Annotated in this window: 55 protein-coding genes and 1 tRNA gene (2 of these 56 cut by a window edge); 26 read left to right on the top strand and 30 right to left on the bottom strand. The window is 64.1% G+C overall.

From position 1 onward, the window contains the following. Positions 1–3, bottom strand: partial view of a glutamine--fructose-6-phosphate transaminase (isomerizing) gene (gene glmS, locus ACNJX9_RS21170; RefSeq protein ID WP_439404037.1) — the beginning only. The gene continues 1,824 nt to the left of window position 1, outside the view; the window shows 3 of its 1,827 coding nt (coding positions 1–3); the start codon lies at positions 1–3; its stop codon lies beyond the left edge, outside the window. 222 nt (positions 4–225) lie between these two features. Between glmS and ACNJX9_RS21165 the strand changes: the two genes are divergently transcribed. After that, positions 226–447, top strand: coding sequence for a hypothetical protein (locus ACNJX9_RS21165; protein WP_057755420.1), 222 nt, complete (start codon positions 226–228; stop codon positions 445–447). 6 nt (positions 448–453) lie between these two features. On the opposite strand, the gene glmU is transcribed toward ACNJX9_RS21165, so the two are convergent. Next, complete coding sequence (gene glmU, locus ACNJX9_RS21160; RefSeq protein WP_057756700.1) at positions 454–1,809, bottom strand: bifunctional UDP-N-acetylglucosamine diphosphorylase/glucosamine-1-phosphate N-acetyltransferase GlmU; 1,356 nt, start codon at positions 1,807–1,809, stop codon at positions 454–456. 180 nt (positions 1,810–1,989) lie between these two features. On the opposite strand from glmU, the gene ACNJX9_RS21155 reads away from it, so the two are divergent. Further along, on the top strand, positions 1,990–3,441 hold the full coding sequence (locus ACNJX9_RS21155) for a hypothetical protein (RefSeq protein WP_439404036.1): 1,452 nt from the start codon (positions 1,990–1,992) through the stop codon (positions 3,439–3,441). Positions 3,442–3,834: 393 nt separating this feature from the next. Then, a complete protein-coding gene (locus ACNJX9_RS21150) occupies positions 3,835–4,215 on the top strand; it encodes a hypothetical protein (RefSeq protein WP_027534560.1) in 381 nt (126 codons plus the stop codon). On the opposite strand, the gene ACNJX9_RS21145 is transcribed toward ACNJX9_RS21150, so the two are convergent. Next, complete coding sequence (locus ACNJX9_RS21145; protein ID WP_057755425.1) at positions 4,175–5,734, bottom strand: glycoside hydrolase family 17 protein; 1,560 nt, start codon at positions 5,732–5,734, stop codon at positions 4,175–4,177. The two genes, ACNJX9_RS21150 and ACNJX9_RS21145, sit on opposite strands and share 41 nt — an antisense overlap. Positions 5,735–6,063: 329 nt before the next feature. On the opposite strand from ACNJX9_RS21145, the gene ACNJX9_RS21140 reads away from it, so the two are divergent. Together ACNJX9_RS21140 and ACNJX9_RS21135 are read left to right on the top strand one after the other, a co-directional pair. After that, positions 6,064–6,660, top strand: a complete 597-nt coding sequence (locus tag ACNJX9_RS21140; RefSeq protein ID WP_057755430.1) for a hypothetical protein — start codon at positions 6,064–6,066, stop codon at positions 6,658–6,660. 210 nt (positions 6,661–6,870) lie between these two features. Then, on the top strand, positions 6,871–9,537 hold the full coding sequence (locus tag ACNJX9_RS21135; RefSeq protein ID WP_439404035.1) for a glycosyltransferase: 2,667 nt from the start codon (positions 6,871–6,873) through the stop codon (positions 9,535–9,537). A 126-nt stretch (positions 9,538–9,663) separates the two neighbouring features. Here the strand turns inward: ACNJX9_RS21135 and ACNJX9_RS21130 are convergent, their stop codons facing one another. From ACNJX9_RS21130 to ACNJX9_RS21115, 4 genes are read right to left on the bottom strand one after another with little or no spacing between them, the layout of a single operon-like run. Then, positions 9,664–10,662, bottom strand: coding sequence for an alcohol dehydrogenase catalytic domain-containing protein (locus ACNJX9_RS21130; RefSeq protein ID WP_439404034.1), 999 nt, complete (start codon positions 10,660–10,662; stop codon positions 9,664–9,666). Next, on the bottom strand, positions 10,663–12,561 hold the full coding sequence (locus ACNJX9_RS21125; RefSeq protein ID WP_439404033.1) for an acyl-CoA synthetase: 1,899 nt from the start codon (positions 12,559–12,561) through the stop codon (positions 10,663–10,665). A gap of 43 nt (positions 12,562–12,604) precedes the next feature. Continuing rightward, positions 12,605–13,714 carry a VOC family protein gene (locus ACNJX9_RS21120; protein WP_439404032.1) on the bottom strand — a complete coding sequence of 370 codons (1,110 nt, stop codon included), beginning with the start codon at positions 13,712–13,714 and terminating at the stop codon, positions 12,605–12,607. A 15-nt stretch (positions 13,715–13,729) separates the two neighbouring features. Further along, entirely contained in the window at positions 13,730–15,343 is a 1,614-nt protein-coding gene (locus ACNJX9_RS21115) for a bifunctional 3-(3-hydroxy-phenyl)propionate/3-hydroxycinnamic acid hydroxylase (protein WP_439404031.1), read from the bottom strand. A gap of 169 nt (positions 15,344–15,512) precedes the next feature. On the opposite strand from ACNJX9_RS21115, the gene ACNJX9_RS21110 reads away from it, so the two are divergent. Further along, the gene (locus ACNJX9_RS21110; RefSeq protein WP_439404030.1) at positions 15,513–16,466 is read left to right on the top strand and encodes a fumarylacetoacetate hydrolase family protein; all 954 of its coding nucleotides are present in this window, start codon (positions 15,513–15,515) and stop codon (positions 16,464–16,466) included. A 13-nt stretch (positions 16,467–16,479) separates the two neighbouring features. On the opposite strand, the gene ACNJX9_RS21105 is transcribed toward ACNJX9_RS21110, so the two are convergent. Both ACNJX9_RS21105 and ACNJX9_RS21100 read right to left on the bottom strand, forming a co-directional pair. Further along, a complete protein-coding gene (locus tag ACNJX9_RS21105; protein WP_439404029.1) occupies positions 16,480–17,175 on the bottom strand; it encodes a TetR/AcrR family transcriptional regulator in 696 nt (231 codons plus the stop codon). Positions 17,176–17,230: 55 nt separating this feature from the next. Then, the gene (locus tag ACNJX9_RS21100) at positions 17,231–17,440 is read right to left on the bottom strand and encodes a hypothetical protein (RefSeq protein ID WP_439404028.1); all 210 of its coding nucleotides are present in this window, start codon (positions 17,438–17,440) and stop codon (positions 17,231–17,233) included. Positions 17,441–17,734: 294 nt separating this feature from the next. On the opposite strand from ACNJX9_RS21100, the gene ACNJX9_RS21095 reads away from it, so the two are divergent. Continuing rightward, positions 17,735–17,810: transfer RNA gene (locus tag ACNJX9_RS21095), tRNA-Lys, on the top strand. Between the two features lie 71 nt (positions 17,811–17,881). Here the strand turns inward: ACNJX9_RS21095 and ACNJX9_RS21090 are convergent. The 5 genes from ACNJX9_RS21090 to ACNJX9_RS21070 form a co-directional block, all read right to left on the bottom strand. Further along, on the bottom strand, positions 17,882–19,522 hold the full coding sequence (locus ACNJX9_RS21090) for a hypothetical protein (RefSeq protein WP_439404027.1): 1,641 nt from the start codon (positions 19,520–19,522) through the stop codon (positions 17,882–17,884). A 12-nt stretch (positions 19,523–19,534) separates the two neighbouring features. Then, a complete protein-coding gene (locus ACNJX9_RS21085) occupies positions 19,535–21,289 on the bottom strand; it encodes a hypothetical protein (RefSeq protein ID WP_439404026.1) in 1,755 nt (584 codons plus the stop codon). A gap of 282 nt (positions 21,290–21,571) precedes the next feature. Further along, positions 21,572–21,796 (bottom strand): hypothetical protein, encoded by a 225-nt coding sequence (locus tag ACNJX9_RS21080; RefSeq protein WP_439404025.1) that lies wholly within the window; start codon positions 21,794–21,796, stop codon positions 21,572–21,574. 79 nt (positions 21,797–21,875) lie between these two features. After that, on the bottom strand, positions 21,876–22,019 hold the full coding sequence (locus ACNJX9_RS21075; RefSeq protein WP_439404024.1) for a hypothetical protein: 144 nt from the start codon (positions 22,017–22,019) through the stop codon (positions 21,876–21,878). A 204-nt stretch (positions 22,020–22,223) separates the two neighbouring features. Then, positions 22,224–22,901, bottom strand: a complete 678-nt coding sequence (locus tag ACNJX9_RS21070; RefSeq protein ID WP_439404023.1) for a hypothetical protein — start codon at positions 22,899–22,901, stop codon at positions 22,224–22,226. Between the two features lie 294 nt (positions 22,902–23,195). Between ACNJX9_RS21070 and ACNJX9_RS21065 the strand changes: the two genes are divergently transcribed. Further along, positions 23,196–23,366, top strand: coding sequence for a hypothetical protein (locus tag ACNJX9_RS21065; protein WP_167354010.1), 171 nt, complete (start codon positions 23,196–23,198; stop codon positions 23,364–23,366). 82 nt (positions 23,367–23,448) lie between these two features. Beyond that, entirely contained in the window at positions 23,449–23,691 is a 243-nt protein-coding gene (locus ACNJX9_RS21060; protein ID WP_057755607.1) for a hypothetical protein, read from the top strand. 679 nt (positions 23,692–24,370) lie between these two features. Here ACNJX9_RS21060 and ACNJX9_RS21055 read toward each other — a convergent pair. Then, the gene (locus ACNJX9_RS21055; RefSeq protein WP_057755621.1) at positions 24,371–24,763 is read right to left on the bottom strand and encodes an NUDIX hydrolase; all 393 of its coding nucleotides are present in this window, start codon (positions 24,761–24,763) and stop codon (positions 24,371–24,373) included. 139 nt (positions 24,764–24,902) lie between these two features. After that, positions 24,903–26,009, bottom strand: a complete 1,107-nt coding sequence (locus ACNJX9_RS21050; RefSeq protein WP_439404022.1) for an AI-2E family transporter — start codon at positions 26,007–26,009, stop codon at positions 24,903–24,905. A 256-nt stretch (positions 26,010–26,265) separates the two neighbouring features. Between ACNJX9_RS21050 and ACNJX9_RS21045 the strand changes: the two genes are divergently transcribed. Further along, positions 26,266–26,493 carry a hypothetical protein gene (locus ACNJX9_RS21045; protein WP_057755627.1) on the top strand — a complete coding sequence of 76 codons (228 nt, stop codon included), beginning with the start codon at positions 26,266–26,268 and terminating at the stop codon, positions 26,491–26,493. Positions 26,494–26,507: 14 nt separating this feature from the next. Here ACNJX9_RS21045 and ACNJX9_RS21040 read toward each other — a convergent pair whose 3' ends face one another. Continuing rightward, positions 26,508–26,777 carry a hypothetical protein gene (locus ACNJX9_RS21040; RefSeq protein WP_439404021.1) on the bottom strand — a complete coding sequence of 90 codons (270 nt, stop codon included), beginning with the start codon at positions 26,775–26,777 and terminating at the stop codon, positions 26,508–26,510. Between the two features lie 237 nt (positions 26,778–27,014). On the opposite strand from ACNJX9_RS21040, the gene ACNJX9_RS21035 reads away from it, so the two are divergent. Then, positions 27,015–29,057, top strand: a complete 2,043-nt coding sequence (locus ACNJX9_RS21035; RefSeq protein WP_439404020.1) for an acetoacetate--CoA ligase — start codon at positions 27,015–27,017, stop codon at positions 29,055–29,057. A 109-nt stretch (positions 29,058–29,166) separates the two neighbouring features. Next, positions 29,167–29,469, top strand: a complete 303-nt coding sequence (locus tag ACNJX9_RS21030; protein ID WP_011087444.1) for a hypothetical protein — start codon at positions 29,167–29,169, stop codon at positions 29,467–29,469. Between the two features lie 4 nt (positions 29,470–29,473). On the opposite strand, the gene ACNJX9_RS21025 is transcribed toward ACNJX9_RS21030, so the two are convergent. Continuing rightward, entirely contained in the window at positions 29,474–29,692 is a 219-nt protein-coding gene (locus ACNJX9_RS21025; protein ID WP_057756704.1) for a hypothetical protein, read from the bottom strand. Between the two features lie 346 nt (positions 29,693–30,038). Between ACNJX9_RS21025 and ACNJX9_RS21020 the strand changes: the two genes are divergently transcribed. The 4 genes from ACNJX9_RS21020 (at position 30,039) to ACNJX9_RS21005 (ending at position 33,393) form a co-directional block, all read left to right on the top strand. After that, positions 30,039–30,626 carry a formyltransferase family protein gene (locus tag ACNJX9_RS21020; RefSeq protein WP_057755630.1) on the top strand — a complete coding sequence of 196 codons (588 nt, stop codon included), beginning with the start codon at positions 30,039–30,041 and terminating at the stop codon, positions 30,624–30,626. Between the two features lie 197 nt (positions 30,627–30,823). Continuing rightward, positions 30,824–31,174: a hypothetical protein gene (locus tag ACNJX9_RS21015; RefSeq protein WP_083514634.1), complete on the top strand. Its 351-nt coding sequence runs from the start codon at positions 30,824–30,826 to the stop codon at positions 31,172–31,174. Beyond that, entirely contained in the window at positions 31,119–31,667 is a 549-nt protein-coding gene (locus ACNJX9_RS21010; protein ID WP_220004318.1) for a hypothetical protein, read from the top strand. Before ACNJX9_RS21015 ends, ACNJX9_RS21010 begins: the two co-directional genes overlap by 56 nt. Before the next feature lie 304 nt (positions 31,668–31,971). Then, the gene (locus tag ACNJX9_RS21005) at positions 31,972–33,393 is read left to right on the top strand and encodes a caspase family protein (RefSeq protein ID WP_439404019.1); all 1,422 of its coding nucleotides are present in this window, start codon (positions 31,972–31,974) and stop codon (positions 33,391–33,393) included. A 224-nt stretch (positions 33,394–33,617) separates the two neighbouring features. On the opposite strand, the gene ACNJX9_RS21000 is transcribed toward ACNJX9_RS21005, so the two are convergent. Together ACNJX9_RS21000 and cysK are read right to left on the bottom strand one after the other, a co-directional pair. Continuing rightward, positions 33,618–33,857, bottom strand: a complete 240-nt coding sequence (locus ACNJX9_RS21000; protein ID WP_057755646.1) for a BrnA antitoxin family protein — start codon at positions 33,855–33,857, stop codon at positions 33,618–33,620. A 3-nt stretch (positions 33,858–33,860) separates the two neighbouring features. Beyond that, the gene (gene cysK, locus ACNJX9_RS20995) at positions 33,861–34,850 is read right to left on the bottom strand and encodes a cysteine synthase A (protein ID WP_057755647.1); all 990 of its coding nucleotides are present in this window, start codon (positions 34,848–34,850) and stop codon (positions 33,861–33,863) included. Between the two features lie 222 nt (positions 34,851–35,072). On the opposite strand from cysK, the gene ACNJX9_RS20990 reads away from it, so the two are divergent. After that, on the top strand, positions 35,073–35,291 hold the full coding sequence (locus ACNJX9_RS20990; RefSeq protein WP_057755648.1) for a hypothetical protein: 219 nt from the start codon (positions 35,073–35,075) through the stop codon (positions 35,289–35,291). Here ACNJX9_RS20990 and tgt read toward each other — a convergent pair. After that, the gene (tgt, locus tag ACNJX9_RS20985) at positions 35,288–36,436 is read right to left on the bottom strand and encodes a tRNA guanosine(34) transglycosylase Tgt (RefSeq protein WP_439404018.1); all 1,149 of its coding nucleotides are present in this window, start codon (positions 36,434–36,436) and stop codon (positions 35,288–35,290) included. The two genes, ACNJX9_RS20990 and tgt, sit on opposite strands and share 4 nt — an antisense overlap. 223 nt (positions 36,437–36,659) lie before the next feature. Here tgt and ACNJX9_RS20980 point away from each other — a divergent pair, with 223 nt between their 5' ends. The 4 genes from ACNJX9_RS20980 (at position 36,660) to ACNJX9_RS20965 (ending at position 40,826) form a co-directional block, all read left to right on the top strand. Next, on the top strand, positions 36,660–37,802 hold the full coding sequence (locus ACNJX9_RS20980) for a patatin-like phospholipase family protein (protein ID WP_439404017.1): 1,143 nt from the start codon (positions 36,660–36,662) through the stop codon (positions 37,800–37,802). Positions 37,803–37,937: 135 nt separating this feature from the next. Beyond that, positions 37,938–38,684, top strand: a complete 747-nt coding sequence (locus ACNJX9_RS20975; protein WP_439404016.1) for a TetR/AcrR family transcriptional regulator — start codon at positions 37,938–37,940, stop codon at positions 38,682–38,684. A 270-nt stretch (positions 38,685–38,954) separates the two neighbouring features. Continuing rightward, entirely contained in the window at positions 38,955–39,560 is a 606-nt protein-coding gene (locus ACNJX9_RS20970) for a PepSY domain-containing protein (protein ID WP_439404015.1), read from the top strand. Positions 39,561–39,788: 228 nt separating this feature from the next. Then, on the top strand, positions 39,789–40,826 hold the full coding sequence (locus tag ACNJX9_RS20965; RefSeq protein WP_439404014.1) for an aspartate-semialdehyde dehydrogenase: 1,038 nt from the start codon (positions 39,789–39,791) through the stop codon (positions 40,824–40,826). A 118-nt stretch (positions 40,827–40,944) separates the two neighbouring features. On the opposite strand, the gene queA is transcribed toward ACNJX9_RS20965, so the two are convergent. From queA to coaD, 5 genes are all read right to left on the bottom strand, one after another. Next, a complete protein-coding gene (gene queA, locus ACNJX9_RS20960; protein WP_057755657.1) occupies positions 40,945–42,018 on the bottom strand; it encodes a tRNA preQ1(34) S-adenosylmethionine ribosyltransferase-isomerase QueA in 1,074 nt (357 codons plus the stop codon). A 100-nt stretch (positions 42,019–42,118) separates the two neighbouring features. Then, complete coding sequence (locus ACNJX9_RS20955) at positions 42,119–42,583, bottom strand: peptidylprolyl isomerase (protein WP_057755660.1); 465 nt, start codon at positions 42,581–42,583, stop codon at positions 42,119–42,121. Further along, positions 42,580–42,990, bottom strand: coding sequence for a hypothetical protein (locus ACNJX9_RS20950; RefSeq protein WP_057755662.1), 411 nt, complete (start codon positions 42,988–42,990; stop codon positions 42,580–42,582). The genes ACNJX9_RS20955 and ACNJX9_RS20950 overlap by 4 nt, the downstream gene beginning before the upstream one ends. Before the next feature lie 8 nt (positions 42,991–42,998). Further along, positions 42,999–43,574 carry a peptidylprolyl isomerase gene (locus ACNJX9_RS20945; protein ID WP_057755664.1) on the bottom strand — a complete coding sequence of 192 codons (576 nt, stop codon included), beginning with the start codon at positions 43,572–43,574 and terminating at the stop codon, positions 42,999–43,001. 40 nt (positions 43,575–43,614) lie between these two features. Continuing rightward, on the bottom strand, positions 43,615–44,109 hold the full coding sequence (coaD, locus tag ACNJX9_RS20940) for a pantetheine-phosphate adenylyltransferase (protein ID WP_057755666.1): 495 nt from the start codon (positions 44,107–44,109) through the stop codon (positions 43,615–43,617). Between the two features lie 259 nt (positions 44,110–44,368). Here coaD and ACNJX9_RS20935 point away from each other — a divergent pair, with 259 nt between their 5' ends. Next, positions 44,369–44,626, top strand: coding sequence for a hypothetical protein (locus ACNJX9_RS20935; protein ID WP_057755668.1), 258 nt, complete (start codon positions 44,369–44,371; stop codon positions 44,624–44,626). Between the two features lie 215 nt (positions 44,627–44,841). Next, positions 44,842–46,695, top strand: a complete 1,854-nt coding sequence (locus ACNJX9_RS20930; RefSeq protein WP_439410094.1) for a potassium transporter Kup — start codon at positions 44,842–44,844, stop codon at positions 46,693–46,695. Positions 46,696–46,930: 235 nt separating this feature from the next. On the opposite strand, the gene ACNJX9_RS20925 is transcribed toward ACNJX9_RS20930, so the two are convergent. The 4 genes from ACNJX9_RS20925 to ACNJX9_RS20910 form a co-directional block, all read right to left on the bottom strand. Further along, positions 46,931–47,716: a substrate-binding domain-containing protein gene (locus tag ACNJX9_RS20925; protein ID WP_271601213.1), complete on the bottom strand. Its 786-nt coding sequence runs from the start codon at positions 47,714–47,716 to the stop codon at positions 46,931–46,933. 3 nt (positions 47,717–47,719) lie between these two features. Further along, positions 47,720–50,458: a DNA gyrase subunit A gene (gene gyrA, locus ACNJX9_RS20920; protein WP_439404013.1), complete on the bottom strand. Its 2,739-nt coding sequence runs from the start codon at positions 50,456–50,458 to the stop codon at positions 47,720–47,722. Positions 50,459–50,586: 128 nt separating this feature from the next. Next, on the bottom strand, positions 50,587–50,805 hold the full coding sequence (locus ACNJX9_RS20915; RefSeq protein WP_439404012.1) for a hypothetical protein: 219 nt from the start codon (positions 50,803–50,805) through the stop codon (positions 50,587–50,589). A 101-nt stretch (positions 50,806–50,906) separates the two neighbouring features. Continuing rightward, the gene (locus ACNJX9_RS20910) at positions 50,907–51,404 is read right to left on the bottom strand and encodes a single-stranded DNA-binding protein (RefSeq protein WP_057755676.1); all 498 of its coding nucleotides are present in this window, start codon (positions 51,402–51,404) and stop codon (positions 50,907–50,909) included. A 423-nt stretch (positions 51,405–51,827) separates the two neighbouring features. Here ACNJX9_RS20910 and ACNJX9_RS20905 point away from each other — a divergent pair, with 423 nt between their 5' ends. The 3 genes from ACNJX9_RS20905 to uvrA form a co-directional block, all read left to right on the top strand. Then, positions 51,828–52,589, top strand: coding sequence for an outer membrane protein (locus tag ACNJX9_RS20905; RefSeq protein ID WP_439404011.1), 762 nt, complete (start codon positions 51,828–51,830; stop codon positions 52,587–52,589). Between the two features lie 235 nt (positions 52,590–52,824). Then, the gene (locus tag ACNJX9_RS20900; RefSeq protein ID WP_057755681.1) at positions 52,825–53,514 is read left to right on the top strand and encodes an outer membrane protein; all 690 of its coding nucleotides are present in this window, start codon (positions 52,825–52,827) and stop codon (positions 53,512–53,514) included. Positions 53,515–53,791: 277 nt separating this feature from the next. Then, positions 53,792–55,455: the 5' portion of an excinuclease ABC subunit UvrA gene (gene uvrA, locus ACNJX9_RS20895; protein WP_057755683.1), read on the top strand. Its footprint extends 1,312 nt past the window's final position; 1,664 of the gene's 2,976 nt are visible here — the first part of the coding sequence; its start codon is at positions 53,792–53,794; the stop codon falls past the right edge of the window.

Below are 55,455 nucleotides of genomic sequence, written 5' to 3'. Positions count from 1 at the left end.
CATGCGGATCAATATCCCCCAAATCGTCGAAAAATCGCCTAAACGACGCGTCCGATTTTTAGCCAAGTTCCTAAGGAACCAGATACTCAATAATTATGACCGATTGCGACAAGCGTCCGCTGACGGCAATCCCGGGTCCCGTATCGATGTGACCAGCTTTTAACCTCGCGCATTAACCCGACGTCAACAAGTTTGGCCAACGATTCCCGCCCAGGAGATCAGGCCATGAAAGCCACCACGTCCGACCGCAAAGGTCGGTCATCGCTGTATATTCGTGCCAGTGAGACCTCCGGCACGCACCTAGCGCATTGGCCGCCGCCCCAGCGCGGCAAGGAAAGCAAGCCTGTCTTCATCAAGCATCCTGAAGGCGAGCCGATCAAGCGCGCCAAGCCGCGCGGCTGGCGCCTGACGCGCGCGATCTTCTCCGAATTCGCAGACGACGAATAACGCATCTTATTTTTCAGCCTTCTTCCCGCCGCTCTTCATCTCGCGATAGCGCGCCGCGCCGCCTTCCCTGATGGTCTGCTGGCTGCGCTCGAGCGCCATCGCATCGTCAGGCACATCTTTGGTGATCACAGAACCCGAGCCGATATAGGCGCCGTTGCCGATCTTGACCGGGGCGACCAGCGAGGAATTGGTGCCGACGAAGGCGCCCTGTCCGATCACCGTCTTGTGCTTCTTGAAGCCATCATAGTTGCAGGTGATGGTGCCGGCGCCGATGTTGGAATTCGCGCCGACGGTGGCATCGCCAATGTAGGAGAGATGGTTGACCTTGACGCCGGCCTCGAGCGTCGCCGCCTTGGTCTCCACGAAATTGCCGATCCGCGCGCCGTCGCCGAGCGACGTGCCGGGCCTGAGCCGCGCATAGGGCCCGACCGAAACCTTCTTGCCGAGCGTGGTCTCGACGATATGCGAGAAGGAATGGATCACGGTGCCGTCGGCGATCGAGACGCCGGGGCCGATCACCACGAACGGCTCGATGGTGACGTCCTTGCCGAACACGGTGTCGGCGGCGAGAAAGACAGTTTCGGGGGCGATCAGGGTCACGCCCGCATCCATCGCTGCCTTGCGCAGCCGCGTCTGCATCACGCCCTCCGCTTCCGCAAGCTGGGCCTTGGTGTTGATGCCGCGCACTTCGTCCTCGCTGGTTTCGATCACGACGGACTCCCATCCATTGTCGTTGGCCACGCCGACCGCATCGGGTAGATAATACTCGCCCTTGGAATTCGCATTGCCTATTCTGTCGAGGATCGCGAGCGCGCGGCGGCCGTCGATCGCCATCACCCCGGCATTGCACAGATCGATCTTGCGCTCATCATTGCTGGCATCGGCATGCTCGCGGATCGCCACCAGGCGATTGCCCTCGACGATGAAGCGTCCGTAGCCTGTTGGATCCTTGGCGCGGAAGCCGAGCGCGGCGATCGCGGCCCCGCCGGCAAGCGGCGCGCGCAGCCGCGCAAAGGTCTCGGCCGAGATCAGTGGCGTATCACCGAAGGCGATCAGGACGTCATCCACGCCGCGCGCAATCGCCTTTCGCGCCGCCAGCACCGCATGCGCCGTGCCGAGCCGCTCGGCCTGCACGAAGATGAGCGCATCGGGGCGGATACGCTTGGCCTCGTCCGCGACCGCCTGATGATCGGGGCCGATCACGACCGCAAGCGCTGTGCCGGTTCCCTGCGGAGCGGCGCCAAGCACATGGGCGAGTAACGACTGGTGAGCGACGGAATGCAGCACTTTCGGCAGGTTCGATCGCATGCGCGTGCCCTCGCCGGCGGCGAGCACGATCGTGAGGCTTGAGCGGATGGTCATCGCAATCCTGTCAAATACGGCCGAATCGATCATCACATCGGCGGGCGGCACGCCGAAGCCGCCTGGGCTTTCAGCCTTGCTACCCCCGCAAACGCCCGGAATTCAAGTGCGCGTGGGTTTTCCTGTTAATGTTCCTTGATTGATTCGGGGAAGCCAGACAGGGCTGGGCACTTAACGTTCATGGCAAGGGATTCCGACCCACTGGCGGATGCCTTCGGCGACAAGGAGACCGGCGGGCTGTTCTCCGGACTTTTGGCCGAGGAAGGCGCGTTCGATCGTCGTTTGCTGTGGCGGCTGGGCTCGTGGGGCGTCGCCGCGGTCGGCGCCGTCGTGGTCGCCGTGATGGCCAACCAGGCCCAGCTCGGCTGGCGGCGCGACCAGGTCGCCTCCGCCGACCTCGCCCGCCAGTCCGACCAGATTCAGGTGCTGACCAAGCAAATCCAGCTCGAAGCCCGCCGCTTCGCCTCCGCGATCGAGACGCTGAACACCGATCGCGACCGGCTCTATTCGCGCGTCACGGTGCTCGAGCAGGGGCTCGATTCCGTCACAGGCGCCATCGCCAAGCAGAACGCGACATCGCAGCCAGCGCCAGCCTCGAAGCCGCAGGACGTTCCCGTCGCCCCTGCACAGCCCCCGGCCCCGGCGCCGGAGGTCGCACCGGTTGCCTCGACGGCCGCCTCGCTGGTCGACAGGCCGCGCGTCACGTCCGCCAAGGAGCCCAAGGACGTCGCGAGCAAGGACAGTTCGAGCAAGGACAGCTCGAAAGAGGCTGCGAAGGATCAGCCGAGCCCGTCGCCGCAGACAGCGGTTGCCGCCTCGCTGGTTCAGCAGGCGCCGGTAACGCCATCGGCAGCGCCGATGCTTCCGCTGCTGCCATCGAAGTCGATCATGGCACCGCCCGATCCTGCCGCGTCGAAACTGATCCAGCCGGAGCCAACCGAGAAGGCCGCCGACAAGAAGCCCGAGCCGGCGCCAGCTCCGACCGAAGTCGCAGCAGCCAAGCCAGCTGAAGCGACAGAAGTCGAGGTCCCCGCCATCGCAGTTCAGCAGACGCGCTTTGCCATCGAGCTCGGCGGTGCGAATTCGGTCGACGGCTTGCGCAGGCTCTGGCGCGGGCTGAGCAAGTCCAACCCCGAGCTCGCCGCACTCCGGCCCATCATCATGATCAAGGAAGGCACGAACGGCCTCGGCATGCAGCTCCGCCTCGGTGCAGGTCCCCTGATCAACGCCGCCGCCGCGGCAAAGCTCTGTGCGGGCCTTGCCGAAAGCGACCGCCATTGCGAGACCACGGTGTTCGACGGCCAGCGCCTGTCGATGCGCGGAGGCTCGGACAAATCCCAAGAAAAGTCCCAAGAGAAATCCCAAGACAAATCCCAAGAGAAATCCCAAGAGAAATCCCAGGACAAGGGATCGGAGAAGAACTCCGAGAAGGCGCAAGACTCCGTGCCGCAAGCCGAGACGGCCCCCGCGGCCGCGCCGACCGCCAAGCCCGACAAGCATCGCCGCAGCTACTCCTCCAAACGCTCAAAGCGCGAGGAGCCGGCGCCCGCGCCGCAACCAGCGCCGGCCGCAGCCAAGCCACCGGAGACGGCGTCGGCGGGATCGACGATATCATCCTTCTTCAGGCGATAGGGCTATCAGGACGCTTGATTGATGAGCCGGAGCTCAGCGTCGCGTGAGCGACGCGTTCGGCTAAAAGGCCGTCAGCTGGCTGATCTTGATCACCGCACAGATGATCATGCCCCACAGCGCAAAATTGATCTGCAACGCTTCAGTCATCGCCAATCCTCTCGCGTCCTCCTCAGCGCGCTCTGAAACGAGGTGATCCGCTCCTGATCGAATCAGCAGTCACGCTCGGCGCGTTCACGTCGAACGTTAGGCCGGGTCGAAACTTTCGCAAATCCGTATCGCTACGGTTCCGAGGCGCGGAGTGCAGCAAAAAGCCAGCGACCCGAGGGATGCCCCCGGTGTAAAAATCGCCCGCCCCCTGTTGCTCCCTCCCGCCATCCCGACCATATTGCCGGCATGACAAAGAAGCCGTTTCGCCTCACGCCCTATCAGGTCCAGTTTCTCATCGTCGTCGGGTTCGTCACCGTCGGCTGGGCGCTCTATGTGCGCTATCTCGCGATCGAGTTCTCGCAAGTCGCGCTCGCATGCGACGCCGGCCTGCAGACCATGATCTGCAAGGCGCGCTCGGTGTCGACGTCGCTGTTCAAGAACTCGGTGTTCGGCATCGTCGCGCTTGTGATCGCCACGCTGAACCTGATGCGGCCTTCGATCGTGCTGCTCACGCTCGGCGTCGTCGCAGCCGGCCTCGGCATCGTGCTCTACAACATCGTGCTGTCGGGCCTTGCAATCGGCCTGCTCATCCTTGGCTTTGCTCGGCCCGCGCCCGCCACAGCGTGAGCGCGAACAAGAGATAGATCGCGCAGGTCCACATCGCCTGCCAATTGTCGCGACCTTCGTTCAGAAGCACGTAGACCGCCGACACCGCCAATAGCCCCGCGAACACCGCTTCCGCGATCGGCCGCGCGCCGATCTGCGGCCGGTTCAACATCAAGAGCGCGAACGGCACCACCGCCATCGTCAGCGAGGCATAGGGGAAGTCGCGGTAGCGCGGATCGAACACGAAGCCGAGCGCGGTCTCGGCCGCGATTACCGCCGTCACCGCCAGGGTCAGGCCGAGCACGGCCGAAAGCTTCGACCATTTGCGTCCCTCGCGCGGCCCGAGCAGGTCGAGGAAGCTCGGCAGATTGCGACCGATCACAAGCGCTTGCGCGCAGAAGATCGGCGAGAGGATGCCGGCGAGCAGCAGCGCGCCCCATTGCAGCCAGCCACCCCAGCCATAGCTCTCGTAATACATCTTGTCAGCGGCGATCCCGAGCAGGATGCCCGCCGATGTCGCCGAGATGCCGACGGCGAGCCAGGCCGAGAAGCGCGGCGTCCAGGGCCGGCGCCGCAGCGTGATGAGGGCGACCGCGAACACCAGCACGCTGAGGCCCATGCCTGACCCCATGTACCATTTCCAGAGGGGGAAATTGCTGATCGGCTCGCCCGGCGGATATTTCAGCTGGCGCCGCACGGAATCGAGCAGACCCCAATAGCCGCCGACGGTGCCTTCCAGCCGCCGCTTCCATGGCTGGTCATAAGCCTCGATGAGATTGACGCGAAACTTCAGCGTCTTCGCAAGCGCCAGAATCTCCGAGACGACGCGCGCCTGGTTGGTGCGCGACGGCAGCGCGCCTTCGCGCATGCGGCCCTCGCTCGGCCAGCCGGTTTCACCGATCAGGATTTCCTTGTCAGGGAACGCCACCGCCATCCGCTCGCGGATCGCCTCGACATGAGACGAGGCGAATTTCGCCTTCACCGGCATGTCCTCCCAGTAAGGCAGGATGTGAATGGTGACGAAGTCGACGGCGTCATAGACCTCGCGGTTCTTCAGCCAGTATTCCCAGACGTCGGCATAGGTCACGGGCACGGTGACCTGGGCCTTCACCGAGCGGATGATCGCGATGAGATCCTGCGTCGTCATCTCGCCGCGCAGCAACACCTCGTTGCCGACGACGAGCGCGGAGATGGTGTCGGGGAATTCCTTGGTGAGGCGGACCGCGGTCGCCACCTGCGCAAAGTTCTTGGCACGGTTGCTGCCGAGCCAGATGCCCTGGATCACCTTCAGCCCGCCGACCTTGGTCGCAACCGCCGGCACCTGGTCGAGCCCGTTTTCAATGGAGTAGGTGCGGACGCAGTCGGTGATCTCCTTGAGCTGGCGCAGATCCTGCTCGATCTGGTCGGCCTCGATCTGAGTCCACGCGTTCAACGGCGTCTGCTCGCCGCGGAACGGCGCATAGGAGACGCATTGGACCTTGTCATTGGGATCGATGGGGGCGCGCGCGAGCGTGATCGGCGTGGCAAGCCACCACCACACGGCAGCAATCGCACCCAGTGAGACGAGCAGGAGCGCCAGTGGCGTACGAAGTGAAATTTGTTCCGTCCTCCGCGAAGGGCCCGTCGATTACCCGCTCGCACGCCGTCTGCCAAGGGGGGACCGGGGCCGCACGCGCCCTCTCCCCGACGAATTAGGCTGCGGCGGTTCGACCATTCCCTAGGATCGTGACTTTGCTGGACAAAAATCCAAATACAGGCCAATGGATTTCGCGGGACTTTTCCGCCGCATTGGAGACCCATTTGGACGCCATCACGACCGGCGTCCGCGAGGTCCTCCCGCGGGCGGACGGCTGAGACATTGGGGAATTCATGCGGCGACGGGTGTTCGAGTTACGAAATGCGGTCCTGCGGCAGTTCGCCGCCTCGTTGGCCGTTTCCTCCCTTGTCCTTCTGGCCGGCCTCGACGGTGCCTCCGCCCAGAGCGGGACGCCCGCCCCCGACCAGGGCAAGGCCGCTGCCCAGCCTGCCGACGCCGCCAAGGACGCCACCGCCCAGAACCAGCGCCGCACCGACGAATTCGCCGAGGCCGCCCAGGCCATCAACGGGCCGGCCGGCAATCCCGAATGCGTCTGGCTCGGCCGGCGTGTGGTGCGGCTGATGTGGCGGGATGACCTCGATACCGCGTTCCGCCATCTCGACCTTTACGATCGCTTCGGCTGCCCCGGCGGCCACATCCAGGCTGCGTTCCGCTGCCTGACCCGCTTCGGCGCCCAGATCGATCCCAAGGTCGCCGAGACCCTGGACAGCCGCGTCCATGCCTGCTGGATCAATCCAGCCGCCCAGCCGCAGCAGGCGGCGGCTGCAGCCTCCCAGCCTCCGGTGCCCACGACCGGCAATTCGCAGCCACCCCAGCCGCCCGCCAGCCCGGCACCTGCGGCAAGCCCCTCGCCCGCGCCCCAGAAATAGCCGCGATCGTTTCACCTGTCGTTCAGGAACGATCGGCGATAGCTGGGGTTGGCACTGCCGCTCCCAAAAGGCCATGCCCTCATAAGGACATGAGGCCATGACAGTTGAGAAACCGCGCGGCAGAGGTATGCTCCCTTTGCCGCGGACTCGGTCGGATCTCGGGGTCGGATCCGCAGCCCTGCCATTTCAGCCCCTATTGGTTTAGCCGCGATGCGCGTTGTCGCCGCCGTTCTGTTGCTCGTGTCCGTCCTTCACGCCGGCATCTGGGGAGTCCTGCGCGACCGGGAACCCGCGCCTGATTTCAAGGGCCTGTTGCCGAGCGTCTCCTACGCGCCGTTCGAGGGCTCGGCCCATCCTGATATCGACAACATTCCGACCATCGAGAAAATCCGCTCAGACCTGAAGACGCTGTCGACGATGACGCGCGCAATCCGCCTCTATTCGTCGACGGGCGGTGTGGAGCTGGTGCCGCCGATCGCCGCCGAGTTCGGCCTCAAGGTCACGGTCGGCGCGTGGATCGACAAGGACCCTGACCGTAACGAGCGCGAGATCAAGGCCGCGATCGAGCTCGCGCGCAAGAACAGCAACGTCAACGGCGTCGTCGTCGGCAACGAGGTGATCTACCGCGGTGAGCAGAAGGTCGAAGACCTCATCGAGATGATCAAGAAGGTGAAGAGCGCGGTTCGCGTGCCCGTCACCACCGGCGAGATCTGGAACATCTGGCGCGACAATCCCGACCTTGCCTCCAACGTCGATTTCATCGCCGCGCACGTGCTGCCCTATTGGGAGAACTTCCGTTCGGACCAGGCGGTCGATCAGGCCGTCGACCGCTACAACCTTTTACGCAATTTGTTCCCGGGCAAACGCATCGTGATCGCCGAGTTCGGCTGGCCGAGCGCGGGCTACAATTTGCGCAACGCCGACCCGGGTCCGTTCCAGCAGGCGCTGACGCTGCGCAACTTCGTCAGCCGTGCCGAAGCCATGGGCATGGAATACAACATCGTCGAAGCGATCGATCAGCCCTGGAAATATTTTGAAGGCGGCGTCGGTCCGTACTGGGGCATCCTCAACGCCAGCCGCGAGCCGAAATTCGCCTGGACCGGCCCGGTCGAAAACCCTGATTATTGGAAGCTGATGACGATCGCGCTGCTGGTCGGCATCCTGATGTCGTTGCCGATCCTGCGGCTGGAGCAGCCGACCGCAAAACAGGCTTTCCTGCTGTCGGCCACGGCCAACGGCGTCGGCGCCTGGGCGGCGACCGTGTTCGCATTCTGGAACGGCCATTATTTCATCTTCGGCTCGGCCTTCGCGCTGACGCTCGGCATGATTCTCCTCGTTCCTCTCGTCCTCATCGCGATGGCCCGCATCGACGAGATCGCGGCCGTCGCCTTCGGACGGCCGCCGCAGCGGCTGCTCACCAAGGGCAAGGCGATCGAGAACGTGCCGGAGAATTACTATCCGAAGGTCTCGATCCATATCCCTGCGTATTACGAGCCGGTCGAGATGCTCAAGCAGACGCTAGATGCGCTGTCGCGGCTCGACTATCCGAACTACGAATGCGTCGTGATCATCAACAACACGCCGGACCCGGCGTTCTGGCAGCCGATCCAGGATCATTGCCGCGCGCTCGGTGAGCGCTTCAAGTTCATCAACGCCGAGAAGGTGCAGGGCTTCAAGGCCGGCGCGCTGCGCATCGCCATGGACCGCACCGCCGTTGACGCCGAGATCATCGGCATCCTCGATGCCGACTATGTCGTCGAGCCCGACTGGCTCAAGGACCTCGTGCCCGCCTTCGCCGATCCGCGCGTGGGCCTGGTGCAGGCGCCGCAGGAGCATCGCGACGGCGACCTCTCGATCATGCACTACATCATGAACGGCGAATATGCCGGCTTCTTCGACATCGGCATGGTCCAGCGCAACGAGCTCAACGCCGTCATCGTGCACGGCACGATGTGCCTGATTCGCCGCGCCGCGATGGACATGGCCGGCGGCTGGTCATCCGACACGATCTGCGAGGACTCCGATCTCGGCTTGGCGATCCAGGAGCTCGGCTGGACCACCCACTACACCAATTATCGCTACGGCAAGGGGCTGCTGCCCGACACCTACGAGGCCTTCAAGAAGCAGCGTCACCGCTGGGCCTATGGCGGCCTGCAGATCGTGAAGAAGCACTGGCGGCAGTTCCTGCCCGGACGGAGCCGGCTGACGCCCGACCAGAAGCGCGAATACGGCCTTGGCTGGCTCAACTGGCTGGGAGCCGAAAGCCTCGGCGTGGTCGTGGCGCTGCTCAACCTCGTCTGGGTGCCGATCGTCGCCTTCGCCGACATCGCCATTCCCGACAAGATCCTGACGCTGCCGATCATCGGCGCCTTCATCGTCTCGCTCGCGCACTTCCTGTCGATGTATCGCGCCCGCGTCGCGATCAAGCCCGGCCAGATGCTGGGCGCCATGATCGCCGCGATGAGCGTGCAATGGACGGTGTCGCGCGCAGTCGCGCAGGGCCTGATCACCGAACACATTGCGTTCGCGCGCACCTCCAAGGGTGGCCTCTCCAGGATGTCGATCGAGTTCCAGGCGTTCTGGGAGGCCGTGATCGGCGTCCTGCTTCTGGTCGGCGCCGGCGTGCTGATCGCCTCCAATTCTTTCCGGCAGATCACCGAGATCTATATCTTCGCCGGAGTCCTGGTGCTGCAGAGCCTGCCGTTCCTGGCCGCGGTTGCCATCGCGATCCTCGAGCTCAGCCGCATCAACTCGTTCCAGTTCTGGCGCGACAGCGCGATCCGCACCGCCGAGCTGATCGGCCTCCGCCCCGTCGCCCTGCCGGGGCCCGGCAACGCGCAGGCCGTGCCGAGCGAGGTACGGCGAGAGGCGAACTGACGGGGTGGATCGGCGCCCGTGGCCCGACGCTTAAGAGACATGCCAGGGGGCGTCACGAGTCCGACAGGATCAGCACCCGTCCTCGCCTGCCGGCCTTAACGTGATCGAACCCTTGTGCAGCGTCCGTCAGGGGCACTCGCGGGCCAATCGGGAGAAAGATGCGCCGCTGCTCGACCAGTTTTCCCAGCTCGGCCAACGCAGCCGCTTCGGGCTTGAAGATTGTCCAGTGGTAGTTTTGCACGCGCTTCGGCAAGGCGCGCGGTGGCTCCGCTTGTCGGACATCGTCTTGAGCGCGCCGCGTACCCAGCCGAGTTCATCGAAATTGCCGAGGAGCGGATGCACCGTTGTGGCATGGCCGAACGCACCGTCGTGAAGGCAGCCGAGCAGCAGCCGATCGAGTTCCCAAGACGCGAAATTAAGCGTCGCATCGAAAGTTCGCGGTAGTGATGCGAACGGCTTGCCCGTGCTGTCGATCACGACACGGGCGCCCGCTTCCCGGCAGGCCGGGAAATCCTGCGGCCGTGCGATGGCCGCAACCGTGGCTCCCCAGGTGGACAACATCTGCAGCGCCAGCGTCCCAAGGCCGCCGGCGGCCCCGAGGACGAGCACGCTTTTTCCGCGAGCGTTCTGCGGCGTCAGTCCGGAACCACGGACGGCAAGCCACATGGTGACGAAGCTGTAGGGAAGCGCTGCGAGCGCCTGAAGGTCACCCTCCGGCGGAGCCGGCAGGAGATGCGCAGCCTTGACCAGCACATGGCTCGCATGGGTGCCATCAGTCGACGGTGGCTTCGTGCCGTACACGCGATCGCCAAGCCTGAAGGCGCTGACCCCGCTCCCAACGGCCGTGACGACGCCCGCTAAATCGTTACCGAGCACCATGGGAAACTTGCCGGCACCGAGCAGCGATAGCAGCCGCCGGCCGTATCCCTGCGCGCGTCGCACGTCGATGGGATTGACCGACGCAGCCGTCACCGCGACCTCGACCTCATCAGATCTCGGCTTTCGGCGGAGAACTCGCTGGATTTGCAGGCGGCCCTGCGCCGATGGCCCCAGACACAGCAAGACTGCGCGGGAACTCGCTGGCGCCGGCTCGCAGCTTGGGATGATTTGAGTTGTTGCGACCATTTACCAATCGACCACTTCGAACTTGAAGGCATAAAGCTCCAGCCTTGCACGAAGGGCCGCGGCCCCCACACCGGCGCGGACGCGCATCACCCTTCCCACTCGGGGGCTACTTTCAAGAGCCATCCCGATGATGGTTGACCCGACGTTCTGTGCCTCGCCGCGAACAGCAGCCTCGATCTCACGTTGCTGAAGGGCCGGCTTGAAGACCTTGCCGATCCCGGTCACCGGCAGCGACGGCACGATCTTCACGTGCTTGGGGATCGCCGCCCGCTCGGGAACGTGAGCCGCCGCAAAATCCATCAGTTCGTTGTCCTCGACGACAACGCCCGGCTTGAGCTGTACATAGGCGACTGGGACCTCGCCCGCATACGGGTCGGGGCTGCCGACAGCGGCAGCCATCGCGACCGCGGGGTGTTTGGACAGCGCATCCTCGATCAGCTTCGGATCGATGTTGTGCCCTCCTCGGATGATCAGCTCCTTGCGCCGGCCAGCAAGCCAGAAATATCCCCGGTCATCCTGACGTCCGAGGTCGCCGGTGTTGAGCCAGCGCCTTCCCTCGATATCGATCCAAAGGTCCTTGTTCTGCTGCGGATCGAGATAGCCCACAAACACGTTGGGACCGCTGATGGCGATCGTTCCGATCTCGTCGACGTCCGCCATTCGGACAAAGCTTCCGACATCGTCGAGGATGACGACGCGCATCTGCTGGTATGGCAGGCGAAGGCCTATCGATCCGGCGAGGCGCTTGCCCTCGGGTGGGTTGAGGCAGGAGATGCAAGTCCCCTCTGTCAGCCCATAGCCCTCAACGATCTTGAGACCGGTCTTGGCCTCGAACGACTCGATCAGCTTGGCCGGCATCGGCGCGGCGCCGCAGATCGCATATTCGAGGCTGGACACGTCGTTGTCGCCGACCGGCACCTCGAGCAGGGCGGCGTAGACGGTCGGCACGCCGGAAAACGTCGCGATACGGTGATGGGCGGCAATCTCCCAGAAGCGCGCGATCAGGTTCTTGCTGCGGTAGCCCTCGGGCGTTGCAAGGAGCACATGCTGACCCTGCATCCATGGCAACAGACCGGTCACGAGCTGGGCGTTGACGTGAAACAGCGGCAGGCCGCAAAAATATGTCCGCGGCTCTTCGAACGCGCCGAACACTTGCGCCGCGGCCCAGGCATCGAAGACTTCATTGCCGTGCGTGCGCACCGCAATCTTCGGCGCGCCCGTCGTGCCACCGGTGCAGAAATAGGACGAGACCGAATGGTCCGTGATCGTCCGCGGCACGACCAGGTGATCGGCAGGTTGCGCCAGCATCGCCGCGCGGAAATCCACGACCTTGAAGTCGGCATTCGGCAAGACCGGGGCGGCGGCGGCCGTCGACGCACCGACGCCTCCTTCGCGATAGGTCATCGCGTCGACCAGCGCGACCACTCGCAGCTCGGACAGCGTCGAAAGACGAGGCGAAAGCTTGCTCCATAGCTCGGCGCCCGCCGCCGGCGCGAGTGTCACCAGCACCCGCACCTTGGCGGCGCGAAGGATCTCGACGACCAGGTCCGGCGCAAGCAGAGGATTGACCGCAAGCACCACGCCCGCGGCCTCGCCGCCCCAGATCGTGAAGTGCGTTTCCGGCAGGTTCGGCAGCACATACGCGACCGGGTGGTCAGCGTCGACGCCAAAAGCCTGAAACGCGTTCGCGGCCCGGGTGATTTCCGCCAGCAGCTCTGCATAGCTCCATGTCGAGGCGCGCTGATAGTCGTCTGCGGACAGAAAGAAGGTCAGCGCCTTGCGGTCGGGCCACCGCTGAGCGCCGGCCCTGAAGACCTCATAGGTCGTCTGTGGCAAGCGCCGCGTCGCGAGGTGCTCGACCTCTATTCTCTGAATGTCAGCAAGATCTCGCACCGGCATGGGACACCTTCGTTGCAGTCGTGAGGAGGGAGCCGATGGCGGCTCAGCGTTGCCACTGACGGCCCGGGCGCGCCATGCTGTTCTTCAGTGCCAACAGCAGCTTCACCCGCGCCTTGTCCTTGATGGACAACTTCAGGACCCGCCAGAGCCGCGCCGGCGTCATGCGGGCATCGATGAAGTCATCGGGCAGATCCGGTCCCCATTGATAGAGACCGCCGCGGTCCATCAGGTGGTATCCCGGCGGCTGCGCGGCGTCGAACAGATCCCCGTCGGCATAATGCTCGTGCTTCTGCCCCCAGGGATCGCGCCAATAGTCGAAAATCTGGCTCCCCAACAGGTGGCGGCCCACGCCCCAGGCGTGCCGGTAGGGCTTTGCCATCAGCACTTGCTGGCCCATTTCTACGGCGTCCAGATCGACGACCTCAAATGCGACGTGATCGACCTTGGATTCCATTCCCATGGCAATGAAGACCGTATGATGGTCGGTCGGCTCGCTTCCTCGGTCGAGGCGGGTGAACGATCCCACCGGCGTGCCGTCGGCAAGGCACATCACATCCGACGGAATGAAACCGAATGTGTCCATGTACCAACGTACGCTGCGGTTGAAATCCGGGGTCTCCAGGACGAGGTGCCCGAGCTTGGTCACCTGTGGCGGCTCCAACTTCGGTCGCTGCGTGTCATTGACGCGAACGGTCAGGCTCGGCGCGTTGTGCAGGATCTGGGCACGGACCACCAGCGGCTCGCTCTCCACAAAGCCGTGGTGAACGTGGACCGCGACGCCGTCGGGATCGCGCAGGTGGACGACCGCGCCGCTGCCCGGCCCTGGCGCCCGTTCGACGCGGCTGCCGAATCTGCGGGCCAACAGCTCGAGGTCCTCGGCGTTCGGCACCGACAGGCCCATGCCAAGGAAGCGCGCATTGCGTCCGCGCGTGACGCGGTAGATGTAGGGCGCCGTCCCCGTTCCCCGCATGAACAGCTCGTTCTCGCTCCTCATCGCTTGAACCAGGCCGAAGTCGACGAGGTATCGCTCGGTCATATCGAGATCGGGGCGCTCGAAATGTGCGTAGAGAAGCTGCTTGGCCTTGACGAGAGGCGACGCACTGCGTGGCAACGCGATGGCGCCGGGACCGCTCTTGAGCACACCGTTAGACATATTTGCCTCCTTGGCTCAGGCCGCGATTGGCGCGGCGACATCGAGCGACTGCTCGAACGCGGTGAGAACCTGCAGATCGCTTGCCCTCATATTGAGCCGGCTCGCGATGAAGCGATCAGGCCGAACGAGAACAGCGCGCACTGCATGGCGCTTGAGCCACGTGTCGAACGCGGCGTCATTGCATTGCAATTCGAGCGTCTGCGGCCACTCTCTGCGACCATTGATGCAGACTGAGCGGACGCCCAGCACACGAAGAATGCTACGATCCCGCGCCGAGAGCATCGTGATCGGGTCAACGCCGACGCCGAGCACCATCCATTGATGACAAGCCTGGAAGGTATCGAGCGGGAACGAGCCTTCCAGCGTCGCGACGGTGGGTTGCAGCATCATCTGCCCGACCAAGCCATCGCTCCCGGTTGCGGTCAGCAGGCTGCGGCCGATCGCCGGCGGCGGCACTACGCCACCGCGGCCGATGAAGGCGCGGAACGCACGCGACATATTCAGGCAGGCCAATACTGCGTCGCGGAAGGCGGCTGCTACACGGTTGGTCGGCATGATGATGGCGCCGAGCCTGCGCGACACCTCCACCATCTTGCGCACAACTGGCGCGCGTTCCAGCTGATAGCTGTCGAGGATCGCCTCCTTTGCGAATCCCTTGAGAACGGAAGAGAGCTTCCACGCGAGATTGACGGCATCTTTCATGCCCCCGTTCATGCCTTGTCCGGCGAAGGGCGGCATCAGATGGGCTGCGTCACCGGCGAGAAAACCGCGGCCGTTGCGCCAACGGTCGGCAACGCGCGCGTGAAAGGTATACACGGCCTTGCGCTCGATCTCGACCTCGCGATATCGCGTGCTCTCCACGATCAGCTTGGTGATCAGGTCATCGTTCTTCAGCTCTTCCTCGGTCTCGCCCGGTAGCTGCATGAATTCCCACCGGACACGCTCGCCAACGGCCGGCAGTTCGACGCGCGGGCGGCTTGGATCGCAGTAGAAGCTGATCTGGTTGACCTGATGTCCCCTGACGACGGCATCAACGACCAACCACCGCTGCGCGTAGGTCGAGCCGACCAGCTTGGCCCCGAGCAGATCGCGCATCCGGCTCGTCCCGCCATCGCAGCCGACCACGAACTTCGCGCGCAAGCTGGCCGGTCCACTGCGTGTCGTGATCGACAGCACGGCTTCCTCATCCCCCTGCAACAGGCTGGTGACTTGATGGCCGAACAGCACCCTCACCGTCTCGAACCGTTCCAGCCCCCTGAGCAGGACCCGCTCGAAATCTGGCTGGTAGAACGTGCCGAGCGACGACTGGCCGTAAGGTCCTTGGGCCGGCATGTCCGCCTGCAGCAAGATGCGACCTCGGGAATTGAGATGGCGGACATGAGGGTTCTTGATAAGCCCCGGCTCAATGTCTCCGAGCAGCCCGATCAGCGCGAACAGCCGAAGCGTCTCCGCGTCATAGGCGATGGCTCGCGGCAATCCGAGCAGGCCTCGATTGGCCTCGAGGACAGCAACCTGTATCCCGGCAGCCCCGAGCAGATTGGCGACCATCAGCCCGACCGGCCCTGCGCCGACGATCGCAACTTCGACATCCCGCAGCGGCACCCGCGCCGCCATGCTTTCCACAACCATGAGCTCCCTCGCCACCGCGTCGACAGGATCGACAATTATTTTTAGACATGATAGTCAAAACGACTAAATCGTCAATATGAGACTGTCGTCACCGGACGAGGTCCGACAACCGTCTGTACCCACACCGGAATTCGGAAGCTCTGCGACAGCCCGTGAGACGGAGGAAGCCATGGCAACCAATCTGGTACGTTTCGAAACAGGTGCTGGTCCCCGCTGGGGCGTGGTGACGGGGACGCAGATCGCGCCACTGTCGGGCGACTATCCGAACACTGCCGCTCTGATCGAGCGAGGCGAAGCGGACTGGCGCGAAGCCTCTGGCCGGACCACGCGGATCGCCCTTGCGTCGGTTGAGATTCTGTCGCCGGTGACCACACCGGCCCGGCTCTATTGCCAGGGTGCGAACTACCGTCAGCACATGATCGAGTCCGGCATGGATCCCGATTCCAAACCGTTCAACATGTTCTTCACCAAGGCCGACTCCTCGGTTTGCTCCGCCGGCGATGCGGTGCTCCGGCCGGCGCACGTCAAGCTCTTGGACTACGAGATCGAGCTCGCGCTGGTCTTCCGCCGCCCGATCACGTCTGCCATCACGGTCACGCGCGAGACGCTTGCCGACTATGTGTTCGCGATCACCATCGCCAACGACCTCAGCGCACGTGACGTGCAGTTGCCGCAAACGCAATTTTTCAAAGGCAAGAGCTACCGTGGGTTCTGCCCGATCGGACCGTGGTTGACCGTTCTGGAAAGAGAGGAGTTTCCCGTGATCGACCAGCTCGCCCTCGAGCTGGACGTCAATGGGGCTCCACGGCAGCGCGACACCACCGCCAACCTGGTGTTCAAACCGGCCGAGACCATTTCCGAGCTCTCCACCTTCGCCAATATCGCTCCCGGCGATGTGTTGTTGACCGGCACACCGAGCGGCTGCGCGCTTCGTATCCCGCCTCCGCCGATTCGCAAGCTGGTTCAGTTGCTGCCCGACCGGAAGTTCTGGAAGCTATTTCTCGCCGCCCAGGCGCGAAGGCCGCAGTACCTCAAGCCGGGGGATCGGATCAGCGCACGCATTCTCAGCCGCGACGGCAGGATCAATCTCGGAGAGCAGCTCACCGAAATCGTCGGGCCTTGAGCATCCCGCAATTCTAGGCCGTTGACGCACGGCTAACCCGGCCCTTCGCCCTCCCCTTGAGCTTCTCCGTGCCTTGCGACAGCTTCGGCAGGTGCGCCAGCGCGAATTCGATCTGACGTGCGTCGGCATCGATCGCACGCAGAATTGCCGCAATCGCGCCTTCGCGGTGACGCGAAGTCAAGCGGCCTTCGGCGATTGCACCGAGCACCTGGAGCAGGATGCCGACCACGACTTCCAGACCGAGTTCGGAGCTGATGGAGCTGGTCCCAGGCAGGCGTTTCACATGCTGCTTGATGTCTTCGAGCAGGCGCCGACGGGCGACCTCGCCGACATTCGTCGCGGCTATGGCCATTCGAGCCGTCACGGCAGCCCAGCGGGCATCGGCAAGTGCCCGATCGAGGAAGCAGCTACAGCCGTAGGCGATGCGCAGCGTCGGCTCGTCGATGGAAAGCCGGACTGGCTGCAGCAGGTCGTCTATGGCGGAGACCAACTCGTCGGCGACCGCTGCGGTCAACTCGCTCAGGTCCTTGAAGTGAACGTAGAACGTTCCCTTTGCAACGTCCGCTTCCCGCACGACATCGTCAACCGTGATCGACTCCACAGCCTGCCGGGCGAAGAGCGCGTTCGCGGCAGCAATGAGCTGCGCCCGAGTTCTTGCTCGTTTCTCGCGGCCGATTTCGGCACGACGGATTGGGTCAATATTGGCCATCTGGCAGCAGCTTTCCGACTTTGATTTGTTCAATAAGTCAAAATGACCAAACCGTCTAGGTATGCCATTTTCCCGGTCCTGCCGCGCCGCGCGGGACGAGGTGATCCGGTAAGCGCGCCAGCAACGTCGCCAAGCCGGGGCCAAGCATCGAGAAGATGGAATGCCGCAACTGATCGTTCGAGATCAAGGCTGGTGAAGGCAGGGCCGCGTCCAGGGTCAACGCCGGCGGACAGTTCGAGCAGCAGCAGGCCATGTTCAATGACATTGCCGCTCCACCGGAGCAGGCCTGGTGCGACGCAGCGGAAATGACACCCGCCAAACAGGTTCAAAACCCCGGCCTAAGCGCTGGAAGCGGCAACAAAAACCCCGCTTCTGCCGCGAGTTTCGGCAGCCACTCCCGCTATTGACCTCAGCGCCTCATCCCCCTACACAGCGCGGGCCGAAGGCATGATCCGGAAACAGCCGGTTTTCCCCGCGACGCAAACTGAAGCGCAGCGGCAAGACATGCTTCTCGAATGTCCGAAGAGGATGGCGATCTCGCAGCCATCAGCGGCCATGGGAGCGCGTAGCTCAGCCGGTAGAGCACGTGACTTTTAATCACGGGGTCCTGGGTTCGAGCCCCAGCGCGCTCACCAAGCTGAAATCGCTATTGATAATTTGACTCCGAGCGTCACAGCGGGGCTCGATTGTGGCAGGCCTCGCCCCCTCACCGCTGCGCTTCAAAGCTGCCGCGCACCTTCGCGCAGGCGAGCCCGACCGTGTAGATGTGGATCCCCTCGATCACGCAATGGTCGGGATGGAGCGACAGGAGCCCGATCGCATTCTCGTCGTCGAGTGCCGTGGCCGAGCGGACGACGATACAGGGATAGTCCGCCGCGAGCTTCGCGTAGCTCTCGGGACGGAAGTTGTTCTTGAGGACGTGCGTATAGGTGTTGTGGTCCAGCAGCGGCACTGTGAAGGCGCTGGCGTAGGCCGCCGAAAACCTCTCTCGCATCGCCTGGTCGCCCCAGAGCTGCAAGGTCATGTCCCAGCCGTGGTTCATGTCGTTCTCCGGCGCGCGCACGAACATGCCGGAAACATTGGCGCAGGCGGGTCCGGCCGCGAGGACGGCCTTCGAGAGCCTCGCCCCGACCGCGTTCAGGGCCGACCATTGCCGCGCAAGAGAGCTGACCTCGATCAGCGTCATCACGATTGTGACGGCGCACAGGCAGCCCGCCAGCAGGCTCGGCACGATCGACCGCAGCGTCGGCACCAGCCGCCTGAGTTGCACCAGGATCAGCACCAGCACACCCCCGGCCTGGACCCACGGGACCAGCATGTAGTGAAGCGCAAAATGCTTCGACGTCGCCACAAGGTGCGCAGCATAGATCAATGCGGCGGCGCCGAGCGTCAGGCTGAGCGGATCGCGCCAGCTCCGGGTCCTGACGCACCAGGCCAGCGCCGTGCCCGCGGCCGCCATGTAGACCCCGAACACAAACGGCGCGGCTTTGATGATCTCGGCCATGTTCGACCAGAACGATGCGAAGTCGATGAACCCGCGCTCGCCCTCGCCATACTGTCCCTTATGCGTGGCGATCTGCGCCAGCCATCCGAAGCCGCGCGTGATCGTTCCCGGATTGAAGATCAGATTGAAGCCGATAAAGCCGACGGCACCGGAAATGGCGGCGGCAACGAACGCGCGCCGGTTTCCGAGCAGGCACACGGCGAAAAGGGCCTGCGGGAGATAAAGATATTTGGTCGAGAATCCCAACGCGAAGATCACCCCCGCGACGACACCGAGGCCGGTTGCCGGCGGCTTCTCGTTGAGCGCAGTCTTGATCACGATCGCGATCCCGAACAGCGCGATCGCCGCCAACAGGCTTTCCGGAGCGAGCATCGTCTGGAGGTGAAACGCTTCGGGATGCACGAACGCGCCGGCCTGAAACAGCATCGCAGCGATCGCGCTCTGCGTCGTCCGTCCGACAATGAGCCCGCCTGCGAGCAGCGCGCCGGCAAGCACCAGCGCCTCGCTGGTTCGCGCTGCCCATGTGATCGCATCGTAATGCTTGAGCCCGAACGCGACGATGTCCCCGGCCCGCGACATCAGGCCCCACACCCTGATGATCATCTCGACCAGCAGGGTCGTCGTCGTTCCCGGATGGTCGAACTTCATCGAGCCGTATCCGGCGGCCGCCACGAGGCCGTTCATCGTGTAGGCCGATTCCGGATCGACCGGAAGACCCCACACGGCCTGCCACGACGAATAGAGCAGCGTCGCCGCCGGGTAAAGCGACGGCAAGATAAGGATGAGTAGAGTTCTGGTCGACTGGCGAATGCGCACATCCGGGAAAGAGGAAGTGTCAGACATCTGTACCGTGCTTCAAGTTTGGCCTGAGCGAACGAAGCACCGGACACCGGCAGCGGCGCCGACAGGCTTTTCGACAAAGCCCGCGTCACGCATCCAGCGTTCCCGATCTGTCGTGACCGTGGCCGGATACAGGATCAGCAGAATCGGCCGGTCTGGGTGTGCGGCCAACGGGGCCGGCGACGCACGGAAAAAATCATCCGGAGTGATCCTCAGACATTTCTCGGAGCCGCGGTTGAAATGAAAGGCGCAGGCCCAGCGCCATTCGGAGAAGATCATCAGGCGCGGACCAAGCTGCTGCATGAAAGACAGCATCGGCTCGACCGGCCCGGGTTCTTCCGCCGCCAGCATTCGCAGCTCGATCGCGTTTTGCCGCTGGCGCATCCGTTCGGCGGTGAAGGTCATGCTGGCGCCAATGACCAGGGCCAACGCGACCGCGACAAGACTTGCAGCCAGACCGTGTCGACTTGCGTAACCGCGCTTTGCCGCCGGGGACTGTGGTTCTGATGCAAGACAAGACAGGGGGCGCTCCCGCGCGCTCGCGAAGCGCCGCAGCAGCACGCCCGCGCCGGCGCTGGACGTCAGCGCGTACAGCGGCAGCGCCAGCGCGAGATTGCGCCGGTCATAGCTGAAATACACCGCCCATAAAGTGCTGAACGGAATATTGACGGCGAGCAGGATCCAGCGATAGCGCGCATTGAACAACACTGCGACATTGAGGGCAATGAAGCCCGCCAATCCAATCCCGATCACCGCGAACTTGCTAAAGCCGAGCAACGCGTAAACAAAGGCAATGGCGTCGATGGCGCGCGTCAGCTGGCTGCGGTTCTCATAGATGCCCTCGAACAGGTAGCCGAGTTCCGAGCTGTTGCTGCCATTGCGGATGGTCACGAAGGCATAGACGTAGATCGGGGCGCACAGCGCAATGGCCAGCGCCGTCCGCCAGGTCAGGGCGCGACCTTCCATGAACACGGGCGCCAGTCGCCGCTTTTCCTCATAGGTCCAGCACAGGCAAAGCAGCGGCACGGCGCCGATCATGTAGAGGCCGACCTGCTTGGTCATGGCCGCGCCGCTGGCCAGCAGCAAGGCCAGCGCAATCGCGCGCGGCCGCTCGTACGACGAAGCGAACAGCAGAATAGTGACCGTGCTGAGCAGAGCAAAGAACGCGACCGGGACATCGATGAAATCCTGCACGGATGTGCCGCCGATGCCCCACCGCATCAGGACAAACGCGATCGGAATGCTCAGCAGCAGAACGAAATCGCGCGAGCGGACCGCGACGAAAGCCAGCGTCTCGAACGTCAGCAGCCAGAACACGAACTTGAACGAGGAAGAGAAGAACTCGACGGTCGAGTCGCCCATCAAGACATAAGGAACCGACCACAGCTGTGGGATAAGCTGGGGGTAGTGGTAAATCCGGTTCGGCAGCCGGTTGGCCGCCCAGTCCAGCGCCCACAAATTCCACTGTGCGACCGGATCGTAGCCGACCAGGATCGATCCGAACGAGGCCGTCAACAGGCTTAGCGTGTAGAGGAAAACCAGAACGGCGGCCAGACAGCTCACAAGCGGCAACGGCTGCAGGCGGCCGCCGGGCGGCTTCACGGCATTGCAAAGCCCGCGCCAGGACGCGCGTGCCCCCGCGGCAACCCTATCGAAGGCGAGCCTGCTGTCCTGGATCAGGGTTGCCAATGCCGCGGCCACCACGGCGCCGGCAACCACGCGGGCGACGGCCGTCGTGTAGACGCCGAACCAGACCGCGGTTTCGACCATGACGCCGCTCGCGATCACGCTCAGGGCGAACGGGCCGGCCAGCGGCGGCAGCAGCCGCTCGATGCGAAACGCGCGGACGATCAGATAGCCGGGAGCAAAGGCCCCGAAGATGTAGCCGACCGCGCCCCAAAAGAATGTCATGGCAATCCAAGGCCGGCCCCGTGCCGGTCGGGAAGGGAGTTGCGTGCGTTTTAAGCAAATCAACCCGGTCGCGGCAAGGCGGCTTCAGTTCGCGCCATCCGGATCGGCGGAGGTGCCGCGTCACCGAGCCATATCAATGACTTACGGCAAAGTTGCGATCGGCCGGAAAGACCCTGATGTCTGCGGTGTCTGCTCCGTGTCTGCAAACCGATTGCGGGCCTGCGCGTCGAGGATGGTGCCGCGATAATTGACTGCCAGCGCCAGCAATCCCGCGCGCTCCTCCAGCATGGCCGCCTGCCCTGCCAGCTCTCGGCAGCTGCGCTCCATGCGCGCGAGTTCGTCGATGTCGTGCTGAGGCCGCGCCATGTCGCGATCACCTGTGAAGCCTTCACGTGGTGGATTTTGTGTTTCCGTTGGCTGCGGTAAGATGTCCCCCGGTAGCCACTCACAGTTTGCTCTGGAGTGCATGATGCAGAACTTTGTCACCGGATGCGTTGTGGTCGCTGTGGGTTTTATGGTCTTTCTTGCCTACTCCCAAAAGCACCATCAATGCTGGAATGGGCACGTGCTCGAAGACTTGCACGAGCATGTGCTAACTCGTCAGCCTTGCGGATCCCTCAGTAGTTCCTCCATGTGAGAGTCCGCCGCTCGACGACTTTCGTCGCATCTTCGGCGGCAGCGTCACGCCGCCGATCCGGCGCGGGCCAAATCTCTCTCAACCACGAATTCAAGTCGAGCTTCAGCGTGAACCCGCTGGTTCACGCAACATCGCCCCAGGCGATCTGCCCGCCCCTCAGCTCTCCGGCCCCGCAACCGTCGCCGGCGCGCTGAGCGGAGCGCCACCGACAGACACCGGCCCGATCGAAACCGGCCCGATCGGCTTCGGCTGCCGAACCATCCGCTTGCGCAGCAACAGCCGATCGCGCGCGCGCAAGCGCGGGATGGAGGCCGTGACGTCAGACATCATCGTGTTTTGCAGCGTGTCGATCTTTGCGATCAGCGTCGACAATTGCGGCGATATCTTCTTCACATCGCCGCGCTCGTCGGTGATGCTCTGGCGGAGCGACATCAGGGTCGTCGAATCCTCCTGACGCAGCGCCGTGTTCTGCTGCAGGGAGGAACTGATCTCCTGCAGCGCGGCGGCCTGCTGCTGCTGGGCCGACTGGATTTCCTTCAGGGCGACGGCAACAGCATCGGGTTTCGGCGCGGACTCTTGCTGGCGCGGAAACAGCGCGGCCAGGTTGCTGATGTCCGGCGAAGGCAGATCAAAGGGCAAGGTGTAGATGGCCGCGGCGCCGTTGATCGCCAAGGCACACACCGCGAAGGCCAGGACCGACTTCCGGCTGGAGCGCTTCAGCGGTACTGGAGCGCCCTGGGTCTCGCGCTCAGGCTGGGATTCAGATGCGGCGGCCGCAAGTGCTGCGGCGTCGAGGTGTTCGGCGAAGCCGAGCGTTTCGGATGTCGTGGTCATGCGCATTGACCTCATGAGCGAGCAAAAAAGGAGGCCGTCGCCGGAACGTCCTCTCGACGTCTCCTTTACGCAGCACTCCCTTACACAACTGTCTAAAATTGTGAGCTTTTCGGATTAATTCCACGTTAGCGACGTGGCCGCCGGGGCATGTCCTGTGACCCCGGCCGATTACGTGGGCGTTGCGATGGACTTGCGACGGCAGAGGTTCAATTCCGTTCCATCCGCCTGATCCAAAAAAGCCAGGAGACATCAGACCCGAAAAGTGTAGGATTCGACAAAACTGGAGGGAACGGAATGTTTGAAATCACCGGTTTCGACACGGCAGGCGTCGTCAGCCTCAAGCGGGAGTCCCTCGCCGCCGCCCTGAAGAAGGCCAGGGAGCTGATCCAGGACGGGTGCCGCGACGTTCGGATCGTCGATCCCGATGGGCGGGTCCACACCTCCTTCGAGGAGCAGGCCGCCTAAGCCGCCTCTCCCTCCCTCCCCAACGCATGCACGTTGAGCGGCCGGACAACGGCCGCTAGGATGAGCCTTTACGGAGGCCCATTTGAAACAGGTCATTAGTGCTGTCGCAGTCCTAGCGCTGCTCTCCACGTCGTCTGCCCACTCACAAGCCCTCGTCGATCCCAGCAAGGTGGCGCCGGAATACCGCGAGGCGGCCGAAAAGCGCCGCGCCGAGCAGATCCGCCAGCGCGAATGCGCGCAGAAGGCGGATCTGGTGAAGGTGTTGCCGCGAGACCGGACCGACTTTCTCATTCACTGCCTGGATGGGCAGGTGGCGAAGCAATAGCGCCTCGCACGGGATTGCACGCTGGCGAGACAAAGCGGCAGCCGGCGTTGATGGTTTCTTCAGATGTTCGGCTCACCGTGGCTGCCGATTTCCATCATCATTGTCGCCGGCGCATGAGTTTCGTCCAGATCCAGTGCACGCGTTGCAAGACAATGTTTCGCGATCGCGCGGGACGGCTGCAGGACGGCTATTCAAGGCAATGTCCCTGTTGCGAGGTCGTGCTGTTCTTCGCTGACGACGCTCAACATCCGTTCATCAAGCGCGCGATGCAAAGCGCAAGGCAGGCGCGCAGAGAGCAGCGCGAAGCCGAGGCGATCAGGATCGCGGCGCCGGCAGAACCGCGTGTGGCTCCTCGGTCGAGGTCGTCATCGGCGGGACGGTCTCGGGTGCTGGGAAGATCGGAGTAGCGCCTGCTCGGCCGCCGACGTTGCCTCGATCCAGATCCCGGCGCTGCGGCAGCAGCAACAGTGGGCTGGATGCGAAAAACCCCAGTGCTTGGGGACACTGGGGTGCTTCAAAGACTATAAATTTCAGAGACTATAAATAAGTAAGGCAATGACACCTCTATAGCAGCCCTCTCCGTGGCGGCTTGTGAACTGGTTCACACCCGATGCGCGCCCGGTCGGACTCTTTGTCACACGCCTGGCTGCCACGCCCACGGTTGTCGCCCCCCTCGCGGCTAGCTCCGGCGCGACTTCCGCGGAAACAGGCGATCCCTGATGTAGCGCGAGGTCGCGGTCAGGCGGATGCCGCGCGGCTTCTGCCAGGCGGCACGGTCGATCTCCTTCTTGTCGCCGATCGCAAGGCGACCCTTGGCGCTCTTGGCGATGAAGATCGCGTCGCTCATCTTGCGGCCGGAACGCTTGTTCTTGGCTTTCACCTCTTTCCAGAGGCTGATCCGGCCGAGTTTCAGCTTCGGCAGCTCTTCCTTGATCTCGCGCCGCAGGCAGGCCTTCTCGGTTTCGCGCGCACGCTTGCGGCCGCCCGGGAACATCCAGAGGCCGTCCGACCGTCTCCTGACCAACAAGACCTTGCCGCGCTTGGCGGCGACCAGCTTGGAAGACTTCGCCATTCCTGTCGCAAACCGAAAAAGAATCTGCGGCCATCGTAACTTGTCTAATTCATTAGACAAGTTACACGGCCGCCCTGAAGGCCACCGCCATCCCCAATTGTCCACACTCTGCGAAGGCGCTTGGTCAGCGCCTAAGGCGCTATCGGATCTCGTCGGAAGCGGGTGATGCAGCCGTCCGCTCCCCCGTCTCGCTCCCGATCCACGCCGCCGCCATCTCCCACGCCACCGACAGGATGATCGGCCCGATGAACAGGCCGACAATGCCATGGGCCAGTGTGCCGCCGATCACGCCGACGAAGATTACGATGGTCGGCGTGTTGAGGCCGCGTCCCATGACGAGCGGCTTCAGCATGGTGTCGATGAAGCCGACGACGACGAAGAACACGGTGAGCACCAGCGCCGTGGTCACGTCCTTGGCTGTCCATATCCAGATGATGACAGGCAGCAGCACGAGGAAGGCGCCGATCTGCACGATCGACAACAGCAGCACGAGAAAGGCCAGCAAGCCCGCACTCGGCACGGCCGCGAGCTTGAAGCCGATGCCGGCCAGCAGCGCCTGCACGATGGCAACGCCGATCACGCCTTGCGCCACCGCACGGATGGTGGCGCCGCCAAGCGTGAGGAAATGCTCGCTCTGCTCGGGCACGATGCGCGACAGGAAGCCGCGCCCGGCGGCAACCAGCCGCGGCCCGTGCGGAAACAGGAAGCCGGCCACGAACACCGAGACCAGGAATTGGAGCGTGCCAAGGCTGGCATCGCCAGCGAGCGTCAGCAGCGGTCCCGCCAGCGGCTGGAGATAGGGCGCCACCTCGCGCAGCACCGCGCGGATGTTGGTGTAGGCCTGGTCCCACAGCTCGAACAATGTCGGGCCGATCAGCGGCCATGACTTGATCTGTTCCGGAGCGGATTGCAGCGCGAGGTCACCGGTGCCGAGCTGATGCGCCAGCTCCCTGCCCCCGTCGACGGCACTCACGCCGAGCCAAGTCGCCGGGCCAAGGACGATGCCGAGCGTCACCAAGGTGAGGATGGCGGCTGCGGTCTTGGGCCGGCCGCCAAGCACTTTGGCCAGCCAGTTGAAGGCCGGATAGAATGCGACCGCGAGCACGCCGCTCCAGGCCAGGATCGGCACGAACGGCCGGATGATCAGGAATGTCCAGACGATCAACAGCGCCAACAGGCCGAGCCGGATCACCAGCTGGATGACGTCCTCGCCCGTCAGGAGCTGACGCAGACTTTTCACAGGCACGGCTTTCCTTGCGGCATCAACGCAGCTCCGGCGCTTGCGCGGCCCCGGGTTATTGCGAGCCCCGGGCCGGGCGTCAAGCCGGCCGGAGACGGGCTCGAGCCGCCGGGGTCCGCCAGATCCGGGAAATCCGGCAAGATCCGCCACGTGTGCCCGCATTGCCTAACGGCATTTAACCGGATTTCAGCCGACCAATTTACGCCGATGCAAAGGCTCGCGCCTATCCTCGCCGCAAGGTCCCAAAAACACTCGCGGTGCAATGGCCAATACAATCTGGACGATCGAAGAATTCACCTGCCCCGGTTGCGGCATGAACTACACCGCGACCCGGGAGGAGCATGCCGAGCCACACGCTGGCCAGTTCAAATGCAGCATCTGCAGCGGCGTGGTACACGCCTGGTCCGGCAAGCACCATTTCTTCGGCTGGCAGGCCGTGAAGTCCAAGCCGGCCGTGTTCGGCCGGCGCTGGGCCGGCGTGCAGTGGTAGCGTCGGCAGATCGCTTACCGGCGCACGCCGACGCGGTTGACGCCGCCATTCAGATTGGTCCGGCTCACGGTGCCGGCCCGAACCGCGGCACGCGCGACCGGACGTGGCCGCAGCACCACGCCGGCGCGTGCGACGCAGGACGGCGGATAATCGATGTACTGGCAATAGACCACGGCCTTCGCTGGTGTCGGACTGAGGGTCACCCCCGCCGTAACCAGCAGACCGGCAGCCGCAAGCGCTGCGACCGCTACTGACTTCATCGAACGACGCTTGCTCCGGTGCATCGTGATCCTCCCTCATTGCACACGTGGATGGTGATGTCTGCCGCCCCAGCCCAGCTGGACGCAAGGTGCGTCGTGGTGCATGGGCATCGTTGACGTAGATCAACGCTGGGTGCGGTATCGGAGCTGACCGAAAGGGCGCGGTCGAGTCATGCCTGCCATTCGGCGGACGATGCGCGGCTTTTGCTGAAGGGCGACACCGGATAAGTTCGCCCTCTCCGCAACCGAAGCCGATATGCAATGACCGCTCCTTTCGTCCCGCAGATCGCCCTTTATCGCAACTGGCTTGCCAAGCAGCGTGGCCTCACCTTCGCTGACTACGAGGCGATGCGCCAATGGTCGGTGCGGGATCTCGATGCGTTCTGGCGCAGCATCTGGGACTATTACGACCTGCAATCGCCTACGCCGTTCGCGGCCGTCATCACCGAGCGCAAGATGCCCGGTGCGGTGTGGTTTCCCGGCGCGCAGGTGAACTATGCGCGGCAGGTGTTCCGGCATGTGGACGCCGCGCATGGCGCCGGCCAGCCCGCGATCGTCTCCAGCGGCGAGGACGGCAAGCTCACGGAAACCAGCTGGCCGGAGCTCAAGCGCAAAGCGGCCGCACTGGCGCTGCATCTGAAGGACAAGGGGATCAAGCCCGGCGACCGCATCGCGGCTTACCTTCCCAACATTGCCGAGACCATCATCGCGTTTCTCGCGAGTGCCAGCATCGGCGCGGTCTGGAGCCTCTGCGCGCCCGACATGGCGGCGCCCGCCGTGATCGACCGCTTCAAGCAGATCGAGCCAAGAGTGCTGATCGCCTGTGACGCCGTCACCTATGCCGGGCGCAGGCATGACCGCAAGGACGTCGTCGCCGAGTTGCGCCGCTCGCTGCCGACGGTCGAGCATGTGATCCTGCACAGCGAAGCGTCCGCCGCACCGGACGCCCTGCTCTCCGACATCACCGCAAGGACGGGCACGGCGGTCGACGCCTTCGAGCCGATATGGCTGCCATTCGATCATCCGCTCTGGATCGTCTATTCCAGCGGCACCACCGGCCTGCCGAAGCCGATCGTGCACGGCCATGGCGGCATCGTCATCGTGGTGCTGGCGCTCCTGGGCTTGCACAACGACATCGGCTGTTCCTATCACGAGAACTCGTTCGGCGAGCGCTATCACTGGTACTCGTCGACCGGCTGGATCATGTGGAATTCGCAGGTCGGCGGCCTGCTCAGCGGCACCACCTGCTGCATCTTCGACGGCAGCCCCGGCGGCCCCAGGGACAAGCCCGACTGGTCCACGTTGTGGCGCTTCGTGGCGCAATCGAAAGCGACCTTCTTCGGCGCTGGCGCGGCGTTCTTCGCCAACTGTGCCAAGGCGGAGATCGACCTTACGGCCGCGGGCGATCTCTCCCGCCTGCGCTGCCTCGGCTCGACCGGCTCGCCGCTCAGCGCCGACACCCAGGCCTGGTTCAACGCGCGCTTCGCTGCGCTGTCGAAGTTCAACGGCAGCAAGGCGCAGGCCGACATCTGGTGGGCGAACATCTCCGGCGGCACCGATTTCGCCGGCGCCTTCATCGGCGGCAACAGGGAATTGCCGCAGACGCCGGGTGCGATGCAATGCCGCCTGCTCGGCGCGGCCGTGGAAGCCTTCAGCGAACAGGGCCGCGCCGTGACGGGCGAGGTCGGCGAGCTCGTCTGCACCGAGCCGATGCCGTCGATGCCGCTCTATTTCTGGAACGACAAGGGCAACGCGCGCTATCTCGCCAGCTATTTCGAGACCTATCCCGACAATTTCGACGGCAGCGGCCGCGGCCCGGTGTGGCGGCACGGCGACTGGCTCAAGATCAATCCGGATGGCTCCTGCGTGATCTACGGCCGCAGCGATGCGACGATCAACCGGCACGGGCTGCGCATGGGCACCAGCGAGCTCTATTCCGCCATCGAGGCGCTGCCGGAGGTGCTCGACAGCCTCGTCGTCGACCTCGAATATCTCGGCCGCGACAGCTACATGCCGCTGTTCGTCGTGCTGCGCGAGGGTGTCGCCTTGGATGGCGCAATGCAGGCGAAGATCAACAAGGCGATCGAGGCCCGCCTGTCACGCCGCTTCCTGCCGAATGAGATCTTTGCCGTCGCCGAGATCCCGCGCACGCTGTCGGGCAAGAAGCAGGAGCTGCCGATCAAGAAGCTGCTGCTCGGCCAGCCCGTCGAGAAGGTCATCAACAAGGAAGCGATGGCCAATCCGGCCTGCCTTGATTGGTATCTTGCGTTTGCCCGGGACTATCTGGCCCGAACCGCGGCTTGATCCCGGGCTGATCGGACCAATTGCACCTTCGGCATTTGCACTCCGTTCACCGATGACAGTTAGACGGGTCAGGATCCCTGCAACGAGCAGCACGCCAGAACAGCACACTATGGCCGACCTCAACGCTGTCCTCACCCGGCTCAACGACCGCCTGCTTCGCCTCGAAGGCGAGCTGTTCGTGTTGCGCTCGCTGGCGCGCGCGACGCTGACGGCAGGCGACGACCACGCGGCGCGGATGCGCAAGCTGGTCGAGGCCGCCAAGGTCGCGCTCGATGACGAGGCCAAACGCGAGCTCGACAAGCCCACGCGCAAATATGTCGACGCGGCAACCGCGCTGGTGGAGGAATTGCTGGTCGAGCCGACCCCGGCGCGGCCGCTGTTCACCGTGATCGATGGCGGACGGCGCGACTAAAGCGTCAGATGTCGTTGGATTCAGCCTTCAGCCGGCTGAGACCTTCCTCGATGATCGCGATCTCCTCGTTGATCTTGCTGATCGGCAGGCTCAAATCGTACGCGCCTGACCTGCCCTTCAGGTCAACGGCGAGCCGCTGCCTGTGCATCATCAGCTCGTCGAGGCCACGGCGGTTCTTCAGCCGCACATAGGCGTCCACGATCTGCGCAATTGCGTTCGACATGACATCGGTCCCGGCAAAAATGCCCGCGCGGCGCACCCACGCCGGCGGGACATTTTTGGTGTCGCGGTACGCAATACAAATCCGCGACGGATTCGTCGATACGACAACTGGGTTGAGAACGTGTTACCGTTTGATGATCCGGTGCGGCGGACAACGACAAGGCCGCGGCTCGGCCCAAGGTCACAGTGCGCTTATGGAAGCTCCGGAACGGCCAATGGTGCGATCGCCGCGTTCATCAGTCCTGCCCTGCATTGTTGATAACCCCCGCAAACGCCGGGCGGGTGGTGACAGGGCACCCGGACGTGTTATCGGGGGATGACGCAGTTGCGAGACGGATCAGACACCCATGCGCATTACCCTCGTCGGCTCCCGCCATTTCGGCGTGACCACCCTGAACATGCTTCGCGAACACGGCGTCGGGGTCGTGCGGGTCGTGGTGGCTGACGCGGACGACCGCCTTGCCGCGACGGCCAAGGCCGCCGGCATCGAGGTGGTGGTGCAGGCCAATCCCAAGCTGGTGGTGGCCTCCGAGATTGCCCCCGACACCGATCTGATCATCACCGCCCACAGTCATGCCCGGGTTGGCAAGGACGCGCTCGCAGCCAGCAAGCTCGGCGGGATCGGCTACCACCCCTCGCTGCTGCCGCGCCATCGCGGCAAGGCCGCGGTGGAATGGACCATCAAGGAAGGCGACCCGATCGCCGGCGGCACCATCTATCACCTCGCCGACCGCATGGACGCCGGCGCCATCGCCGCTCAGGACTGGTGCTTCGTGAAGAAGGGCGAGACCGCTCGCGAGCTCTGGGAGCGTGCGCTGGCCCCGCTGGGGCTCAAGCTGCTCGCCGACGTGATCGACTACGCCAAGGTCCACAAGGCGTTGCCGGCCAAGACTCAGGACGAGCAGTTCGCGACCTCAGCGCCAAGTCTTTCCTAGGAGGTCTTTCCTGAGTCGCTTCTCGCGTTAAGGATGAACGTGAGGCCGCATTGATTCTGCTTCAAAAATCGGAGCCAAGATCGCAAATAAACCATTGTTTCCACTGGAACAATTTTCGCAATTGCATCGCACCAAATTTCCGTCACATTTGGCCCGAATAACAGTCAGCATATCAGACACATTCAAGGACGGAATTCATGCGTTTTGGTCGCATTGCGGCGTTCTGTGCCGCTTCAATTGTTACTGCCAGCCTCGCCGCTCCCGCTTTCGCCCAGACTCCCTATGACGGCAATTGGCACGTCACCATCGTGACCAAGACCGGTTCCTGCGAGCCGACCGCAAGCTCCATGCTGACGGTCGCCGACGGCAAGATCACCGCGCCCGGCGCTAACGTTTCCGGCACCATCGGCAGTGGGGGTCTTGTGAAAGTTTCGATCAATGGTGCATATGCCAACGGTCAACTCAGCGGCAATGCCGGATCGGGGAAGTGGAATGGAGCATCTGCAGGTATACCGTGCAGCGGGCGGTGGGAAGCATCGCGCCAATAAGCAATTCGGAACTGGTGTCCTCAATCGGCGGCTGCTCATGGCGGCCGCCGTTTTGTTAGTGACAGCTGTTGCCACCAGCTCGGAGAGCAAGGCCCAGGCCGGTCCCTTCGCACCGCTGGCGGGCAGCTGGAGCGGCGGCGGCACGGTGACGCTGGATGACGGCTCGACCGAGCGGATCCGCTGCCGGGCCAAATACGCCCCGATCGGACCGACCATGGAGATGTCGCTGACCTGTGCCAGCGACGCCTACAAGTTCAACCTGGCTGCCAGCGTCAAGGCCGAGGGGAGTGCCATCACCGGCAGCTGGTCCGAGGCCAGCCGCAATATCAGCGGCTCGCTTCAGGGGCGCGGCGGCGGCGGGAACTTCGAAGTGGTCGCCTCTGCCGCCGGATTCAACGCCAACATCGCGTTGAGAACGAGCGGCAACAAGCAGAGCGTCACGATGCGCGCCGACAGCCAGTTCCGCGGCGCCAATATCTCGCTGTCGAAATAGGACGACGGCCCGCCGCTACGACCATCGACCCGGCGACCTCGCCGGGTCGATTTTTTATGGGCCCGGCACGAACGCCCTGCCCCGATTCGCGCCCGCGCCCGGTGAACCACCGCGCGGCTTGAGGCGACAAATCCAGGTGGTCGAGCGTGATTTGGATCACGTTGGAGGGGCATTCCATCGTGCACATTCGATCACAGAGCTGCGGGTTGGGTCAGTCGTTTTGCTAGCGCGAGGCCGAGCGCTTTCGTGTAGGTTCGACACCAATCTGTTGCTGCCTGTCATTCGATTCTGTTGGGGATTTCAGATGCGCACTCTCACCATCATCGTTTCGCTGATGTGCATGGCGCTGTCGGTCAGCGCCGCCAAGGCCGACCGCCGCGTCGCCTTTGTCGTCGGCAACGGCGCCTACAAGAACGTCGCGCAATTGCCGAACCCGCCGATCGACGCCAAGGCGATGGCATCGACGCTGCGCAATGTCGGCTTCGAGGTGATCGAAGGCTCCAACCTCACCCGCGACCAGATGACCGAGAAGCTGCTCGATTTCGGCCGCAAGGCCCAGGGCTCCGATATCGCAGTGTTCTATTATGCCGGCCACGGCATCGCCGTCAGCGGCACCAATTATCTCCTGCCCATCGATGCCGATATCAAGTCGGAGATGGATGTCAAGCTTGGCGCCGCCATCAACGTCGACCTGACGCTCGACCAGACCATGGGCGATGCCAAGGTCAAGCTGGTGTTCCTCGACGCCTGCCGCGACAACCCGTTCGCCGCCAAGATCAAGTCGAACTCGGCCACCCGCAGCGTCAATGTCGGCAGCGGCCTGGCCGAGATGAAGTCGGGCGAAGGCACGCTGATCGCGTTCGCCACCGGCCCGGGCCAGACCGCGCTCGACGGCCAGGAGGGCAACAACAGCCCGTTCACCCGCGCGCTGATCGACAACATCACCAAGCCCGGCGTCGAGATCCAGCAGGCGATGACCTCCGTGCGCGCGCAGGTCAATGAAGAGACCCACAAGGGCCAGCTGCCGTGGGGCCACACCAATTTGATCGGCGCGGTCTATCTCAACCAGGCGCCGACGACCCAGGTTGCCAACGCGGCGCCGACGGCAACCGCCGCGCCAGCCGCAGCGGCCGGCAACTCCGAGGCTGAAGTCGAGTTCTGGCGCTCGGTGAAGGAATCCAACAAGCCGGAAGAGCTCAACGCCTACCTCTCCGCTTATCCCAACGGCCAGTTCAAGCCGCTGGCAATGGCGCGGCTCGCGGCGATCCAGAACGGTCCGTCGACCACGACCCGCAACCTCAATGCCGGCGTCGATCCCGCAACTTTCACCGACGACGCCACCCAGCTCACCGAGGACCAGATCGGCCTCGACAAGGGTCAGCGCCGAGACGTGCAGCGCCGCCTCACCGGCCTCGGCTTCGACACCAAGGTCACCGGTGTGTTTAGCGACGAGACCCGCTCGGTGCTCAAGCGCTGGCAGGCCGCCCGCGGCTATCCGTCGACGGGCTTCCTCAACAAGCTCCAGCACAAGGCCCTGTTGTCCGAGATCGTCGCGACGACGACCGTGAGCGATGACAGCGCGAAGCCGGCCCGGCGCGCGGCACCAGCGCCAGCACAGGCGCAGAGCGCACCGGTTCAGCATCGCAACAGCGGTGGCGGCGACGCGGGTGCGGCCTTCGTGGGCGGCGTGGTCGGCGGCATGATGGGCGGCATGTTCCGCCGCTGAGCCGCAAAGCCCGATCGCAAATACAAGAGCCCGGCTCACGCCGGGCTTTTTCTTTGCTCTCCTCGGTCAAGGCAGAAGGAAAATGCTGCCGCAGACTTCGCCATTGCGAGCCAAGCAATCCTGAATCCCTCCGCGGCAATAGTCTGGATTGCTTCGTCGTAAGAGCTCCGCGCAATGACGAGGAAAGAGGCGTGCCTTACACGGACGTATCGGGCCGCGGAGATTTACTTCCCCGCCGCCTTGCGCAGCGCCTCGTTGATGCGGTCCTGCCAGCCGGGGCCGCCTTCCTGGAAATGCTCGAGCACGTCCTGATCGATCCGCAGCGTCACCTGCTCCTTGATCCCGGGTGCCACGTTTTTCTTCGGCGGCGGCTCCGCCACTTTAGCCGTCACCTTCTTGAACGCCGCCTCGGCTTCAGTGCGCGCGTCGCCCAATGTCCGCGGTCGCCTCGGTTGATCCGCCATCCCTCAGATTCCTTCAAACAGAGCCGTCGAAAGATAGCGCTCGGAGAAGGACGGCACGACCGCCAAAATGGTTTTTCCCGCAGCTTCCGGCCGCTTGCCGATCTCGAGCGCGGCGGCGATCGCGGCACCGGAGGAAATGCCACCCGGAATGCCCTCATGCCGCGCCAGCGCGCGCGACGTTTCGATCGCGGTCGTCGAGTTGATCTTCACGATCTCGTCGATCACGGAGCGGTCGAGAATGTCGGGTACGAAGCCCGCGCCGATACCCTGGATCTTGTGCGGGGTGTGGGTGCCCCCCGATAGCACCGGGCTCTCCTCGGGCTCGACTGCGACCACCCGCAAGGACGGCTTGCGCGGCTTCAGAACCTGACCGACGCCGGTGATGGTGCCGCCGGTGCCGACGCCGGCGACGAAGTAGTCGATATTGCCTGATGTGTCGTTCCAGATCTCTTCCGCCGTGGTGCGGCGATGCACCTCCGGATTGGCGAGGTTCTTGAACTGCTGCGGCATCACCGAGTTCGGCGTCGTCTTCAACAGCTCTTCGGCGGTCGCGATCGCGCCCTTCATGCCCTGCGCCGCCGGCGTCAGCACCAGCTCGGCGCCGAGGAACGCCAGCATCTTGCGCCGCTCGATCGACATGGATTCCGGCATCACCAGCTTTAGACGGTAACCGCGTGACGCCGCGACGAAGGCGAGCGCGATGCCGGTATTGCCTGACGTCGGCTCGATCAGCACCGTGTCGGGCTTGACGATGCCCGCCTTCTCCATGGCGATGATCATGGCGGCACCGATACGGTCCTTCACGCTGGCGGCCGGATTGAAATATTCGAGCTTTGCCAGAACCGTCGCGTTGACGCCGCGCATGCCCGGCAACCGGCGCAGGCGAACGATCGGCGTGTCGCCGAAAGCCTCGACGATCGAGTCGTAGATCCGGCCGCGACCGGGTTGGTGCGCTGCACCCATCTTTGCAACCTTCTCGGACGATGCGTCCATGTTGAACTCCCTGTGGCAGCAATTACGCTTCTCGCGCAGCGTTTGCGCAGTTACGGACAGCTGGTTACGACACGCAAGCGACAATGCGGCACATGTTAAATACGCTGCATCGCAAAATCGCGTGAGCACTAATTAGCAGAAAATCAACGCATTCGTGTTGCGACCTCGTCAACTGATTCTGTTTATGTTAGACTTAGGTCTCAAAGCAGGGAGGTCACCACGATGTCAGCAGTCGCTGAAGTGTTGTCGACCGTCGCGGCAAGGCGTGATCCGCGTTGTAGCGAGTTGCCCACCTGTCCCGTCTGCGCCGATTCCATGGTCGCCGCTGAAGCGTCCGCCTACGTCTCGGATCACATGATCTCGTATCTCTGGACCTGTGACAATTGCGGCTACGGTTTCGTGACCAAGCATGCCGTCAAGCAGCGGATCGTGTGCAACTAGCGCGGGGCGATGTCGCCCCTCGCCCAGTCCTCGCGTGTACGCCGATAGAACTCGTCGAATGTTCCGCGTGCGATCGCGTCCCTGATGCCCTGCATCAGGGACTGGTAGTAGGCGATATTGATTTCGGACAGCAGCATCGCCCCCAGCGTCTCGCCCGCCTTGACGAGATGGTGCAGATAGGCGCGTGCGCAATTGCGCGTTGATGGCCACGCACTCTCCTCATCGAGCGGACGCGGATCGTCGGCGTGGCGGGCGTTGCGCAAATTGACCTGGCCGAAGCGGGTGAAGGCGACACCGTGGCGGCCATTGCGCGTCGGCATCACGCAATCGAACATGTCGACACCGCGTTTCACCGCCTCGAGAATGTCGTCGGGGGTGCCGACGCCCATGAGGTAGCGGGGCCGGTCGGCCGGCAGCGCCGGCGCCGTCTCGTCGATCATCGCCAGCATCACGGCCTGCGGCTCGCCCACGGCAAGACCGCCGATCGCATAGCCATGGAAGCCGATCTCGACCAGGCCTTGCGCGCTCGCATGGCGCAGTTCCGGCACGTCGCCGCCCTGGACGATGCCGAACAGCATGTAGCCGTCTGGCGCGCTCTCGAAGGCACGCTTGCTGCGTTCGGCCCAGCGCAGCGACAGCCGCATCGCGCGCTCGACGTCGTCGCGCTCGGCCGGCAGCCGCACGCATTCGTCCATCTGCATCGCAATGTCGGAGCCGAGGTAGCGCTGCACCTCGATCGAGCGCTCCGGCGACAGTTCGACCTTGGCGCCGTCGATATGGGAGCGGAACGTGACGGCGTGCTCGCTGACCTTGCGCAGGTCCGCCAGCGACATCACCTGGAAGCCGCCGGAATCCGTCAGCATCGGCCCGTTCCAGCCGGTGAACCGCTGCAATCCGCCGAGCGCGTGGATGCGCTCCGCGCCGGGACGCAGCATCAGATGATAGGTGTTGCCGAGCACGATATCGGCGCCGGCATCGCGCACCTCGCGCCAGTGCATGCCCTTCATGGCACCGGCGGTGCCGACAGGCATGAAAGCAGGCGTCCGCACCACGCCATGGGGCGTGGTCAGGTGGCCGGTGCGCGCAGCGCCATCGGTGGCCAGCAGCTCGAAATGATTGGGTAGATCGGTATCGGGAAGATTCATGGCGGTGCTTATTGCGTGTCGGGCGAGCCCGATCAACCCGCACGATGCCCCAGACTGGCACGGCGTTGACGCGGACGTGATGACACCGGCTGCTTGATGAACAAAACGATACAGTGTAGTTTTACTGCCGGGGCTGGACGAAACGCCGCGGCACATGGCCTGCGGCCGCAGATGCGTGATCGCCAGCCACCGACCGATGCCCCTCCCCACATGTTCGACGGACATGTCCGCCGCCTCTGACGGCTGGACCAAGCGCGTGATCGGGTCCCTGGTCCTGGCATGCAGCCTGACACTCGCCGCCTGCACCTCGATCCCCCGCACGCCCTACACGGCGGCCGATGCCAGCAGCTCGCGCGTGCTCGATATCGAGGGCCTCAGGCGCTACGCCGACGAGCCCATCACCAAGTTCAGCTTCGCGCAGGACAAGGCGACCGGAAGCCGAACCTATCTGGCGCTCTCCGGCGGCGGCGCCGACGGCGCCTACGGCGTCGGTGTGCTCAATGGCTGGAGCGCAGCACGCAACCGTCCGACCTTCTCCGTCGTATCAGGGGTGAGCACCGGCGGCCTGATTGCCCCCTTTGCCTTCCTCGGATCGCAATATGACGACACGCTGCGCGAGCTTTACACCAGCGGCATCGCCGAGAGCCTCTTGAACGATCCCAGCATCATCCGCGTGCTGTTCGGCTCCGGCCTGTTCGGCAATACGCGGCTGCGCGAGCTGGTCGCGCGCTATGTCGGACCCGAGCTCATGGCGCAGGTCGCGCGCGAGAGCGCCAAGGGCCGGCGGCTCTTGGTGGTCACCACCGATCTCGACACCCAGCGCACCGCGATCTGGGACATGGGCAAGATCGCCGCGGTCGGCACGCCCGAGGCGCTGAAACTGTTTCGTGACGTGATGGCGGCCTCCGCCAGTATTCCCCTGGTGTTTCCGCCCATCCTGATCGAGGCCGAAGGCCAGGGTCACAAGTTTCAGGAGATGCATGTCGACGGCGGCGTGACGGCGCCGGTGCTGACGCTGCCCGAGGCCTTGCTGTTGCAGGGACGCCTGCCCGGCAACGCGAAGATGGACATCTACATCCTCGTCAACAAGAAGATCGAGCGCAATTTCGAGCTGGTCGCCAACAGCACGATCGACGTCGCCTCGCGCAGCCTGTCCGCCATCACGCAATCGCAGACGCGCGCGATCATCCTGTCGACCTACGATTTCGCAGAGCGCAACCACCTCGGCTTCCATCTCTCCTATATCGAGCGAGACTACCCGGCGCCGCCGTCGGAAGGCTTCGACACCGGCTATATGCGGGCGCTCTACCAGTACGGCTACGAGAAAGCGGCCGGCGGCCAGGCCTGGACCTCGCAGATGCCGTGATATCCGCATCGCGGAACGGTGGTGGCGGAAGACCGTTGACGACACGGCCAATTCGGCCAGATTCGCCATGACGCCTTGGTTGCTGCGCGTTATAGAGCAATGATCACTGTCGGGAACGCGCAGGAACCACTGGGCATGGGATTGACTGCGACCAAGGCAAAAACGGCAACGGCGCGACGCGAGGTGTCGAAATCGCGCGGCGGCCGGCCGACCAAGAGCGCCGCGATCGAGCGCGATCAGCGGCTGATCGAGGTCGCCACCCGCCTGTTCCTCGATCGCGGCTTTGACGCAACCTCGCTCGATGCGGTGGCCGAGGCCGCGCGGGTCAGCAAGCCCACCGTCTATTCCCGTTACGGCGACAAGCGCGGCCTGTTTGCCGCCGTTCTCCGCCGCGAGATCGCGCGCTGGCTGGCGCCGCTGTCGGCCGCGGCGGAAACGCAGCTCAGCAGCGCCTCCGATATCCCGGTCGAACAGCGGCTGGTCGAGATCGGGCGCGAGATGCTCAATTTCACCTGCGGTCCCGACGCCATGGCCTTCAGCCGCATGATGACGTCGCAGGCCATCAACTTCCCTGACGTCGCCAAGCTCGGCAAGGAAGAGGGCTGGTTGAAGGCCGTCGCGACCACCGCCCGCTTCTTCGACCATCTGGTGTCGCAAGGCGCGCTCGATGTCGACGACACCACGATCGCGGCCGAAGTGTTCCTCGACGTTGTGGTCGGCCACACCCACCGCATGGCGACGTTCGGCACGCCGATGGAGTTCAAGGCCGCCGAGAAGCGCATGCGCGCGGCGATCAAGCTGTTCCTGGCCGGCGCGATCGGTCCTGCGGACCGCATCCAGGGCGCACCGAAGCCCGCGCAACGGCGCCGCCCCTCCCGCTGACATTTCCGTGAGACCGGCGATTTGTCCCCTGCAGAGGATGGTCGCTTCGTTGACCAAAATAAAACGATACGGTATGGTTTTGTTTGTAGAGCGGTGCGGGCCACTTTTTTCACCAGCCCCAAAAGAGGACCGAACCGCTTAGATCGCCGCGACGGGTACAGCCCGCTAGCGACGCTCCGCGGCCGGCCGGTGCCCAAGGCCGGCCGCGATTTCTTTACGAACATTCGGCAGACTTGCTGGTGCGAGACCTGCCGGCCGAAGGTTTGGACCATGAGCGCGACAAGACCAGGGATATGCGGATTGCTGGTGATCGCCCTGTCAGGGTTGCTCATCGCAGCGCCTGTTCGCGCGACCATCTCGGCGGGCTCTACGCCCGCCACCCTCCACAGCGAGACAGATGGGGACGCCGCGACCGATCGCCAGGCCGTCAGCCGCGAAATCGAGCGCTTCCGCTCTTCGTCGATCTCGATCAGCCAGGCGATGGCGATCGCGGAAGCCCGTCATGCCGGCGCGACCACCGCGGATATCAGTTTCGACGGCGGCTCGGGCGTGCCCGTCTACCGGGTCAAGACCCTGCACAACGACCGGGTCTGGCGGTACACCATCAACGCGGCGACCGGCGAGGTCATCGGCGGCGAGGCCGCCCTGCCCCTCACTGAGCTCGACAACGAGGATCGCAGCAACCTCGCCGCACTCGGCATCATCAAGCACCGCCTGGCTGACGCCGTGCGCGTCGCCGAGAAGGCGGCATCAGGCAAGGCCATCAGCGGCGGGCTGGTGCGCGAGGGCGGCCGGCTCAATTTCGCGATCGTCGTCATCAGCGGCGACGATCTCAAGGAGGTCCTGCTCGAGCCACCGGGCGTGCGGGGCAAGTAACGAGGCCAAAATCCCGCCCAAAAGCCATTGACGGACGCAAAACTCTCCCGCATAAGTCCCGCCATGTTCACGACCACCAAACGCACGACCAAAACCACCACGGCCTTCGGGGCCCGGGGAGGCGTGCGCGCATAGTCGTCGACTAAAACGCATCAAGCTCTGCCGAAGCCCCGCCCATGATGGTCCGGGGCTTTTTTGTTGCCTGAATCCCAGCTCAACCGAAATGCAATGGAGGACAAAGTGAGTAACGATCCCGTCGTCGCGATTGTCGGCGTCACCGGTGCGGTGGGCGCCGAATTCATCGCCACCATGGACAAGCGCGGCTTTCGCGTCGGCAAGCTCAAGGCGCTTGCCAGCGCCCGCTCCGCCGGCAAGACGGTATCGTTCCGCGGCCAGAACATCGTCATCGAGGAATTGACCGAACGCGCCTTCGAGGGCGTCGACATCGCGCTGTTCTCCGCCGGCAGCGGCATCTCGAAGAGGTTCGCGCCCATCGCGGTCAAGGCCGGCGCGGTCGTCGTCGACAACTCCTCAGCCTTCCGCATGGATCCGAACGTGCCGCTGGTCATCCCCGAAGTGAACGCTGGCCGTATCCGCCACCACAAGGGCATCATCGCCAACCCGAACTGCGCCGCGATCACCGCGCTGGTGCCGCTCTGGCCAATCCATCAGAAGAACCGCATCAAGCGCGTCATCATCTCGACCTATCAGGCCGCCTCCGGCGCCGGCGCCGCCGCAATGGACGAGCTCGTCGAGTCGACCCGCGCCAATCTCAACGGGCAGGTCTACACGCCCAAGGTGATGCCGCACCCCTACGCGTTCAATCTCTTCAACCACAACACGGCCGTCGACCCCGAGACCGGCTACAACGACGAAGAGACCAAGGTCATCAAGGAAACCCGCAAGATCTTCGAGGACGAGAATATCGCGATCGGCGTCACCTGCGTCCGCGTGCCGGTGCTGCGCGCCCATTGCGAGGCCATCACCTTCGAATGCGAGAGGCCGATCACCGAGGACCAGGTCCGCAGCCTCATGGCGCAGGCGCCAGGCGTGAAGGTCGTCGACGACCGCCTCAAGAACTACTTCCCGATGCCGATCGACGCCTCGGGCCAGGACGATGTCCTGGTCGGCCGCATCCGCAAGGACCTCAGCGACCCCTCCGGCCATTCGATCTCGATGTTCGTGGCGGCCGATCAGCTGCTCAAGGGCGCCGCGCTGAACGCCGTGCAGATCGCGGAGCTGCTGCCGCAGCGGGTGATGGCGTAACCGGAGCTGTAAGAACAGGCCTCGTAGGGTGGGCAAAGGCGCGCAAGCGCCGTGCCCACCGTTCTTATCCGGATTCAAGAAGGACGTGGGCACGCTTCGCTTTGCCCACCCTACGGCACTACGGCACTGCCCGAAACAGAAGACACGCGTCCCCATACGAATAGAACCGGTACCCGTTCGCGATCGCATGCGCATAGGCCTGCTTCATCGTACCCAGCCCCGCGAACGCCGACACCAGCATGAACAGCGTCGACTTCGGCAGATGGAAATTCGTCATCAGAATATCGACCGCGCGAAAACGATAGCCGGGCGTGATGAAGATCGAGGTCTCGGCCGCGAACGGCTGGATGGTGCCGTCCTCGGTGGTGGCGCTTTCCAGCAGCCGCAATGACGTGGTGCCGACGGCGATGATGCGGCCGCCGTTCTTGCGCGCGCTGTTGAGCCGCTCCGCAATCTCGGCGGAGATCGTCCCCCACTCGGCATGCATCTTGTGAGCGTCGGTGTCATCGACCTTCACCGGCAGGAACGTCCCTGCCCCGACATGCAGCGTGACCCTGACGATGCCGACGCCGCGTTCGCGCAGCGCTTGCTCCAGCGCCGGGGTGAAATGCAGGCCCGCGGTCGGCGCAGCCACCGCGCCTTCGTTGGTCGCGAACATGGTCTGGTAGTCCGCGAGGTCCTGATCGTCAGGCGTACGTTTTGAGGCGATGTAAGGCGGCAGCGGCGGGCTGCCGAGATCGGCGATCGCCTGGTCCAACGCGGGCCCATGGAACGAGAAGCCAAGCGTCACCTCGCCTTCCATCCCCTTGGCCTCGACCTCGGCATCGAGATGGCCGAGCAGGCAGACCTTGCCCTCATTGCCGAAGCGGATGCGGTCGCCGGGTGTGAGCTTCTTCGCGGGCTTCACCAGCGCCTGCCAGCGCGAGCCGTCGAGCCGCTTGATCAAGGTCGCCTCGATCTTCGGCTCGGTCTCGCGGCCGATGCGGCGGCCCTTCAATTGCGCCGCGATCACCTTGGTGTCGTTGACGACGAGCTGGTCGCCCGGCTTCAGCCAGTGCGGCAGATCCGCAATGGTCTGGTCGCGCAGCGCGCCGTTCTCCACGACCAGCATTTTCGCGGAGTCGCGGGGACTGGCCGGGCGCAAGGCGATGCGCTCCGGCGGCAGGTCGAAATCGAAGAGGTCGGTGCGCATGGTCCGCTATGACGTCATTCCGGGGCGCGCAAGGCGCGAACCCGGAATCTCGAGGTTCCGGGTTCGGCTCTGCGAGCCGCCCCGGAACGACGACAGATGCCTATTCCTTATCCACCGCCATCCGCGCCTTGACGATCTTGTCCGGGTTCTGGACCGGCTCGCCGCGCTTGATCTTGTCGACGTTCTCCATGCCCTCGGTGACCTTGCCCCACACCGTGTATTGGTTGTCGAGGAAACGGGCATCGTCGAAGCAGATGAAGAACTGGCTGTCGCCGGAATCCGGGCTCGCCGCGCGCGCCATCGAGGCGGTGCCGCGCACGTGCGGCTCCTTGTTGAACTCGGCCTTCAGCTTCTTGCCGGAGCCGCCGGTGCCGGTGCCGTGCGGGCAGCCGGTCTGGGCCATGAAGCCCTCGATCACGCGATGGAACACGATGCCGTCGTAGAAGCCCTCGCGGACCAGCTCCTTGATGCGGGCGACATGGCCGGGCGCGAGGTCCGGACGCATCTCGATGGTGACGGGGCCCTGCGTGGTCTCGAGGATCAATGTGTTTTCGGTGACGCTCATGCTCGTCTCTCTTGTGTTGGAGGTGAAGTCTTCCGGCGACGGATCGGGATCGCGAAGGGACGTCCCGCGGCCGCGCCGGCCATTGCATCGGTAAATGGCAACGGCGTGCAGCGTTGCAATGTCTCCATCACCGCGATGCGGTACTGCAGCCGGTCTTCGTCGGTGGCATCCGCGGATTCATAGGAAATTCGCGGATGGCCCAAAATGTTTCCACTCCGGTTAAAGCTCACGATGACGGTGATGTCGATGGGGTGAGCCTTGCTGGCGGGTGGCGGTTTCCAGCAGGTTTGCAGGTACCTGGAAATGTCCGCGATGGTGTCCACCTTCGCGTCGTCGGCAGCGGCACCGATGGTGGCGAGCAGGAGCGCTGCGGCAGCGAGCAGAAGCCTGTCGCCGCGGCGCGCCATGAGCCCTCCTACTTGATGTCGGAGGCGACCTGCACCTTCACCATCTTGTCGGGATCGGTGACGGTGCCGCTCGGCGAGCCGGCCGGTGCCTTCTTCAGCTTGTCGACCACGTCCATGCCCTGCACGACCTCGCCGATGACGGTGTACTGGCCGTCGAGGCTGCCGCCGTCGGCGAACATGATGAAGAACTGCGAGTTGGCGGTATCGACGCTGTCGCCGCGCCGTGCCATGCCGACGATGCCGCGCGCGAAGTGAACCTTGGAGAATTCCTGCTTCAGATTCGGATATTTCGAGCCACCGGTGCCGTTGCCGTTCTGGCCGTCGCCGGTCTGGGCCATGAAGCCGTCCATCACGCGGTGGAACGGCACGTTGTTGTAGAAGCCCTCGCGCGCCAGCTGCTTGAGGCGCTCGGCGTGCTGCGGCGCCAGGTCGGTCCTGAGCTTGATGACGATGCGGCCCTTTGTGGTGTCGATGACGAGCGCATTGGCCTTGTCGAGATTGGCCGGCAGCTGCTGCGCCACGGCCGGGGCCGCGCCAATAAGCGCGACAAACATCGTGGCAAGGATTGCGAAACGACGGTTCATGAAAGCTCCGGATCAGATGAGATGAAGAAGTGCGCCGTTATCAGGCGAATTTGGCCTTGAGCAAGGATGCAACGAGCGGCGGCACGAACGCCGACACGTCACCACCCATACCCGCGATCTGTCGCACCAGTGTGGCGGTGATCGGGCGGACCATGGGGGATGCCGGCAGGAAGACCGTATGCACCTCCGGCGCCATGGCCTCATTCATGCCTGCGAGCTGCATTTCGTAGTCGAGGTCGGTACCGTCGCGCAAACCTCTGATCATGATGGTGGCACCATGCTTGCGGGCGGCGGTCACCGAGAGATCGTCAAAGGTGGTGGTCTCCAGCGTACAACCCGCCTGGGCCGCCACCGGCCCACAGACATCATGCAGCATTTTCAGCCGCTCCTCGGTCGAGAACAGCGGCTTCTTGCCGGGATGAGCGCCGATAGCGACAACAAGCCTGTCGCACAGGGGGACGGCATGCCGGACCACGTCCAGATGGCCGTTGGTGATGGGGTCGAAGGAACCTGGGTAAAAGGCAATGCGCGGCATGGCCCCGTCCTACCTCGCCCGGCCCTGCCCGGCAAGCCGGGCCGGTTCCCTGCGCCTATCCTGCCGATTTTTCCGGCATTCCGAGTCGGAACGGGCCGGTTTGTTTCGTCCTGGGGGCGTCCACGACACACAACCGGATGCGCACGAAACCATTTCCGGCATCGGCGAAGACGTCCGGAAACTCGGCATGGTTACTAATCCAGCCAACGAATGACGGGCCGCATACTGGGCGTAGCGGCCGCATCACAGGGGACCGTCAATGATCAAGGCTCTTTCAGCGATCGCTGTTGCTGCGTGTGTTGCTGCAGCCCTCACCCTGCTGCCCGGTTTTGCTCCCACCGTTGAAGCGAGCGTGCCGCAACCGCTGGCCAAGGCCGACCGGCTCGACATCAAGGCCATCGGCAGGGATTGCTCGCAGCAGGCGTGGCCGAACTTCGAGGCGTCCTGCCTGCGTCGCGCCGGCACCAAGTCCGACGTCCGCGTTGCGCGCCTGGTCACGGCAGACCGCACCCCTTAGGCGACTTGTCAGGCTGGCGTCATAAACGCCGGCACAAGCTCCGATAGAACCCCCGATAGAAACCCCATGGCAATTTGCGGCGTCTCGTCGCAGAGTGGTTGACGCGCGCACCCGCCGGAATGACCCGACGGGTGCGATTCCCATCGAGGGGTTTGCAATTGTCCAGTACGCCCGCGGTCGCTTCCGGCCATCATCCCAATCCGCTTCCGCTTGCCATGACCATGGGCGCCCTCGGCGTGGTCTATGGCGATATCGGCACCAGCCCCCTGTATGCCCTGAAGGAAGCTGCCAAGGCGGCCGCCCATGGCGGCACAGTGACACAGGATGCTGTGCTCGGCGTCGCCTCGCTGATCCTGTGGGCCCTGCTGCTCATCATCTCGCTGAAATATGCGCTGTTGATCCTGCGCGCGGACAACCGCGGCGAAGGCGGCATCGTTGCGCTGCTGGCGCTGCTGCATGCCCGCCACGCCCAGCCCGGGACCTGGCGCGCGCACCTGCTCGTCGTCGGCCTGGTCGGTGCGGCGTTGCTCTATGGCGACGGCGCGATTACGCCGGCTATCTCGGTGCTATCGGCCATTGAAGGCCTCAAGGTCGACGCGCCCTCGCTCTCCCCCGTGGTCGTGCCCGTTACCATCGCCATCCTGGTCGGCCTGTTCGTGATGCAAAAGCAGGGCACCGGCTTCATCGGCCGCATCTTCGGCCCGGTCATGCTGGCCTGGTTCATCGTGCTGGCCGCGCTCGGCATCCACGGCATCTTCAAGGCGCCGGCCGTGCTGGCGGCGCTCAGCCCGTTCTATGCCTTCGACTTCCTGATCCATCAGGACTTCCAGGTCTCCTTCGCGATCCTCGGCGCGGCCTTCCTCGCGGTGACAGGCGGCGAGGCGATGTATGCCGATATGGGACATTTCGGCCGTCTGCCGATTCGGCTCGCCTGGTTCGCGATCTGCTTGCCGGCGCTGGTGCTGAACTATTTCGGCCAGGCTGCGCTGCTGATCACCGATCCCTCGATGATCGAGAATCCGTTCTTCCAGCTTTGCCCTGACTTCCTGCATTACGGTCTGGTCGCGTTCTCCGCCGTTGCGACCGTGATCGCCTCCCAGGCGATCATCTCCGGTGTGTTCTCGCTGACCCAGCAGGCGATCCAGCTCGGCTTCCTGCCGCGCATGCAGATCCGCCACACGCAGAGCGACGCGATCGGCCAGATCTACGTGCCGCTGGTGAACTGGCTGCTCGCCGCCGCGACGCTCGGCGCTGTGCTGAGCTTCGGCACCTCGGACGCACTCGCCGGCGCCTATGGCATCGCGGTGTCGCTGCTGATGGCGATCACCACGCTGCTTGCGGCCCTGGTCGCGATCCAGTGGGGTTTTTCGCCGTGGCTGGTGGTGGCCGTCAACGGCTTCTTCTTCGTCATCGACATGATCTTCTTCGCGGCCAACTCGATCAAGCTGTTCGAGGGCGGCTGGTTTCCGCTGCTGCTCGCCGGCCTCGTTGCCTTTGTCATGCTGACCTGGCGGGCCGGCGTGAAACTGGTCGAGGCCGCGCGGGCAAGGCTGCGACAGCCCGAGGAGGACCTGATCGAGACCGCGGTCAACAAGTGCAGCGCGCGCCTGCCCGGCACAGCGGTGTTCCTGGCCTCGGCCCCGAAAGGCGTGCCGCTGGCGCTCACGCAGTTCGTCAAGCACAACCGCGTGCTGCATGAACGCGTGCTGCTGGTCACCGTGCTGATCGAGGAATCCCCGCATGTTCCCGACGAGGATCGGGCCGAGGTGATCGAGATCATTCCCGGCATCACCCGCGTGATCCTGCATTACGGCTTCATGCAGAATCCGACCATCTACGAAGGCCTGACCCTCACGTGCCGCCAAGGCAAGCTGCCCGGCATCGACCTCGCCGACATCACCTATTACGTCGGCCGCGAGACCATCATCCCGCGCGAGGACGTCCCTGGCATGTGGGTCTGGCGCGAAGGCCTGTTTGCCTTCCTGCAGCGCAACGCCGAACGCTCGGCGGCGTTCTTCGGCGTGCCGACCAAGCAGGTCGTCGAATTCGGCACGGAGCTGGAGATCTAGGGCAAGTGCGTAGCCCGGATGGAGCGAAGCGCAATCCGGGTTTCTTGCCGCGCATCGAGAGTCCCGGATTACGCTTGCGCTCCATCCGGGCTACGGGCCCGACCTTCAAGCCATGAGGACCGGAGACGATCCACCTCTATGGCGCACTGGAGCTCTGGTGCTGGATGGCACAGATCGGCAAGCGCGAGGAGCTCGCCAATCTCACGAGAGAGCTTGCGACCGCCTCACAGTCTGCTCAGTGCGGCAAAGGCCTCATTCCGGACTTGGTGATCACCGTGGCGGCATCCGCCGAAGACAGGAAGCGCAGCAAGGCCATCGCGGCGTCGGACTGTTGTGAATTCCTGGGCAAGGCACCGACATACAGCGTCGGTGGCTGAACCTCGGACGGCACGGTGCCCACGAAATCGATTCCTGGCACGTGGATCAGCTCCGGGACTTGCTGGAAGCCGATCTCCGCCTCACCGCGGGCGACCACGGCAGCGACCGGTTCACCTGATGGCGGGCCGCGCACCTTGCGGGTTTTGCCGGAGATCTCATCGGCGACGCCGAGCTTCTTGAATCCGATCGTCGACAGATAAGTGCCGCTGGAACTGTCCGAATAGGCGATGGACTTCGCCGCAAGCAGCGTCTTGCGAAGTGCATCCATCGTGCTGATGTCGGGCTTGGGTTGCCCGGCCCGGACCACCATGCCGATGAACGATTCCGCCAGGGGCACCCGGCTGCCCGCGCGCGTCAGTCCCTTCTGGTCCAGCAGATCGACGCCAATGCCGTCCATGATCACGACGTCGGCCTCCTCGCCGCGCGACAGGCGCGTCGGAATGGCTTCCGGTGAATCGCCAACTGAAGGGCCGCGTGTCGTGATGAGCTTGTGCCCCGTCGACTTCTCGAAGGCTGGACCGAGCTCTTCATACACGGCGAAGAACCCGGCTGAGATCATCACCCTGACATCAGCGGCAGACGCGCTGGTCGCAAAAGTAACGGCCAGAAGGACGGCAAACAGGTAACCAATGGCGCGCTGCATACGTTACGCCCCGTTGCCGTTCTCGCCATTGCCGCTCTCCGCCTCTTCCGTGATGTGCTCCACCGAGACGACATGCTCGTCCTCGGCGGTGTCGAACACGATCACGCCCTGCGTTGAGCGGCCGGCGATGCGGATGCCTTCGACCGGGCAGCGGATCAGCTGGCCCTTGTCGGTGACCAGCATGATCTGATCCGCGTCCTCGACGGGGAAGGACGCGACGAGGTTGCCGTTGCGGTTGTTGACGCTCATGGCGACGATGCCTTTGCCGCCGCGGCCCGTGGTGCGGTACTCGTAGGACGAGGTCCGCTTGCCATAGCCGTTGACGGAGACGGTCAGTACGACCTGCTCGGCCGCCGACATCTCGGCATAGCGCTCCTGCGCGAGCTGGAAGCTGCCGGAGGTCTCCTCGCCGTCGGCGTCCGCTGCCGGCTCCTCGGCAGCAGCTTCGCCGGCGACGGCGCGGCGCATCTTCAAATAGGCCGAACGCTCGTCCGAAGTGGTTTCGACATGGCGCAGGATCGCCAGGGAGATCACCTTGTCACCCTCGCCAAGCGCAATGCCCCGCACGCCCATCGAGGTGCGCCCGGTGAACACGCGCACGTCGGGGACCGGGAAACGGATGCACTGGCCGCCGGCCGCGGTCAGCAGCACGTCGTCATGCTCGGTGCAGATCTGCACGTCGACGATCGCTTCGCCGTCGTCGAGCTTCATTGCGATGATGCCGGAGCGGCGAACGTCGACGAAGTCGGACAGCTTGTTGCGCCGGACGTTGCCGCCTGTGGTGGCGAACATCACGTCCAACTGGCCCCAGGTGGATTCATCCTCGGGCAGCGGCATGATGGTGGTGATGCGCTCGCCCTGCTCCAGCGGCAGGATGTTGATCAGCGCCTTGCCGCGCGCGTTGGGAGCTGCCATCGGCAGCCGCCAGACCTTCTCCTTGTAGACCTGGCCGCGCGACGAGAAGAACAGCACCGGCGTATGAGTCGACGCGACAAAGAGCCGGCTGACAAAGTCCTCGTCGCGGGTCTGCATGCCGGAGCGGCCCTTGCCGCCGCGGCGCTGGGCGCGATAGGCCGACAGCGGCACGCGCTTGACATAGCCGGCGTGCGAGACGGTGACCACCATGTCCTCGCGCTGGATCAGGTCCTCGTCCTCGACCTCGCCTTCCTGCTCCATGATCACGGTCTTGCGCGGGGTGGCGAACTCGGCCTTCACCTCCGCAAGCTCGGTCTTGATGATATCGAGGATGCGGGCCCGCGAGCGCAGGATCTCGAGGTAGTCGCCGATCTCGCCGGCAAGCCTTGCCAGCTCCTCGCCGATCTCGTCGCGGCCGAGCGCGGTGAGGCGGGCCAGACGGAGTTCCAGGATCGCCCTCGCCTGCTCCAGCGACAGGCGGATGGTGCCGTTTTCGTTGATGCGATGGCGGGGATCATCGATCAGCGTGATGATGTCCTCGACGTCGCGCGCGGGCCAGTCGCGCGTCATCAGGGTCTCGCGCGCCGCCGCCGGCGTCGGCGAGTGCCTGATGACCTTGATGATCTCGTCGATATTGGCGACCGCGATGGCGAGGCCGACCTGCTCGTGCGCGCGCTCGCGCGCCTTGCGCAGCTTGTACTTGGTGCGGCGGGTGACGACCTGCTCGCGGAAGCCGACGAAGATCGTCAGCATGTCCTTCAGGTTCATCGTCTGCGGACGACCCGAGTCGAGCGCAACGGCGTTGACGCCAAAGGAGGTTTGCAGCGGCGTGAACTTGTAGAGCTGGTTCAACACCACGTCGGGCACGGCATCTCGCTTGAGCTCGACGACAACGCGGTAGCCATCGCGGTCGGATTCGTCGCGCAGGTCCGAGATGCCCTCGATCTTCTTTTCCTTGTAGAGCTCGGCGATGCGCTCGACCATCGTCGCCTTGTTCACCTGATACGGGATCTCGGTGATGACGATCGCCTCGCGCTCCTTGCGGATGGTCTCGAAGGTGACCTTGCCGCGCATCACGATGGAGCCGCGACCGAGATGATAGGCGCTGCGGATGCCCTGGCGTCCGAGGATGATGCCGCCGGTCGGGAAGTCCGGGCCCGGGATGATGTTAATGAGCTCGTCGATGGTCAGCGACGGATTGTCGATCAACGCCACGCAGGCGTCGATGACTTCGCCCAGATTGTGCGGCGGGATGTTGGTCGCCATGCCGACGGCGATGCCGCCGGCGCCGTTGACCAGGAGGTTCGGGAACCGCGCCGGCAGAACCACAGGCTCGCGCTCGGAGCCGTCGTAATTGTCCTGGAAATCGACCGTGTCGTCGTCGATGTCCTCGAGGAGCTTGAGCGCGATCTTGGTCAGGCGGGATTCGGTGTAGCGCATCGCCGCGGGCGGATCGCCGTCGACCGAGCCGAAATTGCCCTGTCCATCGATCAGGGGCGCGCGCATGGAGAAGTCCTGCGCCATGCGCACCAATGCGTCGTAGATCGCCTGGTCGCCATGGGGATGGTACTTACCCATGACTTCACCGACGGCACCGGCGGACTTCTTGTGCTTCTTGTCCGGCGTGTCGCCGCGATTGTTCATCGCGTAGAGGATGCGGCGGTGCACGGGCTTCAACCCGTCGCGCGCATCAGGCAGCGCGCGCGAAACGATCACGCTCATGGCGTAATCGAGGTAGGACTTTTTCATCTCCTCGTAGATCGAGACGGGGCGAATGTCCGAGGGTTGCGCCGGCTGGTCGCCGGGCTTGTTGTCGTCGTCAGCCAAGGGGGAATCCGGTGAGGTTTATCTGGGAATCATATAGCGCATCGAGGCCCCGATAACCACCCTTGCAGGAGGCCGGACAGCGCTTTTTCCGACTGTTTTTCCAGAGGCTTACGCCCAGCTCGGCACCATCAGGGCGTGGTCTCGGCGAGCCGCCGGGAACCAGCGCTCAAGTCCCCGAAAATCACATGGTGCATGATGGGCCCGGGCAGCAGCGTGAACAGTCCCGCCACCACCAGCGCGCCTGCAAACATCAGGATCATGATCCGCCGGTGATCGGTCACGCGGTGGGTACGCGCCCGCCAGACCGCCAGCGGCAGAGCGGGCACGATGTGAATTTGAGGCAACACGTCAGGCCAGCCCGGAAAGCCGAGCTTGGCCCGCCAATTGGTAAGAAAATCCGCCTCTTCAGGCGAGGGAGGCAAAGGCGGCGCAAAAACCCCGCTTGGCCCTAGAACGGGATATCGTCGTCCATGTCGTTGTTGCGGCCACCGCCGCCGGCGGCCACGGGGCGACGCGGTGCGCTGCTGACCGGGCCGGACGAGCCGAAATCGCCGCCGCCCTCATCGCCGAAGCTGCCGCCTCCTCCGCCACCGCCGCGGCCGTCGAGCATCGTCAGGGTCGAGTTGAAGCCCTGAAGCACGACCTCGGTCGAATACTTCTCGACGCCGCTCTGGTCGGTGTACTTGCGGGTCTGTAGCGCGCCCTCGATGTAAACCTTGGCGCCCTTCTTCAGATACTGTTCGACGATCTTGCAAAGCGGCTCGGAGAAAATCACGACGCGATGCCACTCGGTCTTTTCCTTGCGCTCGCCGGTGTTCTTGTCGCGCCAGGTCTCGGAGGTCGCGATGCTCAGATTTGCGATCGGCCGCCCGTCCTGGGTGCGGCGGATTTCCGGATCCTTGCCGAGATTTCCGACCAGAATGACCTTGTTGACGCTTCCCGCCATCGCCGCTCTCCACTCCAAATGCCACTGAATTTCGAAGGCGCGCCCGCGCCGCCGCCTGTTAAGCCGACCCTATACGCTTACAGGGGCCGATCGGCCCGGCACACCCTTGGTTATCCCCACATATAGCATCGATCGAACATTCGTTCCAGATTTGTTCCTCTCGAAATAGCGCGACCCAAGCGTGCAAACAGCGACTCATGCCGCTATGCACGCCGCCATGAATTGGAACCGGCTTAGGCAGAAAAATGATTAACATTCATTAGGTTACGCCCGGATCAATTGCCTGGCGACTGTTGCATTCCAGAGACGGACTCGGCCGCCCGGTTGGACTACGGTTGAGTCGCAATTGGTTCAATGATGGGCGTCGCGCCTGATTGACCGCTTCAGGGGACTATCGGAGCGGACGACACTGGGGAGACTGCAATGAAGAAAATTCTGTTTGGTGCAATTGGTATTGGCTTGGGCTTGTCAGCACCGGCGAGTGCTGCCGATCTTGCGGCACGTCCCTACACCAAGGCGCCGGCGCCGATGGTCGCCACCATCTACGACTGGAGCGGCTTCTACATCGGCATCAACGGCGGCGGCGGATCGAGCCACAAATGCTGGGACTTCGTCGCGCCGACCACCGGCACGCTGTTCGGCGAGGGTTGCCACAATGCCACCGGCGGCACGGTTGGCGGCCAGATCGGTTACCGCTGGCAATCGGCCAACTGGGTGTTCGGCCTCGAAGGCCAGGGCAACTGGGCCGACTTCTCCGGCGACAATGTCAGCACCCTCATCCCGACCCAGCGCAACCGCTCGAAGATCGACGCCTTCGGCCTGATCACGGGCCAGGTTGGCTACGCCTGGAACAACGTGCTGTTCTACGTGAAGGGCGGCGGTGCCGTGGTCGCCGACAAGTTCAATATCTACACCGCGCCCGGATTCGCCGGAGCCGGCACCCTGCTCGCCTCGGCCAGCGACAACCGCTGGGGCGGCACGGTTGGCGCCGGCCTCGAGTTCGGCTTCGCGCCGAACTGGTCGGTGGGCGTTGAGTACGACCACATCTTCCTGGGCAGCAGGACTCTGACGCTCAACGCGCCCGGTGGCACCGCATTCCAGACCGATCGCATCAGCCAGAATGTCGACATTGGTCTTGTCCGCGTCAATTATCGTTGGGGCGGCCCGGTCATCGCGAAATACTGATCCACCTGAAATCGTTTGAGAACAAAGGCCGGCCTCGCGCCGGCCTTTCGCTTTTCTGTTTCCTGACGGGAACCATGGGTCAGCCAGTCTTACATTTTGTATTTGTTGTGGCTTTTGAGAGACGCAACTTGCAGCTTTGGTGGTGTAAGCACGGCACCAGTTGGACCACAGCGTCCGATGCCCTTCCGATCTTGCGGAAGGCAACAACAGAAACTGGGACTGGGATAAGTTGAAAATGAAGAAGGTTTTGTTGGCTTCGGCCGCTCTGATCGCCCTCACCGGCGCCGCTTCGGCTGCCGATCTGGCGGCGCGCCCCTACACCAAGGCTCCTGTGGCCGTGGCCTCGGTCTACGACTGGACCGGCTTCTATCTCGGTATCGTCGGTGGCGGCGCCTGGGAAGCTGCTTCTGGCGACCCGAAGATGAAGGGTGGCTTCGTCGGCGGGACCGCCGGCTACAATTGGCAGACCGGCAACGTCGTGTTCGGTGTCGAGGCCGATGGCGCCTGGGCTGACGTCAGCGCTACGGCCACGGGTACGGTTTTCGTTCCCGGCGTCGGTGGCGTTCCGGCCTCGCTGACCTCGAAGACTGACGCGCTGGGCACCGTTCGCGGCCGCATCGGCTATGCCGTCAACAACGTTCTGTTCTACGGCACCGGCGGTTACGCTTGGATCGACAACAAGCTCACCGCCACCTTGGGTGCTGCGTCGGTCTCCGACAGCAAGTTCCACTCGGGCTGGACCGTCGGCGCAGGCGTCGAAGCGTTCTTCGCGCCGCAGTGGTCGGTCAAGGGCGAGTACCTCTATCGCAGCCTCGGCGGCGAGACCTACTTCTCGGGCGCCCTGCCGACCGGTACGCTCAACCTGCACACCGTGCAGGTCGGCGTGAACTATCACTTCGGCGGCCCGGTGGTCGCGAAGTACTGATCTTCGCAACCGACGTCACATCGTCACGAAAGGCCGGCCTCGCGCCGGCCTTTTTGTTGTTCCAGGCCATTGCCATCAGCTGCTGCCAAGTAGCTGCTGCCAAGTCCCGCCAGTGCGCCAACAATCCGTTGACGATTCGCAAGTCCCACTGGAAATCCGTCTTCGTTCTTCCTACGTTCGCTCAGAACCCCATTGGCGCCGATCCCGGTTCCGGGCGAAGCGCGCCTTAAACATTGGCGCGATCGCGTAGCTTTGGGATTCCTCGAGGGCAAACCGGATGGATGAAGTGATCAAGGCGAAGCGCCAACAACAGAACGCGGGCTCCAGCCTGCGCGCAATTACGATTCGTGGCGCGCGCGAGCACAACCTCAAGAACATCGACGTCGAGATTCCCCGCGACAAGCTCGTGGTATTCACCGGCCTCTCCGGCTCCGGCAAATCCTCGCTCGCCTTCGACACCATCTACGCGGAGGGCCAGCGCCGCTACGTCGAATCGCTCTCGGCCTATGCCCGCCAGTTCCTGGAGATGATGCAGAAGCCCGACGTCGACCAGATCGACGGCCTGTCGCCGGCGATCTCGATCGAGCAAAAGACGACGTCGAAGAATCCGCGCTCCACTGTCGGCACCGTCACCGAGATCTACGACTACATGCGCCTGCTCTGGGCGCGCGTCGGCGTGCCCTATTCGCCGGCCACCGGTCTGCCGATCGAGAGCCAGACCGTCTCGCAAATGGTCGACCGCGTGCTGGCGCTGCCTGAGGGCACTCGCCTTTATCTGCTGGCCCCCGTCGTGCGCGGCCGCAAGGGCGAGTACCGCAAGGAGCTCGCCGAATGGCTCAAGAAGGGCTTTCAGCGCGTCAAGATCGACGGCAGCTTCTATGAGCTCGCGGAAGCGCCTGTTCTGGACAAGAAATTCCCGCATGACATCGACGTCGTGGTCGACCGCATCGTCGTCCGCGCCGATATCGGCCAGCGCCTTGCTGAAAGCTTCGAGACGGCGCTGAAGCTCGCCGAGGGCCTCGCCGTCGTCGAGTTCGCCGACGCGCCGGCCACCGCGCCGGTCGAAGAGAAAAAGAAGACGGCCAAGATCCACGACAAGAGCGGGCCCGAGCGCATCCTGTTCTCGGAAAAATTCGCCTGCCCGGTCTCCGGCTTCACCATCCCCGAGATCGAGCCGCGCCTGTTCTCGTTCAACAATCCCTATGGCGCCTGCCCGGCCTGCGGCGGCCTCGGCGTCGAGCAGCATGTCGACGAGGACCTGGTCATCCCCGACAAGGAGCTCGCCATCGGCAAGGGCGCGATCGCGCCCTGGGCCAAATCGTCGTCGCCCTATTACGTGCAGACGCTGACCGCGCTCGGCAAGCACTACAAGTTCACGCTCACCACAAAATGGAAGGATCTGCCGAAGAAAACGCAGAACGCCATCCTGCATGGCTCCGGCGAGGACGAGATCAAGTTCTCTTACGAGGACGGGGTGCGCTCCTACGACACCAAGAAGCCGTTCGAAGGCGTCATCACCAACATCAACCGCCGCTACCGCGAAACCGAGAGCGAGTGGGCGCGCGAGGAACTGGCCAAGTATTTCCACGACGTGCCCTGCGGCGCCTGCAATGGCTTCCGGCTGAAGCCCGAGGCGCTCTGCGTCAAGGTCGGCGGCAAGCATATCGGCGAGATCTCGGAGCTGTCGGTGAAGGGCGCCGGCGCCTGGTTCGAGACCGTGCCTGATGCGCTGAACGCGCAGCAGAACGAGATCGCCGGGCGCATCCTGAAGGAAATCCGCGAGCGCCTGACCTTCCTGCTCGATGTCGGCCTCAACTACCTCACCCTCTCCCGCTCTTCCGGCACGCTGTCCGGCGGCGAGAGCCAGCGCATTCGCCTCGCCTCGCAGATCGGCTCGGGCCTGACGGGCGTGCTCTACGTGCTGGACGAGCCGTCGATCGG

The sequence above is a fragment of the Bradyrhizobium sp. BLXBL-03 genome (genome assembly GCF_051853015.1).
Classification (GTDB): domain Bacteria; phylum Pseudomonadota; class Alphaproteobacteria; order Rhizobiales; family Xanthobacteraceae; genus Bradyrhizobium; species Bradyrhizobium manausense.
Note: the sequence above shows the minus strand (reverse complement) of the source record. Positions and strands in the feature narration are given on the sequence as shown.

What these genes read in the sequence shown, in the direction of transcription:
- ACNJX9_RS21165 (WP_057755420.1), top strand. Translation starts at nt 226, where the DNA reads ATGAAAGCCACCACGTCCGACCGCAAAGGTCGGTCATCGCTGTATATT.
- glmU (WP_057756700.1), bottom strand. Translation starts at nt 1,809, where the DNA reads ATGACCATCCGCTCAAGCCTCACGATCGTGCTCGCCGCCGGCGAGGGC.
- ACNJX9_RS21155 (WP_439404036.1), top strand. Translation starts at nt 1,990, where the DNA reads ATGGCAAGGGATTCCGACCCACTGGCGGATGCCTTCGGCGACAAGGAG.
- ACNJX9_RS21150 (WP_027534560.1), top strand. Translation starts at nt 3,835, where the DNA reads ATGACAAAGAAGCCGTTTCGCCTCACGCCCTATCAGGTCCAGTTTCTC.
- ACNJX9_RS21140 (WP_057755430.1), top strand. Translation starts at nt 6,064, where the DNA reads ATGCGGCGACGGGTGTTCGAGTTACGAAATGCGGTCCTGCGGCAGTTC.
- ACNJX9_RS21135 (WP_439404035.1), top strand. Translation starts at nt 6,871, where the DNA reads ATGCGCGTTGTCGCCGCCGTTCTGTTGCTCGTGTCCGTCCTTCACGCC.
- ACNJX9_RS21130 (WP_439404034.1), bottom strand. Translation starts at nt 10,662, where the DNA reads ATGGTCGCAACAACTCAAATCATCCCAAGCTGCGAGCCGGCGCCAGCG.
- ACNJX9_RS21125 (WP_439404033.1), bottom strand. Translation starts at nt 12,561, where the DNA reads ATGCCGGTGCGAGATCTTGCTGACATTCAGAGAATAGAGGTCGAGCAC.
- ACNJX9_RS21120 (WP_439404032.1), bottom strand. Translation starts at nt 13,714, where the DNA reads ATGTCTAACGGTGTGCTCAAGAGCGGTCCCGGCGCCATCGCGTTGCCA.
- ACNJX9_RS21115 (WP_439404031.1), bottom strand. Translation starts at nt 15,343, where the DNA reads ATGGTTGTGGAAAGCATGGCGGCGCGGGTGCCGCTGCGGGATGTCGAA.
- ACNJX9_RS21110 (WP_439404030.1), top strand. Translation starts at nt 15,513, where the DNA reads ATGGCAACCAATCTGGTACGTTTCGAAACAGGTGCTGGTCCCCGCTGG.
- ACNJX9_RS21105 (WP_439404029.1), bottom strand. Translation starts at nt 17,175, where the DNA reads ATGGCCAATATTGACCCAATCCGTCGTGCCGAAATCGGCCGCGAGAAA.
- ACNJX9_RS21100 (WP_439404028.1), bottom strand. Translation starts at nt 17,440, where the DNA reads ATGTCATTGAACATGGCCTGCTGCTGCTCGAACTGTCCGCCGGCGTTG.
- ACNJX9_RS21090 (WP_439404027.1), bottom strand. Translation starts at nt 19,522, where the DNA reads ATGTCTGACACTTCCTCTTTCCCGGATGTGCGCATTCGCCAGTCGACC.
- ACNJX9_RS21085 (WP_439404026.1), bottom strand. Translation starts at nt 21,289, where the DNA reads ATGGTCGAAACCGCGGTCTGGTTCGGCGTCTACACGACGGCCGTCGCC.
- ACNJX9_RS21080 (WP_439404025.1), bottom strand. Translation starts at nt 21,796, where the DNA reads ATGGCGCGGCCTCAGCACGACATCGACGAACTCGCGCGCATGGAGCGC.
- ACNJX9_RS21075 (WP_439404024.1), bottom strand. Translation starts at nt 22,019, where the DNA reads ATGCTCGTGCAAGTCTTCGAGCACGTGCCCATTCCAGCATTGATGGTG.
- ACNJX9_RS21070 (WP_439404023.1), bottom strand. Translation starts at nt 22,901, where the DNA reads ATGACCACGACATCCGAAACGCTCGGCTTCGCCGAACACCTCGACGCC.
- ACNJX9_RS21065 (WP_167354010.1), top strand. Translation starts at nt 23,196, where the DNA reads ATGTTTGAAATCACCGGTTTCGACACGGCAGGCGTCGTCAGCCTCAAG.
- ACNJX9_RS21055 (WP_057755621.1), bottom strand. Translation starts at nt 24,763, where the DNA reads ATGGCGAAGTCTTCCAAGCTGGTCGCCGCCAAGCGCGGCAAGGTCTTG.
- ACNJX9_RS21045 (WP_057755627.1), top strand. Translation starts at nt 26,266, where the DNA reads ATGGCCAATACAATCTGGACGATCGAAGAATTCACCTGCCCCGGTTGC.
- ACNJX9_RS21040 (WP_439404021.1), bottom strand. Translation starts at nt 26,777, where the DNA reads ATGCACCGGAGCAAGCGTCGTTCGATGAAGTCAGTAGCGGTCGCAGCG.
- ACNJX9_RS21035 (WP_439404020.1), top strand. Translation starts at nt 27,015, where the DNA reads ATGACCGCTCCTTTCGTCCCGCAGATCGCCCTTTATCGCAACTGGCTT.
- ACNJX9_RS21030 (WP_011087444.1), top strand. Translation starts at nt 29,167, where the DNA reads ATGGCCGACCTCAACGCTGTCCTCACCCGGCTCAACGACCGCCTGCTT.
- ACNJX9_RS21025 (WP_057756704.1), bottom strand. Translation starts at nt 29,692, where the DNA reads ATGTCGAACGCAATTGCGCAGATCGTGGACGCCTATGTGCGGCTGAAG.
- ACNJX9_RS21020 (WP_057755630.1), top strand. Translation starts at nt 30,039, where the DNA reads ATGCGCATTACCCTCGTCGGCTCCCGCCATTTCGGCGTGACCACCCTG.
- ACNJX9_RS21015 (WP_083514634.1), top strand. Translation starts at nt 30,824, where the DNA reads ATGCGTTTTGGTCGCATTGCGGCGTTCTGTGCCGCTTCAATTGTTACT.
- ACNJX9_RS21010 (WP_220004318.1), top strand. Translation starts at nt 31,119, where the DNA reads ATGGAGCATCTGCAGGTATACCGTGCAGCGGGCGGTGGGAAGCATCGC.
- ACNJX9_RS21005 (WP_439404019.1), top strand. Translation starts at nt 31,972, where the DNA reads ATGCGCACTCTCACCATCATCGTTTCGCTGATGTGCATGGCGCTGTCG.
- ACNJX9_RS21000 (WP_057755646.1), bottom strand. Translation starts at nt 33,857, where the DNA reads ATGGCGGATCAACCGAGGCGACCGCGGACATTGGGCGACGCGCGCACT.
- cysK (WP_057755647.1), bottom strand. Translation starts at nt 34,850, where the DNA reads ATGGACGCATCGTCCGAGAAGGTTGCAAAGATGGGTGCAGCGCACCAA.
- ACNJX9_RS20990 (WP_057755648.1), top strand. Translation starts at nt 35,073, where the DNA reads ATGTCAGCAGTCGCTGAAGTGTTGTCGACCGTCGCGGCAAGGCGTGAT.
- tgt (WP_439404018.1), bottom strand. Translation starts at nt 36,436, where the DNA reads ATGAATCTTCCCGATACCGATCTACCCAATCATTTCGAGCTGCTGGCC.
- ACNJX9_RS20980 (WP_439404017.1), top strand. Translation starts at nt 36,660, where the DNA reads ATGTCCGCCGCCTCTGACGGCTGGACCAAGCGCGTGATCGGGTCCCTG.
- ACNJX9_RS20975 (WP_439404016.1), top strand. Translation starts at nt 37,938, where the DNA reads ATGGGATTGACTGCGACCAAGGCAAAAACGGCAACGGCGCGACGCGAG.
- ACNJX9_RS20970 (WP_439404015.1), top strand. Translation starts at nt 38,955, where the DNA reads ATGAGCGCGACAAGACCAGGGATATGCGGATTGCTGGTGATCGCCCTG.
- ACNJX9_RS20965 (WP_439404014.1), top strand. Translation starts at nt 39,789, where the DNA reads ATGGAGGACAAAGTGAGTAACGATCCCGTCGTCGCGATTGTCGGCGTC.
- queA (WP_057755657.1), bottom strand. Translation starts at nt 42,018, where the DNA reads ATGCGCACCGACCTCTTCGATTTCGACCTGCCGCCGGAGCGCATCGCC.
- ACNJX9_RS20955 (WP_057755660.1), bottom strand. Translation starts at nt 42,583, where the DNA reads ATGAGCGTCACCGAAAACACATTGATCCTCGAGACCACGCAGGGCCCC.
- ACNJX9_RS20950 (WP_057755662.1), bottom strand. Translation starts at nt 42,990, where the DNA reads ATGGCGCGCCGCGGCGACAGGCTTCTGCTCGCTGCCGCAGCGCTCCTG.
- ACNJX9_RS20945 (WP_057755664.1), bottom strand. Translation starts at nt 43,574, where the DNA reads ATGAACCGTCGTTTCGCAATCCTTGCCACGATGTTTGTCGCGCTTATT.
- coaD (WP_057755666.1), bottom strand. Translation starts at nt 44,109, where the DNA reads ATGCCGCGCATTGCCTTTTACCCAGGTTCCTTCGACCCCATCACCAAC.
- ACNJX9_RS20935 (WP_057755668.1), top strand. Translation starts at nt 44,369, where the DNA reads ATGATCAAGGCTCTTTCAGCGATCGCTGTTGCTGCGTGTGTTGCTGCA.
- ACNJX9_RS20930 (WP_439410094.1), top strand. Translation starts at nt 44,842, where the DNA reads ATGACCATGGGCGCCCTCGGCGTGGTCTATGGCGATATCGGCACCAGC.
- ACNJX9_RS20925 (WP_271601213.1), bottom strand. Translation starts at nt 47,716, where the DNA reads ATGCAGCGCGCCATTGGTTACCTGTTTGCCGTCCTTCTGGCCGTTACT.
- ACNJX9_RS20910 (WP_057755676.1), bottom strand. Translation starts at nt 51,404, where the DNA reads ATGGCGGGAAGCGTCAACAAGGTCATTCTGGTCGGAAATCTCGGCAAG.
- ACNJX9_RS20905 (WP_439404011.1), top strand. Translation starts at nt 51,828, where the DNA reads ATGAAGAAAATTCTGTTTGGTGCAATTGGTATTGGCTTGGGCTTGTCA.
- ACNJX9_RS20900 (WP_057755681.1), top strand. Translation starts at nt 52,825, where the DNA reads ATGAAGAAGGTTTTGTTGGCTTCGGCCGCTCTGATCGCCCTCACCGGC.